40 protein-coding genes and 3 pseudogenes are annotated in these 41,904 nt (G+C 46.0%); 18 read left to right on the forward strand and 25 right to left on the reverse strand.

The genetic code is table 11. The annotated features are described in order from the left end of the window. Positions 1 to 171: 171 nt before the first annotated feature. Entirely contained in the window at positions 172 to 399 is a 228-nt protein-coding gene (gene xseB / locus QT992_RS25290; protein WP_333314432.1) for an exodeoxyribonuclease VII small subunit, read from the reverse strand. Further along, complete coding sequence (gene xseA, locus QT992_RS25295; protein WP_333314430.1) at positions 396 to 1,565, reverse strand: exodeoxyribonuclease VII large subunit; 1,170 nt, start codon at positions 1,563 to 1,565, stop codon at positions 396 to 398. Before xseA ends, xseB begins: the two co-directional genes overlap by 4 nt. 236 nt (positions 1,566 to 1,801) lie before the next feature. Between xseA and QT992_RS25300 the strand changes: the two genes are divergently transcribed. Then, positions 1,802 to 2,587, forward strand: a complete 786-nt coding sequence (locus QT992_RS25300; RefSeq protein WP_333378011.1) for a hypothetical protein — start codon at positions 1,802 to 1,804, stop codon at positions 2,585 to 2,587. 116 nt (positions 2,588 to 2,703) lie between these two features. Here QT992_RS25300 and gmk read toward each other — a convergent pair whose 3' ends face one another. The 4 genes from gmk to QT992_RS25320 form a co-directional block, all read right to left on the reverse strand. Beyond that, positions 2,704 to 3,258, reverse strand: a complete 555-nt coding sequence (gmk, locus tag QT992_RS25305; protein WP_333378014.1) for a guanylate kinase — start codon at positions 3,256 to 3,258, stop codon at positions 2,704 to 2,706. A gap of 79 nt (positions 3,259 to 3,337) precedes the next feature. After that, on the reverse strand, positions 3,338 to 3,604 hold the full coding sequence (remA, locus tag QT992_RS25310) for an extracellular matrix/biofilm regulator RemA (RefSeq protein WP_236503792.1): 267 nt from the start codon (positions 3,602 to 3,604) through the stop codon (positions 3,338 to 3,340). A 994-nt stretch (positions 3,605 to 4,598) separates the two neighbouring features. Further along, positions 4,599 to 6,701 carry a M3 family metallopeptidase gene (locus tag QT992_RS25315; RefSeq protein WP_333341152.1) on the reverse strand — a complete coding sequence of 701 codons (2,103 nt, stop codon included), beginning with the start codon at positions 6,699 to 6,701 and terminating at the stop codon, positions 4,599 to 4,601. Positions 6,702 to 6,915: 214 nt separating this feature from the next. Beyond that, the gene (locus tag QT992_RS25320; RefSeq protein WP_333314426.1) at positions 6,916 to 7,752 is read right to left on the reverse strand and encodes a hypothetical protein; all 837 of its coding nucleotides are present in this window, start codon (positions 7,750 to 7,752) and stop codon (positions 6,916 to 6,918) included. A gap of 449 nt (positions 7,753 to 8,201) precedes the next feature. Here QT992_RS25320 and QT992_RS25325 point away from each other — a divergent pair, with 449 nt between their 5' ends. Next, a complete protein-coding gene (locus tag QT992_RS25325; RefSeq protein ID WP_333309027.1) occupies positions 8,202 to 8,336 on the forward strand; it encodes a hypothetical protein in 135 nt (44 codons plus the stop codon). Positions 8,337 to 8,547: 211 nt separating this feature from the next. Here QT992_RS25325 and QT992_RS25330 read toward each other — a convergent pair whose 3' ends face one another. Both QT992_RS25330 and QT992_RS25335 read right to left on the reverse strand, forming a co-directional pair. Beyond that, positions 8,548 to 8,982 (reverse strand): hypothetical protein, encoded by a 435-nt coding sequence (locus tag QT992_RS25330; protein ID WP_333314425.1) that lies wholly within the window; start codon positions 8,980 to 8,982, stop codon positions 8,548 to 8,550. Then, a complete protein-coding gene (locus QT992_RS25335) occupies positions 8,963 to 9,439 on the reverse strand; it encodes a type II toxin-antitoxin system antitoxin SocA domain-containing protein (RefSeq protein ID WP_333314423.1) in 477 nt (158 codons plus the stop codon). Before QT992_RS25335 ends, QT992_RS25330 begins: the two co-directional genes overlap by 20 nt. An 81-nt stretch (positions 9,440 to 9,520) precedes the next feature. Between QT992_RS25335 and QT992_RS25340 the strand changes: the two genes are divergently transcribed. Both QT992_RS25340 and QT992_RS25345 read left to right on the forward strand, forming a co-directional pair. Beyond that, positions 9,521 to 9,934: a hypothetical protein gene (locus tag QT992_RS25340; protein ID WP_333314422.1), complete on the forward strand. Its 414-nt coding sequence runs from the start codon at positions 9,521 to 9,523 to the stop codon at positions 9,932 to 9,934. Continuing rightward, positions 9,931 to 10,257 carry a hypothetical protein gene (locus QT992_RS25345; RefSeq protein ID WP_333314421.1) on the forward strand — a complete coding sequence of 109 codons (327 nt, stop codon included), beginning with the start codon at positions 9,931 to 9,933 and terminating at the stop codon, positions 10,255 to 10,257. The genes QT992_RS25340 and QT992_RS25345 overlap by 4 nt, the downstream gene beginning before the upstream one ends. Before the next feature lie 5 nt (positions 10,258 to 10,262). On the opposite strand, the gene QT992_RS25350 is transcribed toward QT992_RS25345, so the two are convergent. After that, entirely contained in the window at positions 10,263 to 11,681 is a 1,419-nt protein-coding gene (locus tag QT992_RS25350) for an NB-ARC domain-containing protein (protein WP_333314419.1), read from the reverse strand. 277 nt (positions 11,682 to 11,958) lie between these two features. Between QT992_RS25350 and QT992_RS25355 the strand changes: the two genes are divergently transcribed. Both QT992_RS25355 and QT992_RS25360 read left to right on the forward strand, forming a co-directional pair. Beyond that, complete coding sequence (locus QT992_RS25355) at positions 11,959 to 13,617, forward strand: N-6 DNA methylase (RefSeq protein WP_333314418.1); 1,659 nt, start codon at positions 11,959 to 11,961, stop codon at positions 13,615 to 13,617. After that, positions 13,614 to 14,300: a hypothetical protein gene (locus QT992_RS25360; RefSeq protein WP_194011529.1), complete on the forward strand. Its 687-nt coding sequence runs from the start codon at positions 13,614 to 13,616 to the stop codon at positions 14,298 to 14,300. Before QT992_RS25355 ends, QT992_RS25360 begins: the two co-directional genes overlap by 4 nt. 163 nt (positions 14,301 to 14,463) lie before the next feature. On the opposite strand, the gene QT992_RS25365 is transcribed toward QT992_RS25360, so the two are convergent. From QT992_RS25365 to QT992_RS25380, 4 genes are all read right to left on the reverse strand, one after another. Next, positions 14,464 to 14,652 carry a hypothetical protein gene (locus QT992_RS25365; protein WP_333314416.1) on the reverse strand — a complete coding sequence of 63 codons (189 nt, stop codon included), beginning with the start codon at positions 14,650 to 14,652 and terminating at the stop codon, positions 14,464 to 14,466. Between the two features lie 12 nt (positions 14,653 to 14,664). Then, the gene (locus QT992_RS25370; protein WP_333314415.1) at positions 14,665 to 14,823 is read right to left on the reverse strand and encodes a type II toxin-antitoxin system VapC family toxin; all 159 of its coding nucleotides are present in this window, start codon (positions 14,821 to 14,823) and stop codon (positions 14,665 to 14,667) included. Further along, positions 14,823 to 15,086, reverse strand: coding sequence for a hypothetical protein (locus tag QT992_RS25375; RefSeq protein ID WP_333314414.1), 264 nt, complete (start codon positions 15,084 to 15,086; stop codon positions 14,823 to 14,825). Before QT992_RS25375 ends, QT992_RS25370 begins: the two co-directional genes overlap by 1 nt. A 71-nt stretch (positions 15,087 to 15,157) precedes the next feature. Then, positions 15,158 to 15,316, reverse strand: a complete 159-nt coding sequence (locus QT992_RS25380; protein ID WP_333314412.1) for a hypothetical protein — start codon at positions 15,314 to 15,316, stop codon at positions 15,158 to 15,160. 39 nt (positions 15,317 to 15,355) lie between these two features. On the opposite strand from QT992_RS25380, the gene QT992_RS25385 reads away from it, so the two are divergent. The 5 genes from QT992_RS25385 (at position 15,356) to QT992_RS25405 (ending at position 17,227) form a co-directional block, all read left to right on the forward strand. After that, positions 15,356 to 15,622 (forward strand): prevent-host-death family protein, encoded by a 267-nt coding sequence (locus QT992_RS25385; protein ID WP_194011533.1) that lies wholly within the window; start codon positions 15,356 to 15,358, stop codon positions 15,620 to 15,622. Between the two features lie 122 nt (positions 15,623 to 15,744). Beyond that, complete coding sequence (locus QT992_RS25390; protein ID WP_194011534.1) at positions 15,745 to 16,020, forward strand: BrnT family toxin; 276 nt, start codon at positions 15,745 to 15,747, stop codon at positions 16,018 to 16,020. Further along, complete coding sequence (locus QT992_RS25395; RefSeq protein WP_106147613.1) at positions 16,004 to 16,216, forward strand: hypothetical protein; 213 nt, start codon at positions 16,004 to 16,006, stop codon at positions 16,214 to 16,216. The genes QT992_RS25390 and QT992_RS25395 overlap by 17 nt, the downstream gene beginning before the upstream one ends. A 213-nt stretch (positions 16,217 to 16,429) precedes the next feature. Continuing rightward, positions 16,430 to 16,786, forward strand: coding sequence for a hypothetical protein (locus tag QT992_RS25400; RefSeq protein ID WP_333341159.1), 357 nt, complete (start codon positions 16,430 to 16,432; stop codon positions 16,784 to 16,786). Between the two features lie 171 nt (positions 16,787 to 16,957). Next, positions 16,958 to 17,227: a hypothetical protein gene (locus tag QT992_RS25405; protein WP_333341161.1), complete on the forward strand. Its 270-nt coding sequence runs from the start codon at positions 16,958 to 16,960 to the stop codon at positions 17,225 to 17,227. A 21-nt stretch (positions 17,228 to 17,248) separates the two neighbouring features. On the opposite strand, the gene QT992_RS25410 is transcribed toward QT992_RS25405, so the two are convergent. The 7 genes from QT992_RS25410 to QT992_RS25440 all read right to left on the reverse strand — a co-directional run bounded on the left by QT992_RS25410 (position 17,249) and on the right by QT992_RS25440 (position 24,576). Beyond that, positions 17,249 to 17,542: a TIGR03792 family protein gene (locus QT992_RS25410; protein ID WP_333341163.1), complete on the reverse strand. Its 294-nt coding sequence runs from the start codon at positions 17,540 to 17,542 to the stop codon at positions 17,249 to 17,251. A 26-nt stretch (positions 17,543 to 17,568) separates the two neighbouring features. Next, entirely contained in the window at positions 17,569 to 19,779 is a 2,211-nt protein-coding gene (locus QT992_RS25415) for a PAS domain S-box protein (protein ID WP_333341166.1), read from the reverse strand. Between the two features lie 485 nt (positions 19,780 to 20,264). Further along, positions 20,265 to 21,317 carry a transposase gene (locus QT992_RS25420; protein WP_333378018.1) on the reverse strand — a complete coding sequence of 351 codons (1,053 nt, stop codon included), beginning with the start codon at positions 21,315 to 21,317 and terminating at the stop codon, positions 20,265 to 20,267. Further along, a complete protein-coding gene (locus QT992_RS25425; RefSeq protein WP_333378020.1) occupies positions 21,277 to 21,495 on the reverse strand; it encodes a hypothetical protein in 219 nt (72 codons plus the stop codon). The genes QT992_RS25420 and QT992_RS25425 overlap by 41 nt, the downstream gene beginning before the upstream one ends. 213 nt (positions 21,496 to 21,708) lie before the next feature. After that, positions 21,709 to 22,917, reverse strand: a complete 1,209-nt coding sequence (locus tag QT992_RS25430; protein WP_333341772.1) for an AAA family ATPase — start codon at positions 22,915 to 22,917, stop codon at positions 21,709 to 21,711. Between the two features lie 71 nt (positions 22,918 to 22,988). Next, positions 22,989 to 23,534: an RNA 2'-phosphotransferase gene (locus tag QT992_RS25435; RefSeq protein ID WP_333314403.1), complete on the reverse strand. Its 546-nt coding sequence runs from the start codon at positions 23,532 to 23,534 to the stop codon at positions 22,989 to 22,991. A 322-nt stretch (positions 23,535 to 23,856) separates the two neighbouring features. Then, positions 23,857 to 24,576, reverse strand: a complete 720-nt coding sequence (locus QT992_RS25440) for a class I SAM-dependent methyltransferase (protein WP_333314401.1) — start codon at positions 24,574 to 24,576, stop codon at positions 23,857 to 23,859. Positions 24,577 to 25,092: 516 nt separating this feature from the next. Between QT992_RS25440 and QT992_RS25445 the strand changes: the two genes are divergently transcribed. From QT992_RS25445 to QT992_RS33730, 5 genes and pseudogenes are all read left to right on the forward strand, one after another. After that, positions 25,093 to 27,963, forward strand: a complete 2,871-nt coding sequence (locus QT992_RS25445) for a diguanylate cyclase (RefSeq protein WP_333341770.1) — start codon at positions 25,093 to 25,095, stop codon at positions 27,961 to 27,963. A gap of 27 nt (positions 27,964 to 27,990) precedes the next feature. Next, positions 27,991 to 28,572, forward strand: a complete 582-nt coding sequence (locus QT992_RS25450; protein WP_333314397.1) for a Uma2 family endonuclease — start codon at positions 27,991 to 27,993, stop codon at positions 28,570 to 28,572. A gap of 187 nt (positions 28,573 to 28,759) precedes the next feature. Next, positions 28,760 to 29,053 carry a hypothetical protein gene (locus QT992_RS25455; RefSeq protein ID WP_333341768.1) on the forward strand — a complete coding sequence of 98 codons (294 nt, stop codon included), beginning with the start codon at positions 28,760 to 28,762 and terminating at the stop codon, positions 29,051 to 29,053. Between the two features lie 296 nt (positions 29,054 to 29,349). After that, positions 29,350 to 30,105, forward strand: a pseudogene (locus QT992_RS33725) (leucine-rich repeat domain-containing protein); the annotation flags it as partial. Between the two features lie 483 nt (positions 30,106 to 30,588). Further along, a pseudogene (locus QT992_RS33730) lies at positions 30,589 to 31,203 on the forward strand (DUF6745 domain-containing protein); the annotation flags it as partial. Between the two features lie 599 nt (positions 31,204 to 31,802). Here QT992_RS33730 and QT992_RS25465 read toward each other — a convergent pair. From QT992_RS25465 to QT992_RS25485, 5 genes are all read right to left on the reverse strand, one after another. Next, positions 31,803 to 32,648, reverse strand: a complete 846-nt coding sequence (locus QT992_RS25465; protein ID WP_333314391.1) for a nitrate ABC transporter ATP-binding protein — start codon at positions 32,646 to 32,648, stop codon at positions 31,803 to 31,805. Between the two features lie 144 nt (positions 32,649 to 32,792). Then, positions 32,793 to 34,793 (reverse strand): nitrate ABC transporter ATP-binding protein, encoded by a 2,001-nt coding sequence (locus QT992_RS25470; protein ID WP_333314390.1) that lies wholly within the window; start codon positions 34,791 to 34,793, stop codon positions 32,793 to 32,795. Positions 34,794 to 34,990: 197 nt separating this feature from the next. Further along, positions 34,991 to 35,836, reverse strand: a complete 846-nt coding sequence (gene ntrB, locus QT992_RS25475; RefSeq protein WP_333314389.1) for a nitrate ABC transporter permease — start codon at positions 35,834 to 35,836, stop codon at positions 34,991 to 34,993. Between the two features lie 80 nt (positions 35,837 to 35,916). Next, positions 35,917 to 37,317 (reverse strand): CmpA/NrtA family ABC transporter substrate-binding protein, encoded by a 1,401-nt coding sequence (locus QT992_RS25480; RefSeq protein ID WP_333314387.1) that lies wholly within the window; start codon positions 37,315 to 37,317, stop codon positions 35,917 to 35,919. Between the two features lie 941 nt (positions 37,318 to 38,258). After that, entirely contained in the window at positions 38,259 to 41,024 is a 2,766-nt protein-coding gene (locus QT992_RS25485) for an HAD-IC family P-type ATPase (protein WP_333378025.1), read from the reverse strand. A gap of 421 nt (positions 41,025 to 41,445) precedes the next feature. Here QT992_RS25485 and QT992_RS25490 point away from each other — a divergent pair, with 421 nt between their 5' ends. Together QT992_RS25490 and QT992_RS25495 are read left to right on the forward strand one after the other, a co-directional pair. Then, the gene (locus QT992_RS25490) at positions 41,446 to 41,568 is read left to right on the forward strand and encodes a hypothetical protein (protein WP_333378028.1); all 123 of its coding nucleotides are present in this window, start codon (positions 41,446 to 41,448) and stop codon (positions 41,566 to 41,568) included. A 14-nt stretch (positions 41,569 to 41,582) separates the two neighbouring features. Next, positions 41,583 to 41,904 (forward strand): annotated as a pseudogene (locus QT992_RS25495) (hypothetical protein); the annotation flags it as partial.

Raw genomic sequence — 41,904 nt, forward strand, 5'->3', positions numbered from 1 at the left:
CGAAAACTGCGGAGTCTTTTGGGTTTGAGCTAGTTGCTAAAACTCCGCAGTTAGATTGAGTTTCTTAGGAGGACTTTCGCTATGAGACAGGGAATTAATTCCCTGTCGGACTTTCGGTTTCACCTGCTATTTCACCTACATTTATCCGCGTTAATCCCCGTTCACCTGCGCTTAAAAATCTGGTTCTGCCGCCAAAAGCTCGATCGACAAATCCATCTGTTCCTTCCCCCGCGCCAAAAAGCTTTCGCACTCCTGCAAACACTCCACAGCCACCCCAAACTGCTCGAAAACCTCCTCTAGAGGCAACTCTCCCGATTCCACCCGATCGATAATCGCTTCAATTCGATCGACCGTTTCCTCATAATTCCAGTCAGACTGGCGCAACTGCGAATCAATCATAACTTGTCTTCCGCATCCAATACTTCTACAATCTTAACTTTCAGCCGGCCCCGACTCAACCTCACAGTCAATTCCTCTCCCAATTCCAAACCGTCAGTTGTGCGGACGATCGTACCGTCACTTTGGATTACCGCCGCATAACCCCTTTGCAATACCGCCGCCGGATTCAGGGCGGATAACTTTTCTTGCAATACTTCCAGTTTACCAGTTGCTTGCCGCAAAGTTCGGGATGTCGCAGGCAAACGTTTTAATCGATTTTGTAACAGTTGCAAATGCTCTTCTTCTGTCTGAAATCTTGCCCGCACAGCGTTTGCTAAATTGACCATTCGCTGCTTGTGTTCAAAGTAAAGATCTGCTAAAATTGGTACAGCTTGAGCGGCCGCTGCAGTCGGAGTGTGGGCTCGTTTATCGGCTACTAAATCGGCGAGAGATTCGTCTCTTTCGTGCCCGATGCCTGTAATAATTGGAATCGCACAATTCGCGATCGCCCTGACAACTCTCTCATCATTAAAACAAGCCAAACTATCCGCAGAACCGCCGCCACGGGCTAAAATTATCACCTCAGCCCTACCGTCCCATTCTACACGGGCGATCGCCCTGACAATTTCCGCAACAGCCGATTCTCCCTCCACCTTTGTGTGCGACAGCAACACCCGCAAACCCGGATATCTTTGGGCTAGAGTCCGCTGAATGTCTCCCCAAGCAGCGCTGCTATCGGAAGCTACAACGGCGACAATTTGCGGGTGTGCCGGAATCGGGCGCTTTCTGGCGGGATCGAAGAAACCCTCAGCATCCAAGCGCGATCGCAATTGCTGCAACCGCAAAGCCTGCAATCCTTCCCCAGCCGGTAGCGATTGCACAACAGTCAACTGGTACTCACCACGCTTGTTGTAAACCCGGATGCTTCCCAAAACGAGCAACTGTTCCCCTTTTACTGGGATTTGCACCAATTTTTGCCCCTGATTGTTCCAAGCCACGCAGCGAATCGCAGCACTTTTGTCAGGATCGGACAGAGTAAAATAGCAGGCTGTCGGGTATGGCGAAACGTTAGTCACCTCGCCTGTCAGCCAAACCGATCGCAAATAGCGATCGCCCTGCAACAAGTCTTGCAGGTATGATGTTAGTCCGGCAACAGATAAAGCTGTATCGGGAAGAATTGAAGTCATCCAATTTTAGATTTTAGATTTTAGATTTTAGATTTAGGCTACTATCAATACTTCGGACAGTGTGTGATTGCCAACCGTAAAATAAGGGTTTCAGGGCGATTATGCAATCTCCTTCATAACGGAAAATCAAGGGTTTCCGATTAGGATATCAAAATAGTCCGGACTATTGTAGTATATCTAAGGTAATTTATTTGTAGGCTGAACGGGCGATCGTAATTTTAACTGCAAACAAACTAATGATATCAGATACAATGACTTCGATGAATGTGCTGCGCCAAGAGGCTGCGGCGATCGGCATTACTGAGGAAGAAGCCAGAAAATATGGCGACCTCCGACATAAAAGAACTTGGTCTTTGGCGATCGAACATCACCTCTCAATGCAAGATTTTGCCGATCGCATAGAACAATCCTTCACAACTTCCGAACCCGATTCCTCCAGCGCACTCAACCACTCTCAGACTGAAGAGTCGAAAGACTATGGTATTCAGCTAACTGCGAACCTAGGCGAATCTAGAATAACCAGGGAGAACCAAACAGCCTCTCTTGCTTCGCCACAACAGGAAGCAGTAGCAATCGGGCGATCGCACGGTAATTCCGACCACCGCAGCGACCAAAACCGAGGTTTTAAACAAGTAGTTCAAAATCATATTAAAGCATTAACAATTGCAGCCGCCTCCCGCACAAATCTGCTCCATTCACAACTGGGCAATTGGGTTTGTCCTGAGTGTCGGCCGGAGGGCGAATTGGATTGTTACCTTTGCGCCGGAGAAGGCAATGTAGGGGACATTGCAGCTATTGGCTGGACGCTAGCTTATATGGAAATGTTGGGCTGTTCTGCTCGCGAAATTGAACCATTGAGAAAAATTTCGCCTTCATTGAATATTCTGGAATTGAATTTAAAAGTTTGTGTTGCTATCAAACAAAGTAGCGAAGTTTTAGCCAGAACGGAGAAATGGGTAAGATTGAAGGAACAAGGAATGCACGACACTGATTTTGACACGGATACACGGATTAATTCTTAATGGTGATTCAGAAGTGAGAAGAAAAAACAACTATCAGTGTATCCGTGACTTCCGTGTCGTGCTGTTGGGCATTAGTCTCAATAAAACTTCAAAATTCACTCATCCCCACCTAAAAATTACTCCAAATTAAGTATTGATTCTAGCTTTTTCAAAGCAACTTCCAAATCGTCATTAACAACTTGGAAATCGAATTCCCCCGCAGCTTCAATTTCCTCTTTAGCCCGCAGCAACCGACGGGCGATCGCACTTTCGGAATCTTGACCCCGACTCCGCAGCCGCCGCTCCAATTCTTCCCAAGAAGGAGGTAAAATAAAAATTCGCAGCGCCTCTGGAAACTTATTTCTAATTTGCCTAGCCCCTTCGAGCTCAATTTCGAGCAATACCCATTTTCCCTCACCAATTCCTTGCTTGAGACCAAAATAAGGAGTACCGTAAAAATTACCGGCAAACTCGGCCCATTCCGCCAACTCTCCAGCCTCAACCATTTGTTCAAAGCGGCTGCGGCTGACAAAATAGTAGTGCTGTCCCTCAATTTCTCCCTCACGGGGCGATCGAGTTGTCACCGATACCGAAAGATATAATTCGGAATGGCGATTGAGGAGCGATCGTACTAAGGTGCCTTTCCCCACACCGCTAGGCCCCGTCAGAACAATTAATTTACCAGATTTCATTTTTAGAATAGATAACCTGTAACAATTCAAGTTTTCGCTTACTTTAGACTGTAAGCGCTCAAATTGCAACTGACAAACCTCAATCATCCCGACTTTGACCGTCTTTGCTCACCACAAAACGATTAGCAACCGTTTCCGGCTGAATCGCCGAGAGGATGACGTGACTCGAATCTGTAATAATTACCGCTCTCGTGCGGCGCCCGTAAGTAGCGTCAACCAGTTGTCCCCGCTCCCGCGCATCAGTAATAATCCGCTTAATTGGCGCTGACTCTGGACTGACAATGGCAATCACTCGATTAGCAGACACAATGTTACCAAAACCGATATTAATTAATTGAATATCCATGAAAATCTTAATCTATGGGTGAACGACTAACTATCAATCCTTACTTTTTATCATATAATATACAACGATTTTTTCTGATAATCCTCAAATTAATCTCAACTAAGTTTTTTAGTTTCTACCTAAAATTTTTACCCTTTTGACACCCAGTACGCCGTTCTTTATCAAAAATTCAAAAAAGACTCGCTGTTGTAGCTCTATCTTAAAGATTTGGTAAAAGCGTCGATTTTTAGTTGCAAATAAAAGCATTAGCTGTATCGAGAAAAGAGTCCGTCAATGTTGCGAAATATAAAGTTAATTTCAGGGAGAGGGAAAGTTAAGTATAATCAGTGATCAATGACAACAAATATTCACAAATGCTAGTTTGATGAGCATTAAACCTAAACTAAAAGCTGCTGGCGATCCTCTTCGAGGGCTTCGCTAACGCACTTTTTGCCCGATTTTCCACAAAAATATTGGGGATGATGTGCCAAACTACAGATGTTTATTGCATGATTTTCTACAATAAAATTGGTTTGTAGTGAGGACTTTAGTCCTATTAATACCAATAAAAAAGTGTTGCTAGAATTCTCAATTTTATAACTATTATGAAATTTTGTCGAGTCCCGCGCCGGACACGGCATTGCCGTTTCCCTACAGATGATAGCAGGATTATAGCTAGCAAGAATGGGGGGAATTAGTATAAAAATCTGAACCTTTTAGTTTTTACTACAAACATTTTGAATTCAGCACAAGTTAGGCAAAAAGTGGTTTGACGCATGATATGAATTCCGGTTGAATTGGAATGATTAAACCGCAGAGGACACAGAGAACACAGAGGAAGAGAACAGAGAGATATAATTACGATGCTACCGGATTTGATATGAATTATAGCGGTAAGACTTCATCCACACCGCACCCTACACATACAGGATATGCCTAAATCTTGTTCAACAAAAAACTGGGATTAATGCCGATAAATTCACCCGCATTAATCCCCACTAATTGCACACTTAAATTAAGCGGCAACTAAACCGCTGTGCCTCAACAAAGCTTTAGTGCTCGGTTCGCGTCCCCGGAAAGTTTTAAACACTTTCATCGGGTGCAAACTGCCGCCCAATCCTAACACTGTATCTCGGAAGCGCTTACCTGTAGAGGCGATCGCACTTTCATCTTCCAAACCCGCTTCCTCAAACGCCGCAAAAGCATCAGCGCTGAGCACTTCCGCCCATTTATAACTGTAATACCCCGCCGCATAGCCACCCGCAAAAATGTGTCCGAAAGCGCACAAAAATGCGTCTTCTTCCAGAGGAGGCAAAACTGTCGTAGTTTTAGCGATGCGGTTGCGGACATCGGCCACAGTTTCGCTGCCACCCGATCGATAGCGGTGGTGCAATTCGATGTCAACGCTGCTAAAATGTACTTGCCTGAGCATGACGGTGCCGCTCATGTAGTGGCGCGCTGCTAGCAGTTTTTGGTAATAGTGTTCCGGCAAAGTTTCCCCGGTTTCGTAATGCTTTGCCATCCCGAACAAAGTCGCGCGGTCGTAACACCAATTTTCCATAAATTGACTGGGCAATTCCACCGCATCCCACTCAACATTATTGATGCCCGAAGCCCCCGGATAGTCTACCGTTGTCAGCATATGCTGCAAACCGTGACCGAATTCGTGAAACAAAGTTTCGACTTCCAAGAAAGTCATTAAACTCGGTTTGCCGTCAACCGGAGGACTTTGGTTGCACACCAAATAAGCCACCGGCAACCGCGTGGTTGTTTTTCCCGCTTCGACAAATTTAGCGCGCACCACGCACTCGTCCATCCAAGCACCGCCGCGCTTTTCTTCGGGGCGGCTGTAGGGGTCTAAATAGAAATTGGCGATCGTATTTCCTGCTTCATCATCTATTTGGAAATAGCGCACATCTTTGTGCCACACAGGAGTTTGACCGTCCGCCGCAGTTACTGTCACGCCGAACAGCCGCTTTACTAATCCAAATAACCCCTCTAATACCTGTGGCAAAGCAAAATAAGGCCGCAATTCTTCGGCACTAAAAGCAAACTTTTCTTCCCTGCGCCGTTCCGACCAAAAACCTACATCCCAGTGCTTCAAATCCCCAGCTTCCGGCGCGCCTTTTTCGGCAGCAAAAGCTTTCAAATCTTCTAAATCTTTGACAGCAGCACTGTAACTAGCTAAGCGCAATTCTTCTAACAAAGCTTCCACTGCTGTAACGTCGGGAGCCATTTTGCTCGCCAGACTCAATTCGGCATAACTGCTAAACCCCAGCAAAGCAGCTTTTTCCTGGCGCAAAGCTAAAATGCGATCGGTTAACGGCCAGTTATTCAATTCTCCGCTACTTGCTCTGCCGATAAAAGCTTTGTACAACTTTTCGCGCAACTCGCGGCGGGTGCTGTGCTGCATGAAAGGGCCGTAACTCGGAAAGTCTAAAGTAATCCGCCAAGGGCCGTTTTCGGCATCCGCATTTTCTTCGCCGGCGCTGCGAGCGGCTTGAGCTGCTAAACTCAACAAACTCGGCGGCAAACCGTCAATTTCGTCTTTGTTTGTGAGGGTGATGCTGAATGCTTTGGTAGCGTCGAGGACGTGATTGGAAAATTGGGTAGTAATTTCGGCCAATTCTAATTGAATGGCATTAAAACGCTCTTTTTGCTCGCCTTCTAAACCGACGCCGGAGAGTTGGGCGTCTCGGAGAGCGGCTTCGACAATTCGCTTTTGAGCTGACTCTAAGCTGTCCCAATTTTCACTAGCCCGCAGCGCTTTAAAAGCTTCATAAAGCGGTTTGCTTTGACTGAGCTTGCTCCAAAATTTTACTACTTCCGGCTGCACTGTTTCGTGAGCCGATCGCAGTTCCGGGCTATTTTTCACCCCCATCAAATGTCCGACAATGCTCCAGCTCCAATTTAAACGCTCTCCGAGTCGCTGCAATGGTTCTACTAAGCCGCTCCAAGTCGGTTCTACAGACGATTCTAAGTCAGCTAGCGAGGCTTCTAGTTCGGTCAGCAGTTGGGTAACAGCGGGGACTACGTGTTCGGGTTCGATCGCGTCAAATGGGGGCAATCCTTGACCGATTAGTAACGGGTTATCAGCAATAGTTACGGTTGCAGTCATTTAATTTTCTTGTAACAGGTTGAAAACAGTTGAACTAGACAGATTAGCTTTTAATCTTTTAACACAGTTGTCGAAAAAGTAGGACTCGATCGGGCGAGAGTCACAGAGTGTCTGAGTGTCCGATGGAAAAAGTATTCCTTCTGACTGATGACTGTTGACTAATGACTGATGACTAATGACTGCTGACTAAGGACTAATGACTGATGACTAATGACTACTGACGGTTCTCTGGTGTGTGCTGCAACTCCTTGACAACCGAGATTAAGCGCTTGAGGTGAGGTTTGACAACTTCTTGCTGCTCGTGTTCCAAACGGTGGATTTGAGCTTGGACAATCGACAAATCTGCCGTCGATTGGTGTGCGGGAGCTTGCAGTTGGCTTTGCAAATTGGCCATGACTTTTTGGATTTCCAAAAATCTAGTATTTACTACTTCCCAGTCATCTCGGCTGATAGAAGTTTCTGCCAAGCCTTGCGTCGCACTTTGCAGTTGCTCTATAGCCTGTTCCACAGCTTGGAGATTCGCCCGTTGGCCAACCGATAAATCTTGCACTTGTTCGCTCACCTGCTGGCGGACATCGAGCACAGCAGACGCCACGATTTCTTGCAAAGAAGCTACCGACTCTCCTAAACTCAGCAACTGCCGCTGGATGTCTATTGACTCCTCAAAGCCATCAGCCCTAGGCAGTGCAGCCATTTGCTGGCGCAGCGCTGCAATATCTGCAGACAACTGCCTGCGTAATTTAACAATTACCGTCACCGCCGTTTTTTCGACTTTATTGACAGACTTTTGGACTTGGGCCATTTCCGAATTTTGATGCACCCGCACTTGCTGCTCGAACCGATACCGGTTAGCAACATTCAGCGACAAAGCCAAAGTTAGGGGAGCAACCCCGTAAAAAGCTTGACCCGACACTGCCACCGCCAGGGAACCCACACCAGAGGCCGCCAGAGAGGCGTACTCTGCCATCTCCAGCCAGTGCCTTTGAGGAAAACTTGGTCTCAAGTGGTTTGCAACAGAGGGTTTTGGCTTCCGCACGGCTCTTTGGGTCATAGTATTTGCTCGTTGTGGGTAAGGTTGCGAGACTGGGTGGAGCATCGATTTCTATCCTTTTTTCAGTTATATGTTTTAGATTATTTCTTGGCACTCTTCTATTTTTACCTTTGTGAGTAAGTTAAGGATGACTGCCATATTATTATGTATTTGGGAGCCTGTGGCGATCGCGCCCAATTCCGGCTGTTAAAAGGTTCGCCCCAACGCGCCCTCTATTTTACAGGAGTTAGGGCCATCGGGTTCGGGCGATCGACAATAGCTGTCCGGGCTAACCGAAAAATGCCTAAGACTATTTTAGATTTTAGATTTTAGATTAAAAGTTAAAAAAATGCGACCTACTCAGGGCGATCGTCGTTTGGAGGTTGTCGGGAGTTGCCTTTTTGTTCGCCCATTGGTATAATCTACTCTTTCTCAATTCCTCCTCTCAAATTTACTGCAAAAATTGACCAATGAACTCAGAAAAACCCGGAATTGGCGATCGGCTAAAGTCTATTTTCAGTATCGGCATCTTTATCATTCTCGTACTAGGAGTAGGCTTTTTAAGCGTTAATTTTATTTCAGCTCTCTATGCAAAACTTTCTTAAAATTAGGACTTAGCACGGGCACCCAGAAACCGGGTTTTTTGCGAGAATATTTTGTCGCAGCCACAGATTCGATGAAAAACCCGGTTTCTTTGGCTTTGATGCGTAAGTCCTGAAAATGACTGATGAGTAACGCTCTTTTTTTAGATTTCAAACTTCGCCGAAGTTGTCGGGAATCTGGAATATTGTGTTTTTTTCAAAATTTATCATAATTTCAACTATAAAGATTGTGGTCTGGATCTAGCCAGACAATATAAAAAACATTTTCACTAAAAAAGCCATGCACCCTGCCGTATTCATTAGCAGATATTTGAAACTGGTAGGGGATATTGATTAGGATATCTTCATTGGGAATCCCAAAGCCATTAGGTTCAGTAGTATTTTTCCAAACTATGCCATGACAGCGCAGGCTTTTACTTTGATTATTGATAATTTCTAGAGCGTTCAATTGTGACAAATCGCGCAGCCTTCTCAGTAAAGATGCTAGATACTTAGCATCTCTACCGCCAATTGAAAACTTATCTTTGTCATCCTGATAATACCTGAAAGAAAAACTAACTCCTTCCGGTATTTTTACATCGAGACGATTGATGCTAGATAAAGATTCCTGGCGGCGTATATCTGCTTTCTTAATTTTCTTCGATGACACGGGTTTTGTAAAATTCTCTCATTAATTCCTTGGTAATAATAGCACGAGAAGGTTCATCTTTTGGCAAATTCCCTCTAGCCTTAATCCAAGGGTCTTCACGGCGCACCATCAATTCTAACTCATAAGCGTCCAGGAAGAAATACTCGTCGGATAACTCGTCTAAAAACTCTTGTACTTCTTCGGGAAATTCGGGTTTTTCGACTTCTTTCAGAATGGGCTTCCAGTCAAATTGTTCTTTGTATTCATAAAATAAAGCCGGGATAGTCGGCCCGTGCACCCAAGCTTCAAAATCTTCATCAAAAAGCGGTGTATCTTCAAAGGCTAAATACCATGCTTGGGCGTAGTACAATAGTTTTTGTAGCTTGTGGTTGCTGAGATAGGAGCCTACATCATTCGCAAACCAGATGTAGTAATCAGCGAGTTTTGAGGCTGTTGTGACTGTAGTTATTGTGGTCATATAACTCGACTCAATAAGTTTGGTATTCTATGATAGCACAGACTGTTAACAGTTAACTATTATAGGTTATAATATGTTTGTTTGCAGTTAACTTTTTTTCAGGCAAGGTTAAAGTTGATTTTTGATGAAGGTAGGCAATTAGAGATTGTGCAGGCAATTGAGCGGGTGAGAGACGGAATTTTCTGGAAACCAGGAAAAGCAATGTCTCATTTACTCAAAAGGATTAATTTAGGTCATTTAGGGCCGGATGCGACCCTTGAAGAATATAATGGAGTTATCAGTTTAATTGTCAGGGATGCTGATGCTAAAGTTTATGTGTATGTCTACGGAGAAACGTTTTATCCGACAGTTACCAGCAGTGTAAATAACACAATAGGGCTGGTAATGATGGGCTTGGATGGAGTTTTAGAAACGGCTTTTCCTCCAAAGGAACCGGAAAGCTACCTGGCTAATTCAATGTTTATTTATGTAGGTTTAGTTAAGGATTTGTTATGAATACTTTGGTAAAGAACTATTGTGTAATGGTTGAATTTCCTGATGTGAGTGGGGCTGAACATTTAGAAATGTTGCAACTTAGAGATGAGTTGGCAAAAGTAGAATCTCAACTGAGTGAGGAAGAGAAAGGTTTATTAGCAAATGCCGATCGACGGTTAGTTGAACAAGCAAATGAGTTTTATGAGGAGTTGTCGAGATTTGTGGATTTAATGCAGAAGCGCAAATTAGAGGAGATTACACCTCAGCGTTGGTGGTGGTATTTGGATGTTTTGGCATTGTTGCCGAATTTGAGGAAACAAGAGTTGACAAGCGGTGTTGTTTGAAATGTTTATTCACTGTCGATGTTTGTTAAGTGCGATCGTCTAGTTTTGATATACTGCTTCAGTACAGGTGACAAAGTGTAAAGACTTGCTTCTTTTTCAATCAAGCAGCGCCGCGATAGAGATTGCAAGGCGTTTAACAAATCGGATGATGATATTTGTGCATTTTGTAGCAAGTTGGCGAAGTTGACTGGCTGGTTTTCTGTCGCCAACAATGACATGACTTGTTTTTCGAGTTCGGAAGTGCGATCGTACTGCTGCTGTAAAACATCTTTCAAATCTTCGGGTAACAATATGGTATCATCTATTAATACCTCACTCGCACCGATTCCCAACTCTTGAATCAAAGTCGCCACGCTTTTTAACCATAACGGGTTGCCTTGGTAGCGGTGAATGAGTGCTTCGCAGTTATCGCTTTCTACTAATCCTTTATCTCTGAGAATTTCTCGTGCGGCCGCGGTGTCTAAACCAGTGAGTTGTAAAGTACGAATGGGAGTATTTTCACTTGTGAGTTGAGGAACTTCTTTCGGTGGTTCCCAACCGACTAGCAGAAAGCAACTTTGATGGGATAATTTTTCTATTTGTTTGAATAGGGAGCGATATTCTTCGTAGTGTGGTTTATACTTTCCTGCCAATTCGCCGCTACAGAAAAGGTTGTGAACGTCATCCAAGACTACTAAACAGCGATGGTTTTGTAAATACTTAATCAGCGGTAAGCGTTTGTGGTTTGTTGGGGATGAATCAGGGTTTTCTGACTGGGAAAAAAGCTGTGTTAGGTTAGATTGAAATTTATCGATGGTGGGGAATTCGTCTAGGGTGCACCAAACTGCGTACTCAAACTCGTCTTTTATTTGTTGTACGAGTTGTACTGCTAGGGATGTTTTGCCGATGCCGCTGATACCAGTGAGGGTGATGAGGCGGCAGTTTTGTTGTAGAATCCAGGTTGTGAGGGTGTTAAGAGAGGGGGTGCGATCGAAGAAATTACCCAACTCCGGCATTTCGCTTAAATCTTGATGTAGAGTTTTAGTTTGTTTTGAATTAGATGTTTCCTGATTTGGTGGGTTGGAGTTTGGGGTATTTGGCGGGTGTCTTCCTTCTCCATAAGAATTAACGCAACAACTTATTTGTACGCAGTCTTGTTGTAGTGCAAAATTTTTGGAAAATATGGATATTTGCAATCTCTCCATTGCCGAGCGTAAATTTGATTTACTAACATCTTCCCCCAACTCTGCTGAAAGTATCTGCCATAATTGCGAACCAGCTTGCCTAACATAACTCTCGTTAAAGTGAATATCCTCGGCAATTTTGGTATATTTATCACCTTGCATGGTTCCTCGCAGAATGGCCTCTTGTAAGTTATCGAGGTGCTGACCAGTTTTGGCAAATACCATCTCGTCAGCCATTTGTAACACTTCCTTAAGATTCATGCAATATCGTGGATGTTGTGATTTTCCGTATTATACCTAACATTTTCCAACATTTTCTGGCATATTCTAACATTTTTTACATGGGGCGAGTTGGAGTAGCTAACAACATTGCCAACAAAATCCAGCATTTTTGGCTAGACAAAGCTTTGATTCCCAAGGAAAATAGGAGAAGTATTAAAGCGTAAATTGAGATATTTAACGCTTGCAGTTTTATACCTTGTAACAGTGTGTGAGAGCGCAGTTGCGTTCTCATTAATAGTTAGCTTGTTAACAGTGCATGGCTCCAAAACAAAATCGAAGATCGGAAAATCGTTGTCGTTATTATGTTCGGCGTGAAGCTGAACGTCGTGGTTGGGATCTGCGTCACGTTAGTAGCGGAGGAGATGTTTTAGAGGAGCAAGAAATCGAGGCTTATTTCCATAATATTGGTCTTCAAGGCGAACGCCCGGACTTTCTTTTCTGTTTGGTAAGTGATCCCACGATTATTATCGAGGCAAAAAACGAAGCAGGTAAACTAAAACAAGCACAAAAGGAAGCAGAGGATTACGCTGAAAAAATCAATGCAACAGGTAAATACAGTATCAAAGTAGCGGTTGGTGCTGCGGGAGAAGAAGATAAAGGGTTTGAGATAAGTGTTTCTTTTTTGACTCATCAGGGATGGATTTCTCTCACTTCACATGGCTTCGCCCTAACTACTTTTCCAACCAAAGCAGAAATTGAAATTGCGCTGAAAACAGATAATGGCTCAACAAAAGTTAGTGTACCATCACAAGCTGAGTTTGTTGATGCAGCAATTGAAACAAGTCGTATTCTACGCACTGCGAAAATAGAAGCTCCACTTCGTCCTAAAGTGATTGGTGCTTTAGTTTTGGCAATGTACCAGGGACAAATTGATACAACTCCTACTAATGCGTTATCATCAGTTAATACACTAGCTGAAAGTGCTATTAAGGGCGCACACAAATTACCAGATCAAAATAAACAACGACTCAAAGATGCTCTTCGTTTATCAGGGGCAGATTTTAATCGCCTTTCTCCTTATATTGGTCGAGTGGTCAATACACTAAAACGCCTCAATGTTCGCTCAGTCATACAAACGGATGCTGATTTTTTGGGAATGTTCTATGAAGCATTTTTGCGTTATGGCTATGATAACAATGCCCTGGGAATTGTTTTCACACCACGACATATTACGCGGATGTGTGCCGAATTAGTTGGAGTTAGTGTACGAGATCGGATTATTGATATTGCTGCGGGTACAGGCGGTTTTCTCGTTGCTGCATTTGATGCCATGATGCAACAAGCTCGTAGTGCTGCAGAAATTGAGAAGGTCAAAGATTCAATTATTGGTTTTGATACTAATCCGACTGTTTGGGCGCTTTCGATGCTCAATATGTTCTTTCGAGGAGATGGTAAAAGTCATATTTATAACGAAAGCTGCTTTGACGAAAATATATTCTCGATTGTAAATCATAGATGCACTAGAGCGTTTCTAAACCCGCCGTTTTCCCAAGACGAGGAGCCGGAGTATCTATTTGTTGACCGAGCAATGGATGCACTAGAACCAGGTGGATTATTGACTGTAGTTGTATATGCTGGAATTTTCGCCGATATGGATCACAACGCATGGCGACAACGTTTTCTGCTCAAACATAAACTCCTCGCCATGATTAGCCTTCCTGAAGACTTATTTTACCCGACTGCTGCACCAACCTCGATCATGGTTGCTGAAGCTCATGTACCTCTTGCCTCAACTGACAAAATATTCATGGCGCGAATTTGGAATGATGGATATGAAAAGCTTAAGGGTAAGCGTGTGGAACGAGCAGGCAATCAGATTGATGAGATTGTCAACCAATTTCATGTTTTTATGAAAGGTCAAACGGTGATTTCTGAATTAGTCACAGTCGTAGAAGGATGTGACATTCTCCCATGAGCAATATCGAGTGGAGTCCACAACAATGGCTACCTCAACCTAAACTCTCAGAACGCGAATTTGAACGTTTACGAAGTGAAGCTATGCGCGGCATCTTTGAAGCGGTGACTTTGATGCCCGACTTGGCTGATGTTGTTCTTGAAGATTTTGGGGTTGCAGATGAAGAGGATGACGGTAATGAATTACCTTATGGAACTCATGGAACACTTTCCAAATACTTCGACATTAAGAATGGACGCTCGATAGGTGAAAAAAATTACATTGAAGGCGCGATTCCCTATATAAGTAGTGGTGACTCGACCAACAGCATTATCAGCTTGATTGATCCTGTTCCAGAGGAGGTGTTTGAGCAAGGCGGCATCACGATTACTGCTTTTGGCAAAGCAGCGTTACAGCCCTGGTCATTTATGGCAAGGGGCAACGGTGGCAGTTCAGTTCGGGTTTTGTTGCCCAAGTACAAGATGAGCCTCAACGATTTGCTCTGGTTTGTGGTGCAGATTAACAGGCAAAGATGGCGTTTTTTCTATGCTCGGATGGCAATTAAGGGGCGTATCGCCAATCTAGAAGTCAGTGCCCCTCCCAAAGCTTTAGTAGACACTGGAAAAACCTTGTTTGAGCGAGTTAGAGTCTTTCGTGAACAGCTTGAAGACCTTGTACACCTCAAGACCAAGCTTCCAGTTTAGATCAACGTGGAAGCGCGATCGCCCGAACACGCATCAAGACCGATCGCCCTTTGTTGTTTCTGATAACCGATCGCATAATAATCATCGCCCCGTCTCTGGCATTTCTCCACCAACAGCTACCAACCCCACACCGCAGCGAGTTGCCGCTTCCGCCAAGCGATTATCAAGAGTTGCGATCGGCAATTCCAATCGTAGTGCTAACTCTCTCATAAGCTGCATCATAAGCAGCTAAACGTTCTTGTCTTCCTAATACTATAGTTGAGGAGAGTGCGCTGCTATCCGTAGCTTCGTCCACCTGAATTAAAAGTGATTGTAACAAAGTAATAGCTATCTCAGATTGCTCGGTTGTCATGCGGTTGCGTCGCTAGGCAACCAGGAGAGTATTAGCAACTTCTAGCGACCAAATGCCTGGTACAAATGCTTCGCAATCTGGCATCATCGCGAGTATAGCATTGGCATAATCGTTCTCTTCATCGACGAAGCACCAACTAATAGCTACAGAACAATCCAATACAAACTGCATTAAAACCTGCGCCCTTCTTCAATCATGGAACGGATTGAGCTTTTATCCAAGGCAATTTCTTGCCGCAGTTGTACCATTCTCGCAATTGCTGCTTGAATTGATTTTTTAGTAGTCAGTTTTCCCCAAGCGTTATACTTCGGTTGAATTTCCTCTGATGGTATACTCTGTACAACTACTACCACTTCAACAGAAGTATCTTTAAACTCAGTGGGCATTTGGAGAAGCAATATGCCATCGCTTCCAATATGCGAGATCAGTTTCATTGTTTCCATGTCAGACTCCAGAAACTTTGAGCAATTCTAGTTTACCTTAAAACTGTTCACCAAAGCAAATACTAAACAGTGCAATGCTTGCATAGATAGCGATCGCCCTTTCTTCTTTCTGATGAGCGATCGCCTAAAATGAAAGTGCGATCGCCCCTAACACCAAATACCCAACACTGCGATGATTGTACGGAGTGCGATCGCCCATCAAAACTCATAGCGATCGACACTCGTTATACTCAAAGTATCAATCCTCGTGAGATGCCGCGATGACCATCAAAGAACTCCTCATCCAAGAAATAGATAGCACCCCTGACGAACTGCTTGCGGATCTTCTCAGTTTGGTACGATCGCTAAAATCCACTCCCAACCCCCAACTTAATACCTACGAACAACTGCTAGAACGAATCGACTACCTCGAAGCTATCATCGGCATTCGCAAAGGACTCGAAAGCTTCGATCGAGGTGAAGGAATCCCAGTCGAGAAAGCCATGACAGCGCTACAGCAGCAGTTCAACATTCCTCAGAGTCTATGAGTTCCTAGAAGTCAGTCACATAGACATTTTTGATTTTCGCCATTTGGCCCTAAATAGTAAAATACAGCAGTAAGCTAGGCAATTGCCAACCTCCCTCTTCTGCTTGAGAGTAGAATATATCTATGAAGTTTCAGTGGGACTCAAACAAAGCGATTAGTAATGCCAAAAAGCATGGTGTGTCTTTTGAAGAAGCTGTCACTGTCTTCGGAGATCCACTGGCTATTACAATTTCTGACCCTAACCACTCTGTAGGTGAGTTCCGTCTTTTAACTATCGGTCAGTCAAATTTACAGCGCCTTTTTGTTGTGTCCCATACAGAACGAGAAGGTGAAGTGCGTTTAATCAGCGCCCGTTTAGCCACCCGACAAGAGAGAAAAAGCTATGAGTCAGGAACCTGAAGTAACAATTAATGACGAGATGAGACCTGAATACGATTTTTCAGGTGGTGTCCGTGGCAAATACTATGAAGCCTATATGAAATCAAGTAATGTTGTGATTCTCGATCCAGATGTAGCAGAAATATTTCGAGACTCAGCTTCTGTCAATGAAGCGTTGCGATTGCTGGCAAAAATTGCCAAGTCTGTCACTGTCTAGGTAGCGCATAGAGCACAACAAATCAGATCCGAAAGTTTCCAGGTTATCTGTGGTTGCATAGGTGGAAAGCAAGGGGTGGTGCGATCGCCTCTAACAGCAAATACCAAACACTGCAATGATTGTACCAATAACGATCGCCCTTCACACCAAATACCAAATCGATGTCTGCGGTACAATAAAAGTAAACTCATAATTAATCTTTCAAAAATTAACATGATCAACCTAGAGTTACCGCAGTCCGAACCCTTCACCAACCTCAAGGTGACGCTGCTGCTAGAATCACTCACATCCGGGGAAGTTGCGGCATCTGTCAGAGAGTTTCCTGACTGCCAAGTGAAAGCAGAAACACGAGAAGCGGCGATCGCACAAATTCAAGCTACCTTTTTAGAACGGCTCAAAAATATTGAAGCGATTTCATGGAACGTGCCGATTCAGGCTTCAGAACCAACCTGGATGAAATTTGCAGGTGTCTTTAAAGACGATTCCGATTTTGTGGCAATTATGGAATCAATTCGCGCCGAACGAACCTCAGATGATGAGTCAGAAGTCGATCCTTCCTATTACCTGTAGAGGTGGCTTTTTGTGTCTCGATTTATTCTGGATACGGATTGCATTTCACTGATTCTCTAAAATCATCCCCATGTCACCGCTAACGCGAAAAAGCATCAGGTTGCTGTCACTATTGTCACAGTTCAAGAACTCTTCAATGGCTGGGTTGGCAGGATTAACGATCCGTCCCTGGTGCATAACTTACCGGGACTATATTCTAAACTTTGGACAACTGTAAAATATCTCCAAACTATTGAGGTACTGGACTTTACACCGGAAGCTGATACTTGTCTCAAGAAACTGTTAAAGGATCACCCGCCCCTGCGGAAAAATCGCCTGCAAAAAGATATGCGGATTGCAGCCATTGCTTTATCCGTCGGTGCTACGGTGATCACTCGCAACCAACGAGACTTTTGTCAAGTTCCTGGACTTTTGATCGAAGATTGGACGCTTGATTCCTAACTCCTAACTAAGGACTACTAACTAATGCAAAAACTTGCGAACTTGATATTCGCGACTTTCGGAGATCGCAATTTGCAAATCGCCCATTTTGCCATCCAGCTCATCTATGGTGCTTTGCGACACCGACTTCCACAACTCTCTAGTTTGCCAGCGAATCAGTATCACCACCTCATTTTGTACCGGATCTACCCAAGTTTCCTTGCCCAAAAAACCGGGTAAACTTCTCAATCCTGCCGTCCAAACTTCTTCATCTCGCTGAATAAATGCCTCCCACTTTTCGGGAGGTACTTGAAATTTTAGCCACTCGATTACCATATTATTTGCCTGTTATAAATCGCTCATTAATCGTTGCCGATCGCAATTTTAATTATCAACTCAGTTCCCTCTCCCGGACGCGAAACACAGTGCAACTTACCGCCGTGCTTTTCTACTACTAAATGCTGGGATATTGCTAGACCCAAACCTGTGCTCGTATCTGGACATTTAGTGGTAAACAAAGGGTCAAAGATGCAGTCGAGGACTTCTTCAGTCATGCCAGGGCCGTTGTCACTAATGGCGATCGCAACTTCGTTTTCCCCTACCACGGAGGTCCGAATCCGAATTTCGGGATTGAATATTTCCGAGCTCGACGGGGCTGAAGACAAGTAAGACTGATTTTGAATTTTACCATAATTTTCGGCATTTCTCCCCCCTTCTTCCAAAGCGTCGATCGCATTTGTCAACAAGTGCATGAACACTTGGTTTAAGTGCCCCGGATAGCAGTGAACTCGCGGCAAATCTCCGTACTCTTTAACTAGAGAAATCCCCGGCCGTCCCCCTTTAGCTTGCAGGCGATTTTGCAATATCAGCAAAGTGCTGTCCAAACCTTCGTGGATATCAGCCGGCTTCATTTGGGCTTCGTCGGTACGCGAGAACAAGCGGAGCGATCGCACGACATCGCGAATCCTTTCGGAACCGACTTTCATTGAATTTAGCAGTTTTGGCAAGTCTTTTTTGATGAAGTCTAAGTCTAATTCTTCTATCAAATCTTGAATTTCCGGCACGGGATGGGGATAATACTTTTGGTAAAGGTCGATCGTTCGCAGCAGTTCTTGAATGTAGCCCGTGGCGTGGCTGACATTGCCGGAAATAAAACTAACTGGATTGTTAATTTCGTGCGCTATTCCTGCTACCAACTGCCCCAGAGATGACATTTTTTCTGTTTGAATCAGTTGAGTTTGAGTTTGCTGCAAAATCAACAGCGTCTGCTCTAATTTAGCCGCTTGTTGTCGCAGGCGTTCTTCTGATTCTTGCAAAGCTAAAAGAGACTGTTTGCTGTCTGTAATATCCAATCCCACAAATACCGCCGCCGTATTGTTATGGTATTTTTGAGCCACTATTAGATAAGTTTTATTTTCTCCTCTGATGCTCGCTGTTACTTCTTGAGATGTCTTCTTTTTATGGTTGGCAAAGAAATCGTATACTAAATCGTTAAATGTGGGACTTGTATCTAAAAAACCTACTTTTTGACCGATAAATAGTTCGGACGGCATTTTATAAGCGCTAGCTAAATGTCGGTTTACTCCCAAGTAGCGCAAATCGGAACTTACCCAAGAAACTAATCCGGGCACGGCGTCTAAAACGGCTTGAAGTTGCTCTTTTGCCTGTACGAGCGCTGATTCTGCTGCGAGGCGAGCGGAAATGTCGCGGGCGATCGCGCAGCGGTATTCGCAGCCGCCGTATACTAAATAATTGACTTTAACTTCGACGGAAAAACTGGCGCCCTCTTTGGTTTTGTAACTGGTTTCAAAAGTGAGGTTGGTTTGCTGCTTGAGTTGAGCCCAGTGTTCTCGCCAATCCGATGCTGGCAACTGCGAATCGATGTCGCTAACCCTCATGTTTAGCAGTTCCGATTCCGAGTAGCCGAAAAGATGGCAAGCGGCTTTGTTCGCGTAGCAAATTTGACCGTCGGAGGTACTAAAAAAGATTGTATCAGCAGCATTTTCGAGGGCAATTTGAGTTAGTTGTGGTATTGTTTCTAACTGCTTGCTTTTGACCTCGGACTGAAATTTATTATAGCAATTTGTTTGACCGGGAGCCTCACCTATCTTAGATGCAAACAAAATCAAACCGCCGATCGCACCTTCGCTATTTGTCCAAGGCTGAAATACCCATCTTACCGACTCGCTGACAGAGCCGCTTGCGCTTTTTCCTGATACAGATGCGAGCGATCGCCCTGCCACAAACTCGCTGTATTCCAAAACTCCCGTCAAACAAGCCTGGGCATTTTGCTCCCAATATTCCGGGAGATTCGGGAACAGTTCCCAATGGGATCGACCGATCGCCTCGCCGTCGCCCAACCCCCAATCTGTTTCCCAGCGACGAGAAACCGACAGATAGCGCATTTCACAATCTACCATTGCCACGGCCTCGGCGGAGCGCTCCACAAACCGCCGAAATCGCTCTTTACTCTCGGACACGGCTGCCTCTGCGGGTTGTTGGGCCATCGGGAAAGTCCCGTCAACGTACCTTCCCAGTCCCTGACTTTTTTGCTGAACTGGCTTAGTTTGCACGGTTTGGGATTTCCTCCATAGCTGTCAAGTTTGAAAAATTCTGTTTTAGACCAAAAATGCTGTTTTCCCCTGATTTGCTCTCTCGGACGATACCCTTAGAGGGTGTCACCCATCATTGATATCATTTTTGATGGGGATATGTCTATAGGCATTAGTGTCAATTTAAGACCAAATCTAGTGCCCGGTTGCTGTTTGACGATTAGGCATATATCGCGCCGGCGCCGCCGGAATAGTCGGAGGGGACTGGAGTGCTCTGTTGTCTCCCGCGACTATTCCGGGGCGCAAGAGGGCAGCGAGACTAGGCAAAAAACGATAGAGACAAAGGGTTTTAGGCGATTGTTGACACCAATGGTCTATAGGTACTCAAGAAAGTTTCCCCCAAACTTTGATATTTAGAGGATTTCCTGATGATTGTTCGGTATTTTAGACAAGTTCCCAAAAGAATGCAACTGTAGGCCCGTGCTCCAAACCTGGAGCTTCATCCGTCATTTCCAATTCTTTAAGTAAATTACCCAGCACGCTCCCTGAGTACAGGTACAGTGTGGGCTTTCAATAGCCCTGAAATGATCTTGCACATTGCAAAACAATCTCGAACCTTCGGGCTTATTTACGAAAGCCCCAATAGCAGCAATATTCTTACTGCCGTTTAAGTCGGCATCACCTTTCCATCCACAATGACCACAAGCAAACTTTTTGCCGTTTCTATAAGATTCACCCTTTACAGGGTGAATATGATTGCATTTGTGGCACATTTGGCTAGTGTATCTAGGCTCCACAAACAAAATCTTTACGCTATGCTTTATAGCTTTGTAGATCAGGAATTGGCGCAACTGAAAGAAGGCCCAGCTATTGAATCGTCTCCGCTCTTTTTTTGAGCGTGGCTGCTGATTTGTGCGCTCCCTGATTCCCGTCAAATCTTCCAAAGCAATAACTTGATTTTTGTTTTTAGCCTTCGTTACGACACGGTGACTGATAGTGTGATTTACTAAGGTCTGAAAGCGTTTTTCCTTGCCCGACAACCGTTGCAACAATTCTCGACATCTACGCCGAGAGCTGCGTGTGCCTTTCGTGGCTTTTCGCTGGATATTTGCTCTCAACTTGGCATAATGATTTCTAACTTTGGTAATTTGTTTACCGCTAAATGTATCTCCATCAGAAGTAACTGCAATATCAGTCCTACCCAAATCACAGCCCAAAACTTGATTGCTGGGGGGAGGCTCTGCTGGCTGAGATTCAAGCTGAATATTAAGATAGTAACTGCCATTTTTGCGTTTGCACAAAGTAGCAGTCTTGGGGTTTTGACCTTTCAATAATCCAAGTTGGTAGTTCCCGATAGCCAGTGCAAACCGCTCCCTACCACCAGTAGTAGTCAAACTTACTGTCCAATCTTTTTCCCTAAAAGAAAAGATACGGGTATCGTAAGTGACGCTAGTAGGAGCAAATTTGTTAACAGGCTTCCCATCTTTTTTAGCTGTTTTTCTGTTGCCCGAAACCCGTCTAATAGCATGGATTGCTAGCTGCGCCGAAAGTCCAAACATCTCTCTGACCTCGTGATATACCTGCATATTGCATCGCCAATTCATTTGTCAGGGTTGGCGGCACAGTTTGGTTCACATATTCACAAGCATTCGCAAACGCCTGAAGGGTTGCATCAATTTTGAGGGACTGCTCAGGCGTTACTTGGAGCTTGCAAGATACTGTCAGGACTTGTTTCATGACAAGATTGTATCACGTGTTGAAGAGATTCTGTCTGCGTTTATAGATAATTTGTTCAGCTCTTGAGCCTCACGCGCATTCCTCCCGACACTCAACGGGGTACCGTTAGAGTGCGGGACTCCTGCTGTTTTAATTGAAAATCCCACATCGAAGATGGTATGAGAGCGTGTAGCCAGTGCGATCGCCAGATAGCTTGATAATTCAAGAGAGCGCTCAAACAAATTTGTGCGTAAATTCACTGGTAAAATCTACTCTCCCTTTCCGTAACATTGCAGGATCTAATCTTTCAGTGGTGTTGCAAGTCATCAAAACTACGAGTTTTTGCTGAAATTGAATGCCGTGTTCGTCGATGACGCTTTGATACAAAGTTCCATCCAGCAAACTCAAAATGTGTTCAGTTTTGTTAGTGCGTTGTGCTTCGGCGGTCGATCGATCTTGAGCCAAATTATCAGCCTCATTGATAATAATACAAATCCGCTCTAAATAACTCGGTGGCACAAAATTTTCCACAGCATCGTGGTCTAAGATAAAAATCACATAACCCAGCGGAACTAAAATTTCCTTTGCTACCGCTTGCGTCCAAGCAGTTTTGCCCGTCCCCGGTTCGCCACTAACCAAAACAGCCAACTGATTTTGATCCAAAATTGCCTGCTGAACTGTATCGGTAAAACTTTGAACCTCCGCAGAAAACGTGCGAATTGGGAACTGGCTGTGAACCTGTCCGACGCGGCTTTTGTACCCGCCCAGAATCACCGCTAAATTATAAGTTGCCTTGCTAACTAGCGGCGCAATATCTTGGCAAATTAGAGTGTAGCAGCGTCTTCCCCTGTCGTAGCTGTCAATTTGCAGCCAGCAGCCGAATCGGGCCCAAGAAGCATAAACAGTACCCAAAACTTCCAAGCGTTCCCAGCTAACAAATCGCTCCGGGGGATAAGAAAAATGTCTATCCATAAAAGACTGGGTAATCGCATCCGGTTTCCCTAGCAAATCCAGAACTTTGAAAACAGTAATCTCTTGGAGTTTGTTGAGAACGTAGTCGATGGGAATGCTAGCGCGGCTGACCAATTGCACCACAGGCGTTTCGGTAGCTAAAATGTCTTTGTAGCGGTAATCCGGGTAAACTGGCTGCGGAGTAATGTAATCCCAAAATTCATCAATTTCGTAGCGAGTATTTTCCGAGAAGACATTTAAAATATTGGCCCACCAAGTATATTGGTGTCGTCCCATTGCGTCGGCAATGTCGCTAGCTGCCCCTAAAGTTTTTTGAGCGAGTTCTTGGGGGTCGCTAGACGCTAAATGTACCAGGTGTCCCCAATCAAATTGACGGTAAAAAGGTCGCCAACCAGAGCCTAGCAGACCTCTATTTTGAGAATTGTTTTGATGAAAATTGTTTTCGCGATCGCCCATATCTTCCGCACTCATTTTGCAAAACTCCTACTTACCCTTATTTTACAGTTTTTGTGGTACACCTTATACAAAAAAAGTGAAATTTATCAACTTATTTTGAGATAAGCGGGCGGCACAAAATCTACTAACCAAACTTTGTTTTCCGAGCAGTAAAATGTATGACAATCGCGTTGCATGGCTGCGGCATCTACAGTCAAGACTGCCGGGATGCCATGTCTTGCACCTACTTGGCGCGCCGTCTGGATATTCACCGACAAATGAACGTGATGCCGCGACATTTTCCTAATTCCTTGACTGAGAATAGACTCGACGGCTGTGCTACCTGTTCCGTGATATAAAATATCTGGGGGAACAGCGGGTTCTAACTGCAAGTCAACCTCTACGCTGTGTCCTTGGTTGGCACGAATTAGAGTGCCGGTGGAGTCAAAGGAAAAGCGCTGCTTGTCGTTTTGCGCGACTACTTTTTTGAGTTCTGCAAGCTGAACTGGAAAGTTATTTTTTTGGCACGCATCGAGGATTTCGCTAACAGGAACCCAGCCACCGGGAGCGAGTTCAATGCCGATGCGCGAGGGCGCGTGACGCAGGTGTTTGCTGAGATATCGGCTGATTTTTACTAATCGAGAATGGTTCATAATTTTACTTGATTTATTCAGCTTTTAAATCACCTTTTACAAAATTTCACTAGCGGGTTATCTCGTTGATTGGATGCGGGTTTGTTGAATCTGTTTGCACTGCCAGAGGGCGCTTGAGTGAACGCGCCTCTACAGGTTGGCAGAAAATGATTCCCGGACGTAAAAAATGGTCTTGCGCGCGAATTATAGCGGTAAAGTCCGCCCTTAACTACCTACACAATTAGGTTCGGCGTCCGCGAATAAAAAAGTGTTGAATCGGCGATTTTTCACGACCTTTATATTTTGAGAAGCATCAAAAACTCTGCATTCTGCCGAATGCCTTCTACCTTGGGATAACTCCGCCAAAAATAGCAAAATTTAGATAGCGCCAGTGACATCCGGCGTCTGCAAAACCAGCTTCTGCAAGCCACTTTGTCTGCTCTTCTACAGAGGAGGGAATATCTTCTTCTCGATATTTTTGAAACCAGGCTGCATCGTCTTCTCCGTTAGCTTTCATGTACTGCCGCCATAACTGTTCGTATTGCTCAGTCAGCCGGGGAGTAGCACCTGTCACAATATCTCGAATTAGCAAGATTCCCCCGGGATTCATCGAGTGGAAAAGTTTGTGAAATAGCTGTTGTTTGCCTGCGCTGTCGAGGTGGTGGATTGCTAACCCTGAAACTACCAAATCGTAACCGCTGCCGAAATCATCTTCGGCAAAGTTTCCTTGCTGCAAGGTCAGCCGTTCTCGGAAAGCGGACAAGTTAGTTTGGCAAGTTTTCAGCATATTTTGGGCGATGTCAAAGGCTAGGACTTTTGCTTGAGGAAATGCTTGCAGAATCACAGCCGACAGTATGCCAGTTCCCGCACCTAAATCCAGAACTTTTATGTTACCATTAGTTTCAGAAGGGATTAACTGCAATATTACATCGTGTTGCTCGCCATAGCGCGGAATGAGGCGGGGAATTAAACCGTCATAATCAAAGGCTCTTTGTTCAAATTGCTCGCGTACAGCGTCTAAATTCACAGATAAATTCACAGATAAATTCACAGATAAATTCACAGACGATTTTCCTCAAATTGTTAATAGTTGAGTGCGTCAAGGCCGTTGGCCGATTCTCTTCTCTGAAGGCATATTACATTTTATAATACAAAAAATATACAGACCTGTCAAGATGTTGAAGAAAATAATTTAAAAGAAGTTACGGACGATCGCCAGACAGGGACTTTGTGCATCCAAACCAGTCCGTGATTTGGGAACTGTCTAGCCCTGCAGATATATCTCCTTCAGTGTAGATGAGGCAGAATGCCACAGACCCGAAAGCCGGCCGAAGACGAGACTTTGTGCCAGATACTAGGAGTAATTGTGAGAAAAAAGTTGACGGTTATGATATCCGTTTCAAACAACAATGCAACTGTCGGTGTGTGCTCTACACCATAAATTTCTCAGTGATTCCCCCTAGTAAAATATAAAAGATAACAAGATAAAAAGGAATGAGCCTGCAGCCGACGATCGGCTAGATATGAAAAATCAGTCCTCAGATTGACAAACTTTAGCCAACTATAAACAACAATTGAGGTGACTCCCGAGTGGATGTGGTGCCTGCCAAATTTTCAGGAAGATGAAGAGATACAAAATATTACACCCGCCGGTGCGGGAAAGAAAATTGTGATAATGAATCAGGATGCGAGTAGATTAGGTGTCAGCCGTCAGGGGAAAATAGAAGCAATGGAAATCCAACAACGGAGTAAGGATAAGCCCGATCGCCCGCAACAAAACGCGTCCGATCGGCTCGGTCAATTTTCTACCACAAAAGAACTAGATTCGTCGCTACAAGAATGTTTAGATTTTAAAAGAGCGATCGACCGATCGACACTGGCGGTGAGGACTGACGCGCGAGGAATTATTAACTATGTCAGCGAACGAGTTTGCTCCATATCCAACTATTCCCACGCCGAACTAATCGGCAGCCACTTCGGCATCCTCCATTCGGAATATAAATCTTCGGAAATCATCAAAAATCTGCTATTAACTGTTGCCAAAGGTAAAAGTTGGCAAGGAGACATTCAGAATAAAGCCAAGAATGGAAGTGATTATTGGGTGTACGCAGCAGTAGTTCCACTGTTGGACTGCAAGGGAAAACCCTGTCAGTATTTGGCGATCGGATTCGACATCACCGATCGCAAAGCCGTTGAAGCAGCCCAAGCTGAAGCCAACCGGGCAAAAGACGAATTTCTGGCGATCGCCTCCCACGAATTGCGATCGCCCCTGAGCGCGATTTTGGGATGGGCGCAGCTAGCTCGATCACGCAATTTAAACGAAGCCACCACCAGCCGCGCTTTGGAAATCATCGAGCGCAACGCCAAATTACAAAACCGACAAATAGACAATCTCCTCGACCTCTCGCGGTTGCTGCGAGGGAAAGTGTGCCTGAACATCGGCCCAGTTCACCTCCCGTCGATCGTAGAATCTGCGATCGACACCCTCAGTCCCGCCGCCGATGCCAAAAACCTCCGCGTAGAAAAACATTTCGACCCCGCCGTCAGCTACGTTTTGGCAGATGCAGAACGCTTGCAGCAAATAGTCTGGAACCTCCTTGCAAACGCCATCAAATTCACCCCAGAATCCACACCATACCCAGTTCAAGTGCGGATCGAGCCTACTGAGTCGGGCGTCTTGATTCGGGTCAGCGACAGCGGTTGCGGCATCGACCCCAAATTTCTGCCGCACATCTTTGACTACTTCCGCCCTGCAGACAGCTTCCAGAACAAGGAACAAAATCGGCTTGGGCTCGGGCTCTCAATTGTGCGGCAGTTAGTGGAACTGCACGGGGGAAGTGTTTGGGCTTCGAGTCCCGGCCTCGGTCAGGGGGCGACCTTTGGGGTGCTGCTACCGAGCGCCAACAAAAATGCACCCGACGATCGCACTGCTGCGATCGCCCAAAGGGAAAGCAGACCCGGATCGGTTTCCAAACCCCTAGCGGGAAAGCAAGTCCTGGTGGTCGAAAGCAGCACCGAGATCCGGCAATTCCTCAAAACAGGCCTCGAAGCATTTGGAGCCAAGGTAACAGCGGTGGGTAGCGCCTGCGAAGCGATGGCCGAGTTGCAACAGTCGCGGCCCGACGTGTTGGTGAGCGATATGGCGGTGTCGGGAGCCGACGGCTGCGATTTAATCCGCCGCATCAGAGCAATGGAAATGTCCGAGCACAGGGAACTGCTACCGGCCGTGGCGCTGACGGGAGGCATTGAGGAAGAAGATTCGGCCGAAGCGCTGGAGGCCGGGTTTCAGAGGCATTTGTCGAAGCCGGTGGAAGCGAATCAGTTGGTGATCGCGATCGCCCAATTGGCTGGACTGAGTGGATTCGGATCGGGAGAGTGGGGTTCGGGAAATGTCCGGACGACCACACCCCAGACCCCGCTGCCGGAACCTAACAGTTTTGACGACAAAAATCATCTGGAAGAATTAACAAGTGACAGCCGAGAATTACCGCTGTTGCTGGTAGTAGAAGACAACAATTTTCTGCTGGCTTACCTCCAAACTTTATTAACTCCGTACTATCGAGTCGCCGTGGCGAGTGACGGGGTTGAAGGTTTAGAAAAAGCCAAAAGTTTGCAGCCAAATTTGATTGTGAGTGACCAAATTATGCCCAGACAAAACGGGCTGGATTTGCTCAAGGAGATTCGGAACACGCCAGAATTGAAATCTACTCCGGTAATCTTTTTGACAGCCCGATCGGGGATGGAATCTCGGATCGAAAGTTTGGATGCGGGTGCTGACGATTATATTTCAAAGCCTTTTGACGATAGGGAATTGCTCGCGAGGGTGAGAAATTTGTTGCGATCGCACTCAGCCGAACAGCAGTTGGCGGAACTCAACCGTCAGTTGCTGCAGCAGAAACAGCAGTTAGAAACAGTGAACAGAGCCTTGCATTATTTGGCAAATTACGACAGTTTGACTGAGGTAAGAAACCGCCACTCTTTTAATGAATACCTCGATACGGAATGGCGGCGTTTGGCGAGGGAAGAAGCACCGCTGTCTTTGATTATGTGCGACATTGATTATTTCAAACTTTACAACGACACTTATGGTCACCAAGCGGGGGATGAATGTTTACGGAAAGTGGCGGCGGTGATCCAGCATTCGGTAAAGCGAGCTGCTGATTTAGTAGCGCGTTACGGTGGAGAAGAATTTGTAGTGGTTTTGCCGAATACGGATATTGAAGGTGCCACTTCCGTAGCTGAAATGATCGCACAACAGGTGCGGGGTTTGCATATAGCTCACGCTAAGTCTGCTGTCAGCGAATATGTGACGCTGAGTTTGGGTGTAGCTTGCTGCATTCCGGGGGCGAAGTCGCAGCCGGGAGAGCTAATTGCGATGGCCGATGAGTCGCTTTATCGGGCGAAAGAAGCAGGGCGCGATCGGGTTTCAGTTGCCACATTTTTAGGATAATATATATTAGTTAAAGGAGGTCATGCTATGACAGTAACATTAGACAAACCAAAAGACCAACGGTTAATTCACTCCGGGATTGATTGGCAACAATTCAAACTAATCGAACAGGGATTCTCTGACTCCCCCGGAATTAGACTGTTTTATTTCAAAGGTGAGGTAGAAATTTTGGCAGTTTCGCAAGAACATGAAGTCTTCAGCGGTGTCATCGCCCTGTTGCTGGGTACGTATTTTGTCGAAAAAGAAATCGAGTTTACTCCCACAGGAAGCTTTACCCAAGAACAAGAAGGAAAAGCATCCGCACAAGCAGACCAATCTTACTTGATTAACAGAAGATCGGGAGATATTGCAGACCTCTCGATCGAAGTTGTATTTACTAGCGGTAACGAGAGTAAATTGAATCGCTACCAAGCCTTGGGAGTCCCGGAAGTTTGGTTTTGGGAAGATGGATTGTTTGGTTTGTATCATTTGCGATCGCACGGCTATGAAAAAATTGCCCAAAGCGAAATATTGCCAGATTTAGATATTAACTTGTTATCTCGCTGTCTGCTGATGGCTTCTAGGGTTGAAGCAGTTAAAGAATTTCGGCGCGGCATTTCTGGAGATTAGAGGAAAAGAGTGATTTGCTGGTAAATTAAGATCCAAACTTTTACTACTTGGAATCGATCGCACTTCAAACCTATACAAAAATTATTAAACCAGGCTCTTGACATTTTTGTAGTATGTTCGTATTATAAAATTGACAGTCAGAGCGATCGACCTGTCAACACCACCACACAAAATTAACAAAAAAACTATGCAACCGATTAGACAAGGCGACGTAATTCTCACTCCCACAGAGCAAATTAAAGGACAAAAACAGCCTCACCTCACACTCGCCGAAGGTGAAGTTACTGGACATTCTCACCGCATTGTTGAGGGACAAGCTGAACTGTACGAAAAAGACGGCACTCTGTATTTGCGAGTGCTTTCACCCACAGCATTACTGAGTCATGAAGAACATAAGGCTATTGCAATTCCCGAAGGTAATTGGATGGTGCGAATTCAGCGGGAATATGAGCCCCAAGGCTGGCGGTATGTCGCAGACTAAGGTTAACAGTCCTGGACGCATGGGGGGCGCAGAAACCGGGTTTTTACGAAATACTTCGTTGCAGCCCCCAAATTCGGTCAAAAACCCGGTTTCTTTCATCGGAGTGGGCAAGTTCTGTGAATTTTATTGTAGGGTAGGCCGAATAACCCGCTTGTGAAAGCCTTAATTTTACCAAACTCAAATCGAAATTTACTATGTCAGAACAACAAGTAAAACAACCAATTAATCTCAGTAGCTTTGCTGACTGGTGCAAGCACAAAGATAGTCTTTCAAAAGAAGCAAGGCATACAGTTAATATGCTATTACAAAAGGCTGGCACTTCTGACGGTAATGAAGCCGAGAAAATACTTTCAAATTTTACTGAACTGGATTTCAATCACGATCGAACTATCGACATCAATCCGCTGTCGGGACTCATCAACCTGATCAAACTGTCTCTTAGCGGTAATCAAATTACCGATTTCACTGGGCTGTCGGGACTCACCAACCTGAGAGAACTTTATCTCAGAGATAATCAAATTACCGATATAACTCTGTTGTCGGGACTCACTAATCTGACTGAACTGAATCTCTCCAACAATCAAATTACAGATATAACTCCGCTGTCTGGACTCACTAACCTGACAAAACTTGATCTAAAAAGCAATCGAATTACCGATATAGCTCCGCTGTCGGGACTCACTAACCTTACAGAACTTGATCTCTCCTACAATCAAATTACCGATATCAGTGGGCTGTTGGTACTTACTAACCTGACACACTTGTATCTCTCCAGGAATCCAATTACCGATATAACTCTGCTGTCTGGAATCACCAACCTGACTAAACTCTATCTCATTGGTAATCAAATTACCGATATAACTCCGCTGTCGGCACTCATTAACCTGACAGGACTTTTGCTCGTTGACAATCAAATCACTGATATAACTCCGCTGTCGGCACTCACCAACCTGACCTACTTGCATCTGTGGGACAATCAAATTACCGATATAACTCCGTTGTCGGGACTTACTAACCTGACACGACTAATTATCCAGAATAATCCAATCACTGACTTAAATCTGCCCATCGAACTTACTCAGAACTACCTGACACTCTCCACGCAGCCAATTGACGATCAAAAAGCTACAGAAGCAGTGAGAGAAATTTATGCAGCTATCGGTAAAGAAGCACCAAAAGTTATTGTTTGTAGCAGTCCGCAGGCGGCTTTTCTCGAACTTTTTAAACTCCTAGAAATTGACGGTAGATCGCGAGATCAAATATCGGAAATAGCGGTCACAAATTTAGTAGGGGGAAAGTTTTTATCCCACAATTGTTTTCAATGGGCGAACGTAGAATTTTCGGGTTCGATGTTGTGGAAGGCTCTGTCGGATGCAATAATATTAGAGCGGAATGCCGATTACACTCTGGTGTCAGAATTTCAGGAATTGTTAAAAAATGACTTAGAATCGTTGGGAGATGATTTCCGCTCATACTTTGAGGATCTAGAACTACTAAGTCTTACTAATCTGCTAGAAGAAATTCATTTAACTAAATTTTTCATATCGAAATTTGGTATTACTCTCGATGAGAAAGCACAAGAATTACTTCGCTGCAAGCAACAGTTGTTCGAGGAATGCGGGTTGATCTTGCCGTTTGACAAAATTTGCATAATTTGCGATCGCCCCCTGCACCTTCGCTTTGACGCTGAAAATCGCCTACACGCTGAAGGAGAACCGGCGATCGCATTTGCGGACGGCTACAGTTTATACTTTCACCACGGCGTTAAATTACCCGAAGAATACGGAAAAGTACACCCCGATTTGTGGCAAGCAGAATGGCTTCTATCGGAAGAAAATGCCGAACTGCGTCGAGTGTTAATTGAGAGAATTGGTTACGATCGCATAATTCAAGAATTAGCGGTGACAGAATTAGATAGTTGGCAGGAATACACTTTATTAAGCATCGAGTTTGACGATGATTTTGATGACGAGGGTAATCCACAGCCAGTTTATCTGTTAAAAATGACCTGTCCGAGCACGGGATTCATTCATGCGTTGCGAGTGCCTCCTGATGTGCGATCCTCTTCGAGGGCTTCGCTAACGGCTAAAGAAGCAATTCGCTGGGTAAATTGGGATATTGACCCAGAGGAGTTTTCCGTGCAAACCTGAGTGATACAAATTTAAAAAAGTATTGCTACAATCATCACTCTTATACCAATTGTTAAAAGTCACAGAGTCCCGCGCCGGACTTAGGATCGGCCGTTTCCCTACCCGATCGTCTGTACTTCACTCCACTGAAAACCGCTATATTGAAAACAGCCTTAATCCATGAAACACCGATAAACGTTCCTGCAGTGTGCCAGTTCCAAGGGTGGAATGCACCAACCACCGATCGCCCACAAACGGTTAATAACATCAAGAAGAAGCCCACCCTCGATCGAAGGTGGGCTCTATTCATGCCAGCTTACCGACAGCTAGGCAATCGGGTCTCTTCGCTGGTAGACGTAAAATATCGGAAAAAGATCCGAACGTCCGAAAAAACTTCTCGTCCACCATTAAGCTTCAGTTTACCCAACCGGATCGGGAAAATTGCGCCCGCAGCGATGTTCCCCTGACATCGGGGAACACTGGGGCTTAAACTTTTCAATAGACTTCTGCAAAAAAGCTCGTCTTGGGCCGGCAGGATGCCTAATCCCTACTCCGCACAAGAATTAAACTTGTTCGAGAAGTCTCATAATTCTCCTCTTGAACTTTGATTTCCCAACTGATTAGGCATCGTGATCGTGTGCAAAGCGACGGAACAGGAAATCTAGGGCGTAGTTCCGCAAATTGTAGTATTCCGGATCTTCCATCATTTGAACCCGATCGCGCGGACGCGGGAAAGGAATCTCCAAAACTTCACCGATTGTCGCCGACGGGCCGTTAGTCATCATCACCAGTCGATCGGCCAAAAACAGCGCTTCATCAATGTCGTGAGTAATCATCAACACCGTACAGCGGTGATCGTTCCAGATTTTCAGCAACTCTTCTTGCAATTCCTCCTTAGTAATTGCGTCCAGAGCACCAAAAGGTTCGTCTAAAATCAGCACTTTCGGGCGAATTGCCAAGGCGCGGGCGATCGAAACCCGCTGCTTCATCCCCCCCGAAATTTGCGGCGGTCTTTTCTGGGCAGCTTCAGTCAATCCCACCATCGCCAAATGCTCATTGACGATCGCATTTTTTTCGACCTTCGACTTCTCAGGAAATACAGCATTAACCGCAAGGTAAACATTTTCAAACACCGTCCGCCAAGGCAGCAAAGCGTAACCCTGAAACACCACCATGCGATCGGGGCCCGGCTTCTCAATTTTTTGCCCGCTAATTCTGACGCTGCCTTGAGTCGGATGGCTAAAACCCGACACCATATTCAACAGCGTTGACTTGCCACAACCCGAGTGTCCGATCAGCGTAATAAACTCTCCCTCAGCTACAGTCAAGTTAACGTTTTCTAAAGCTCTGTAACCATTTGGGTATGATTTGTGAACATTTTCCATCACCAAAAAAGGCTTCCGGCGATCCTTTACTTTCTTGTCTTGCTTTTTGGTTTGAGTTTGGTTCGTAGTGGTGTTGAGCATGATTTTGGAACTTGTTAGTGGGTTATAGGTGAAAGAAGTTCGGCCACAGATTCTGTAACGGATTTAACGGATGGCTTCCGAAAGTTAGCAACGAGCAACTAAACAGTTAGCAATTACCCTGTTTGCATCCTACTGAAAACCACTTTAAGCAACTCTACGGTCGGAATCAAGTACAACTTCCGCCATCGTGAAATCGCGTTTAATCGCCAGACTGTTGAGATAGCCGATCGGATCGTCAGCATTAAACACCGAGCCGTCAAACAAGCTGAGAGAACCGCGAGTGTAAGTAATATCAGCCATCCCCAGCTCTCGCGCCGCCGTGCTGAAGGCACCGACTCGCACCACCCGTTCCAGAATTTCCACCCAGTTGCGCGGGAACACAGTATCGCCCCAGCGCGCCATCTGCACCATGTGCCAGAGTTGTTCGGTGCGGCTTGGGCGATTCACCCCCTCTCCCGAAAACAAGTGGTGGGCGTATTCCCGCATCGGAGTATCGAGGTTGCAAGCAGAAGATTTGGCGTCGCCGAGTTGGATGTAACTCTTATCAGTAGCGACGTACTCCCTTCCCGCGACGATTTCCGAAACCTCGGCGGCGCGACTTGGATCGGCGCAATAGTTGCAAGCTTCGAGCAAAGCTTTGACTAGAGCAATGTGAGTGTTGGGATAAGCATTTGCCCAGTCTTCCCGCACCCCCAAAATTTTTCCCGGATGCCCCGGCCACAGTTCCAAATCTGTAGCCACCGTAAAGCCGACTCCTTCCATCGATGCCCGCAAGTTCCAAGGTTCGCCGACGCAGAAACCGTCAATAGTGCCGCCCTGCAAGTCAACGATCATTTGAGCCGGTGGGATATTTTTCAGCAACACATCGCGATCCGGGTCAATGCCGCCGGAAGCCAGCCAGTAACGCAGCAACAGGTTGTGCATCGAAGAAGGGTGAACGATGCCCATACGGTGCGTTTGGGCCGGCGTTCTATGCAGCATTTCTTTAAAGTCTGCCAGAGTGTAGATCCCTTGGTCGTAAAAGCGCCTCGCGAGGGTAATTCCGTTGCCATTGCGGCTCATGGTGAGGGCTGTAACCGTCGGAATCGGCTGCTCTTGGTGGCCCCCCAAGCTCAACCACATCGCCATCCCAGAGGGCATTTGGGCTGCGTCTAAGTAACCTGCGGCGATGCCGTCTACGATGCCGCGCCAGCTTGTTTCCCGCACGAGGTGGACTTCATCCAGGCCGTGCTTGGCAAAAAAGCCTTTTTCTTTGGCGACAGCGAGGGGAGCACAGGCTGCCAGCGGAATAAAGCCGAGTTCGAGGTTGACTTTTTCCAGGCCGTGGCGGGCGATCGCGGGTACTTTCCGCGCCCGCAGTTTTTTGACGCGCTTCTGCTGGTTGAGGAAGTAAATCATTTCGCTACGTAGAGCGTAGTAGCTGGGGTGTGAGACGACTTCCATCCGCTTGCGGGGGCGGGGGATGTCTACTTCGAGAATGCCGCCTATCTTCGATTCGGGGCCGTTGGTGAGCATGACGATGCGATCGCTCAGCAACACTGCCTCATCCACATCGTGCGTTACCATCAGGGCGCTGATTTCGTACTCTTGGCAAATTTCCATCAACTTTTCTTGCAAGTTGCCGCGAGTCAAAGCGTCCAAAGCGCCGAAGGGTTCGTCTAAGAGTAACAGTTTGGGGCGCAGGGCCAGAGCACGGGCGATCGCCACGCGCTGTTTTTGTCCCCCTGATAGCAATGCAGGTTGTTTTTCGGCGTGGGGAGTTAAGCCCACCATGTCGATGTGTTTTTGAATGATTTCGAGGCGTTCGGCTTTGGGTAAGCCGCTCATTACCGAGTCTACGGCTAGGGTAATGTTTTCTCTGACCGTCCGCCAAGGTAGCAGGGAATAGTTTTGGAATACTACCATGCGATCGGGGCCTGGTTGGGTGATTCTTTGTCCTTCAATTGTCACCAATCCTTCTGTCGGCAAATCCAAACCTGCCACCATATTTAGCAGCGTAGATTTTCCGCAGCCAGAGTGTCCGATTAAGGAGATAAATTCGCCTTTTTCAATTTCCAGATCGATGCCTTTGAGAGCAACGTATGTGCCGCCGTCTGATAAATTAAATACTTTTTCCAGTTGTTCTATTTCAATCAAAATAGACATGATTTTTTTGCCTTTTTTGTAGGTTTGTTATTTCGCTAGCTGCTAGTTTTTATAGATTAGCAGCTAGCTTTAACTGTCGCTTGTTGGAGATTTCGTAACCCTGTGTAGATTGCAGTTTCCTGAAATATAAATATCGAGTTTTGAACTCAAATCTTTAAACTCAAAACTCAAAATTATTTAGCGAGTTACTTGCACAACTATTTTCCTTGAGGTGGAGCAATTTTTTGCTGCAACCAAGCCATCATGCGATCGAGCAGCAAACCAACAGCCCCGATGTAGACTACAGCTAACAAAATTTCGCTGATGTAGTTTTGCTGGTAAGCGTTCCAAATAAAGAAGCCGATACCTGTAATCCCGGACATCACAATTTCCGCAGCGATAATTGCCAGCCAAGCCAAACCGATCGCAATTCTCAATCCTGTGAAGATGTAAGGAAGTGCCGACGGAAACAAGATATTGAGGTAATACTCTTTCCGAGTAAGTTGCAGCACTTTCGCAACGTTGTTATAGTCGTCTGGAATTTGGCGCACACCTTCAGCCGTGTTGATCAAAATCGGCCAAACTGAAGTGATAAAAATCACGAACAAAGCAGCAGGTTCGTTTTGTTGCAGTGCAGCCAGGGCAATGGGCACCCAAGCCAAAGGGGCCACCATCCGCAAAAACTGAAAAAGCGGATCTAAAGCCTTATTTAGAAAAGGATTTGTACCTACCACAACCCCCATGCCAATTCCCACAGCAGCGGCGAGAGTATAGCCTTTTGCCACCCGTTCCAAACTAGCTAAAGTCTGCCAAAACAAGCCGACTCCGTAAGTTTTGGAGTTCATAAAAGGATACATCAACAGAATCCGCGTCCGTTCGTCAGTCCAAACGCTTGTCGGCCCCGGCAATTTAATAATTCCAGAACTTGACAGGAATTGCCAAACAAACAGAAATCCAATTAGCCCCAAGATTGGCGGCAATATATTCGGGGAATTCTTCTTCCAAAAGTCGCCCAGCGCCGCTTGCGGAGCGACTCTACCTCTCCGACTTGTACTTACAGCCATCCTGCTTATCTCCTCTGTTTCTGCGGTGTTTTCTTTCGAGACTAAATTTTTGAGGCTAAATTATGGGAAGCTTTTACCCATCACACTTTTTTAATCGCCAAACTGCTCAGATAAGCTTCTGGCTGATCCGGGTTGAATTCTTTGCCATCAAAGAACTTCTCAATACCGCGAGACGTACTTTTCGGAATATCAGCATCAGCAACTCCGGCTAATTTAGCTGCGTTCTTCCAGATATCGGCGCGGTTGACTTTACCGATGAGTGTCTTTTTGTCGGCCAAGGTTTTTGTTGGCAAGAAACCCCAGCGAACGCTTTCGGTAATGAACCACAAATCATGACTGGCGTAGGGATAAGAAACGTTGCCGACACTATCTTTCCAGTACAGCGGGCTCCTCTGGAAGTCGTTGATGTCGGGTTTGCCGTCGCCCATGACGTACTTGCCTTCATAGGGAGGAGTCAAAACAGCCGGAGATACGTCAAAGAAGTTTTTGCCCGAAACAATGGCAACTAATTCGGCGCGATTTTCTGGCTTGTCGCACCACTGTTGCGCTTCGATGATTGCTGCTATCACGGCTTCTGTGGCTTTGGGATGCTTGTCTACCCAGTCGCCGCGAATGGCTAAATATTCCTCTGGATGTGCTTTCCAGATTTCGGAAGTTAGCGCTGACATGAAGCCGATGTTTTCTTTGACGATCCGCAAAGGCCAGGGGTCGCCGGTGCTGAAAGCGTCCATGCTTCCGGTTTTCATGTTGGCCACGGTTTGGGCGGCCGGCACTGTCAGCAAGCTGACATCTGTGTCGGGATCGATGCCGTTAGCTGCAAGCCAGTAGCGAATCCACAAGTCTTGGTTAGCCTTGGGGAAGGTGTAGGCTGCTTTGAAGGGAGTGCCTGCTTTCGCTAGGCCTTTGATGTAGTCTTGGGCTGCTTGGTCTAGTTTGAGTCCGAGGCCTTTGCCTTGGTGTTTGCCCGCGATCGCAATTCCATTTCCGTGAGTGTTTAGCTGGGCCAGAACATACATCGGGATTGGGGTGCTGTTTTTGGTGATCAGGCCTTGACTAATTTGATAAGGCATCGGCATTTGCCACTGGCCGCCGTCAATGCCGCCCCCGGCAGATCCGATTTCTACGTTATCTCTAGCGGAGCCCCAGTTGGCTTGTTTGGCGACTGTTACCTCAGTCATGCCGTATTTGGCAAAAAAGCCTTTTTCTTGGGCAATGATTAAAGGTGCTGCTTCGACGATCGGGATGTATCCCAATGAGATTTTAGTGCTTTCAATTCCTTCTACTCTTTTCTCGTTGGCAACAGCAACTGCTGATGTTGCCACCGGCACTGCCCCGCCACCAGCAGCGGCCTCACCGCCAGCAGTTGCACCCGGTTCGGGAGGATTTCCCAAACACCCTTTGAGCAGTATTGAACTGACTGCAGATGCACCGGCTGTAACGATAAATTTACGCCGAGAAAATTGCTCTGAAAATTTTGTCATAGTCTAGCCTCGCTGCAATTCATAATCTTCTGTAACGACATCACTGAAGTTTATCAAGGCGCTTTTTTTCTGTTCGCTAATGGAATTTAGCGAACTGTTTTGAGCGATCCTTGGCAGGAGGGAGCAAAAGATTTATCGCTAGCATAATTCTTTAAACTATCCCTGCTGATTTGACTTTTTTGATTATCGATATTTCGAGCGGCCGAGTTGTGTGAACTCACTTTTTGCGAGCCGCACGTTTTCTTGGCTTGATAATTAACTCTACCTTACTATTGCACAAATTATAAAACAATTATTAAATTCATTTGATAAGTAAATCTTTTGGGCTCGCCCTATCGATAACGAACCGTTGGGAAGGGCGCTCTGGTTGGCTTATCAAAACTGGTTCAAACCAAGACTTGCTGGGTAACGGTTGTAGCGAATGCCGATCGGGCAGCCTTCAAATTTATTGTCAATAAGTTGCCAACATCGCAGCCACTGCACATTTACTTTGTTAATATATGTCTATTTTTTAAAAGCTAATTGTAGTGTATTATACAGAAATAATTAACTTTTTACGATTTGGGTGTTTTCAAAGGGTTAACTGGTTTTCATGGGTGGACTAAAATTCAATACGCTTGGGTTAAAACTGCTTATTCCGGGCGTGATCCCCTCGCATACCCCCTACTCCCCCTGGTTGTTGGGGGACGAAAGAGTAAGTTCTTGTCCCCCCGCAACGATGGGGGGGCGCCAGGGAGATCGGGCTCGGGCCCAAGCGTATTGGCCTAAAATTGGCGCTTAATCCTAAGTGATTTACCGGAGATGATATGACGTGGGCTTTTAGGTTCGATTTTGTGTAAAACAGAGAAACCCGGTTTCTTCCAGAAACCCGGTTTCTGAACACCCGAAATTACTAATCGGTGGCAGTACCTCCAAGTTCGATCGCACTTTTGGGCAGCAGCTTAGTTGGGCGGATCGAACCGGTTGACGGAGAGAGCAACACCGATCATCGGCAGGGCTACGCCGAAGCAAATCAACCACTGATCCAGATTCATCGGAGCCGTCTCAAATATGCTATTGACAAACGGAGAATTAGCAAAGATGATCTGCAAAATCACCGCCAGGACAATTCCCACACCGAGGGCGGGAGCACCGCTAACTTCTTCCTTAGAACCGCTAAATTTAGCAATCAAAGAAGGCAACAACTGGCTGAGACTCAACAGGTAAAAAATTCTCCCCATTACCAAAGCTTGAATCGCCATCGTGCGGGCCAGTTCCAAGGTTCCCCAAGGAGCTTGGCGCACCCATTCAAACATTCCGAAAATCAGAGTCCAGTTGTAAAGAGAAATAGCGATGATCCGCTTGATCCGATTTCCGGTGAGGAAAGGTTCGTTTACCGGTCGGGGCTGCTGTTTCATCACTCCCGCTGACTTGGGCTCGAAAGCCAGGGGCACAGTCATGGTGATCGAGTTGAGCATATTCAGCCAGAGAATTTGTAGCGACAAAATCGGCAATTCTCGACCGAGGAGGGTGCTGAGCAAAATTGTCATCGATTCTCCGCCGTTGACTGGGAGAATGAAGCTGATTGCTTTGAGCAGATTTTTGTAAACCGATCGCCCTTCTTCTACAGCAGATTCGATCGACGCAAAGTTATCATCGGTAAGAATCATGTCGGCGGCTTCCTTAGAAACCTCAGTACCGCTGCCCATCGCAATACCGATATCCGCTTGTTTGAGCGCCGGCGCGTCGTTAACGCCGTCTCCCGTCATCGCCACGATTTCGCCTTGATTTTGCAAAGCTTCTACGAGGCGGAGTTTTTGTTCTGGGGCGACGCGGGCAAAAACTGAGCCGGCTTCTACGGCTTCGCCGAGTTCCTGCTTGCTCATTGCGGCGAGTTGAGCGCCCGTGTAGGCTACAAGTTCCCTGTGGTGCTTGGTTTTGCGGAATCCCATGCGGCGGGCGATCGCCTTGGCTGTAGCGATGTGGTCGCCGGTAATCATTTTGACTTGGATGCCGGCGGTTTGACAAGCTTGGACGGCTGCGATCGCTTCTGCCCGCGGCGGGTCAATCATACCTTGCAGTCCCAAGAAAATCAGCCCTGACTCCAAATCCGAGTGATCGACGGAATTTTGGCTTTGCGGTACTGGCTTTTTCGCTAAAGCCAAGACGCGCAAGCCTTGCTTTGCCATTTCATCGACTTGATGGTGGATTTGTTCGCGATCGACTTCTACCGGATTTCCTTGAGTGTCGAGACTGGAACCGCAGCGGCCGATAATTGATTCTACTGAACCCTTGACGTACAAAATTTTCCCAGTGGGAGTTCGGTGCAGCGTCGCCATGTATTGAAACTGAGATTCAAAGGGAATTGAATCCAGCCGCTGCATTGACTTGGACAAAATTTGCTGGCTCAAATCAGCTTTTTTGCCTGCAGCAATTAACGCTCCTTCTGTCGGATCTCCGACGACAATCCAATTATCGTCTTTGAATTCCAACTGAGAGTCGTTGCAAAGGAGTCCAGCTTGCAAACATTCTTGCAAAGTTGGAGTTTGGCTGACAGTAATTGGCAGTTGGTTGAGTTGAATTTCACCTTCGGGGCTGTATCCCGTACCCGTAACCGAGTAGGATTCGCCGCCAGAATAGATTTCTTGCACCGTCATTTGGTTTTCCGTCAAAGTTCCGGTTTTGTCGGAACAGATGACTGTAGCGCCGCCGAGGGTTTCCACTGCGGGCAATTTGCGGACGATCGCGTGGCGATTTGCCATCCGGGAAACGCCTACGGCTAGGGTAACGGTGATGACGGCGGGTAAGCCTTCGGGAATTGCACCGACAATCAGGGCGACAGCGGGTTCGACTGCTTCTTTAAAGGCTGAAACTCCCTCTGGGACTGGCCGCCCCAATCTGACTGCGAAGGTCAAGGTTGCCATTCCCAACACGAATAACAGCCAGTTTTGACTGAATTGGTTGAATTTGCGGGTTAAGGGGGTGGTGAGGTCGATGTGGCGATCTAATAGTTGGGAGATTTTGCCGGTTTCGGTTTTATTGGCGATCGCAATTACGATGCCGCTAGCTTGGCCAAAAGTGACAAAACTGCCGGCATAGGCCATGTTATCCCGTTCTGCTAGTGGCGTTTCTTGTGGCAGAACCAAGTCTCCCGATTGTCCTAATTCTTTTTCGACAGCAACAGATTCCCCGGTGAGTCCCGATTCGTCGATTTGCAAGTCGCGGACTTTCACTAAGCGCAAGTCTGCCGGTACTTTGTCGCCGGAAGTCAGGGTTACTAAGTCCCCGACTACGAGTTCTTTGGAGGGAATTCTTAATTTTTTGCCGCCCCGAATGACTGTGGCTTCGGTAGTGACAGCTTGGGCTAGGGCTTCAATTTTTTTCTCGGCTCCAGCTTCTTGGATGAAACTAATAGTAGCGTTGGTGGTGGTTACGCCCCAAATTACGCTAGCGTTTAGCCATTCTCCGATCACTGCTTTGATTAAACCTGCACTCAGCAAGATGATCAGGAGGGGTTGGTTAAATTGCAGGAGAAATTTTAACCAGGCTGGTTTCCCTGCTTTAACGGTTAGTTCGTTGGGCCCGAATTTCTGTTGGCGATGGTTGGCTTCTGTCGGTTCTAAACCGCTTTCCAGGTTGGTTTCTAAGATTGTTGCAACCTTGGATACTTCTAGGTAGTGCCAATATTGCTCTGCTACGTCTACATCGTTGGCGGCTCTTGATGGCATGATTCTTGCTGAATATTTGGGGTGTGTGACGAGCTTTGAGCGCTCCTTAATAGGCGCGCTCAATACAACTCATCGCTCGTTGGAGCGTGAATATATTGAGCGACTTAATTGTTGGTTGATTACTTTAACGGGCTGTGACTTACATCTATATTACAACGGATGTGACCGTTTGTGGCAAAAAATTTGGGGGATTTTGTCCGGCGCTAAATCTTGTTTGGGACTTGGTGGCTAAGATGGGGAAAAGTCGATCGAATCCCTTGACATTTTGCAAATTTTAGGTGTGGTTGAAGAAAGAGGGAAGAAGGCAGGAGGCAAAAGAAAAATGCTCCCACTCCCCCTCTCTCCTCCTCCCCCGCTCCCCCACGGACGATCGCATAAATGTTACAACTCACATCTTGCAGCATTCTCAAGAACAGGCAAGATGCCTGTTCCACAAAGAGTGAATTTTCTTGTGGAACAGGCATCTTGCGTCAAGAACGGGCAAGATGCCCGTTCCACAAAGAATGAGTCTTCTTGTGGAACAGGCCGGAAAGCCTGTTGCTAAAAAGCTTATTGAGAATGGTGCAACATCTCAGTTACAACCGAGTTAAGCGATCGTATTCTGAACTTATGGAAATAGTAGTGACGCTGGTGCTGGGTTTGGTGCTGTTGGTCTGGGGAATGCGGTTCGGGCGGGTGTTAGTTCGATCTGGAGTTACTGCGAAGGATTTGTTTAAGGGCAGAAATTCGATCGCCCTGGCTTTGGTGATGCACTCGCGTGCGATCGTTTTGACCGAAAGCAGCCAGGATACAAGCCGCCGGATTCAGGGAGCATCTCAGTTTTGTAAAAAGCATTTTTTTTATTGTAGTGCGAGCGTCCCCGCTCGCGTATTGTACAATA

It is taken from the genome of Microcoleus sp. T3_D1 (assembly GCF_036700405.1).
Classification (GTDB): Bacteria; Cyanobacteriota; Cyanobacteriia; order Cyanobacteriales; family Microcoleaceae; genus Microcoleus.

Excerpts from the sequence above, each read along its gene's own strand:
- xseB (WP_333314432.1), bottom strand. The coding sequence starts at position 399 with ATGATTGATTCGCAGTTGCGCCAGTCTGACTGGAATTATGAGGAAACG.
- xseA (WP_333314430.1), bottom strand. The coding sequence starts at position 1,565 with ATGACTTCAATTCTTCCCGATACAGCTTTATCTGTTGCCGGACTAACA.
- QT992_RS25300 (WP_333378011.1), top strand. The coding sequence starts at position 1,802 with ATGATATCAGATACAATGACTTCGATGAATGTGCTGCGCCAAGAGGCT.
- gmk (WP_333378014.1), bottom strand. The coding sequence starts at position 3,258 with ATGAAATCTGGTAAATTAATTGTTCTGACGGGGCCTAGCGGTGTGGGG.
- remA (WP_236503792.1), bottom strand. The coding sequence starts at position 3,604 with ATGGATATTCAATTAATTAATATCGGTTTTGGTAACATTGTGTCTGCT.
- QT992_RS25315 (WP_333341152.1), bottom strand. The coding sequence starts at position 6,701 with ATGACTGCAACCGTAACTATTGCTGATAACCCGTTACTAATCGGTCAA.
- QT992_RS25320 (WP_333314426.1), bottom strand. The coding sequence starts at position 7,752 with ATGACCCAAAGAGCCGTGCGGAAGCCAAAACCCTCTGTTGCAAACCAC.
- QT992_RS25325 (WP_333309027.1), top strand. The coding sequence starts at position 8,202 with ATGAACTCAGAAAAACCCGGAATTGGCGATCGGCTAAAGTCTATTTTC.
- QT992_RS25335 (WP_333314423.1), bottom strand. The coding sequence starts at position 9,439 with ATGACCACAATAACTACAGTCACAACAGCCTCAAAACTCGCTGATTAC.
- QT992_RS25345 (WP_333314421.1), top strand. The coding sequence starts at position 9,931 with ATGAATACTTTGGTAAAGAACTATTGTGTAATGGTTGAATTTCCTGAT.
- QT992_RS25350 (WP_333314419.1), bottom strand. The coding sequence starts at position 11,681 with ATGAATCTTAAGGAAGTGTTACAAATGGCTGACGAGATGGTATTTGCC.
- QT992_RS25355 (WP_333314418.1), top strand. The coding sequence starts at position 11,959 with ATGGCTCCAAAACAAAATCGAAGATCGGAAAATCGTTGTCGTTATTAT.
- QT992_RS25360 (WP_194011529.1), top strand. The coding sequence starts at position 13,614 with ATGAGCAATATCGAGTGGAGTCCACAACAATGGCTACCTCAACCTAAA.
- QT992_RS25365 (WP_333314416.1), bottom strand. The coding sequence starts at position 14,652 with ATGACAACCGAGCAATCTGAGATAGCTATTACTTTGTTACAATCACTT.
- QT992_RS25370 (WP_333314415.1), bottom strand. The coding sequence starts at position 14,823 with ATGCAGTTTGTATTGGATTGTTCTGTAGCTATTAGTTGGTGCTTCGTC.
- QT992_RS25375 (WP_333314414.1), bottom strand. The coding sequence starts at position 15,086 with ATGAAACTGATCTCGCATATTGGAAGCGATGGCATATTGCTTCTCCAA.
- QT992_RS25385 (WP_194011533.1), top strand. The coding sequence starts at position 15,356 with ATGACCATCAAAGAACTCCTCATCCAAGAAATAGATAGCACCCCTGAC.
- QT992_RS25390 (WP_194011534.1), top strand. The coding sequence starts at position 15,745 with ATGAAGTTTCAGTGGGACTCAAACAAAGCGATTAGTAATGCCAAAAAG.
- QT992_RS25395 (WP_106147613.1), top strand. The coding sequence starts at position 16,004 with ATGAGTCAGGAACCTGAAGTAACAATTAATGACGAGATGAGACCTGAA.
- QT992_RS25400 (WP_333341159.1), top strand. The coding sequence starts at position 16,430 with ATGATCAACCTAGAGTTACCGCAGTCCGAACCCTTCACCAACCTCAAG.
- QT992_RS25410 (WP_333341163.1), bottom strand. The coding sequence starts at position 17,542 with ATGGTAATCGAGTGGCTAAAATTTCAAGTACCTCCCGAAAAGTGGGAG.
- QT992_RS25420 (WP_333378018.1), bottom strand. The coding sequence starts at position 21,317 with ATGTTTGGACTTTCGGCGCAGCTAGCAATCCATGCTATTAGACGGGTT.
- QT992_RS25425 (WP_333378020.1), bottom strand. The coding sequence starts at position 21,495 with ATGAAACAAGTCCTGACAGTATCTTGCAAGCTCCAAGTAACGCCTGAG.
- QT992_RS25430 (WP_333341772.1), bottom strand. The coding sequence starts at position 22,917 with ATGAGTGCGGAAGATATGGGCGATCGCGAAAACAATTTTCATCAAAAC.
- QT992_RS25435 (WP_333314403.1), bottom strand. The coding sequence starts at position 23,534 with ATGAACCATTCTCGATTAGTAAAAATCAGCCGATATCTCAGCAAACAC.
- QT992_RS25450 (WP_333314397.1), top strand. The coding sequence starts at position 27,991 with ATGACAGTAACATTAGACAAACCAAAAGACCAACGGTTAATTCACTCC.
- QT992_RS25455 (WP_333341768.1), top strand. The coding sequence starts at position 28,760 with ATGCAACCGATTAGACAAGGCGACGTAATTCTCACTCCCACAGAGCAA.
- QT992_RS25465 (WP_333314391.1), bottom strand. The coding sequence starts at position 32,648 with ATGCTCAACACCACTACGAACCAAACTCAAACCAAAAAGCAAGACAAG.
- QT992_RS25470 (WP_333314390.1), bottom strand. The coding sequence starts at position 34,793 with ATGTCTATTTTGATTGAAATAGAACAACTGGAAAAAGTATTTAATTTA.
- ntrB (WP_333314389.1), bottom strand. The coding sequence starts at position 35,836 with ATGGCTGTAAGTACAAGTCGGAGAGGTAGAGTCGCTCCGCAAGCGGCG.
- QT992_RS25480 (WP_333314387.1), bottom strand. The coding sequence starts at position 37,317 with ATGACAAAATTTTCAGAGCAATTTTCTCGGCGTAAATTTATCGTTACA.
- QT992_RS25485 (WP_333378025.1), bottom strand. The coding sequence starts at position 41,024 with ATGCCATCAAGAGCCGCCAACGATGTAGACGTAGCAGAGCAATATTGG.
- QT992_RS25490 (WP_333378028.1), top strand. The coding sequence starts at position 41,446 with ATGCCTGTTCCACAAAGAGTGAATTTTCTTGTGGAACAGGCATCTTGC.